This window comes from Pseudomonas frederiksbergensis, from assembly GCF_003732275.1.
Classification (GTDB): Bacteria; Pseudomonadota; Gammaproteobacteria; order Pseudomonadales; family Pseudomonadaceae; genus Aquipseudomonas; species Aquipseudomonas frederiksbergensis_H.
Window position 1 is genome coordinate 1 of sequence record NZ_MOBM01000023.1, and the last position, 56,448, is coordinate 56,448.

Below are 56,448 nucleotides of genomic sequence, written 5' to 3' on the forward strand. Positions count from 1 at the left end.
CGTAAGGCTGCTCCACTTAAGTGAACAGCATTACGAACCAGTCGGGGCGTTTTTTCGAGGATGCGGCCTCGGTTTACACCCTATTAGCGAACGCCTTCCTGACGCAAAGCTGCCGGCGTGAAGTCTGCGGTGCTGGCAGTGAAGCCGAAGTTATATGCCGACTTCTCTTCGTTCTTCATGCCCAGGGCCAGGTAGCGGCCCGATTGCAGGTCGTACAAGGTTTCTAGGGCGTACCACGGCACTTGCTTGTCGTAGTAGTTCTCGGAATGAGCCTCGGCGACACGCCACAGTTGCCCGCGACCGTCGTAGTGGTCGACCACAGCCGCCTGCCAGGTGTCTTCGTCGATGTAGAAGTCACGTTTGGCGTAGATGTGACGCTGACCTTCCTTCAGGGTCGCGACCACATGCCAGACCCGCCGCAGTTCATAACGAGCCAGGTCCTGATTGATGTGACCGGCCTTGATGATGTCGGCGTACTTCAGTTGTGGCGAATCGAGCTTGTAGCTGTCGGAGGCGATGTACATCTCTTTCTTGCCTTCGAGCTTCCAGTCATAGCGATCCGGCGCACCGTTGTACATGTCCAGGTTGTCGGAGGTACGCAGGCCATCGGCAGCGGTACCCGGCCCGTCATAGGATACTTGCGGCGCACGACGTACACGGCGTTGCCCGGCGTTGTAGACCCACGCCGAACGCGGTTCTTTAACCTGGTCGAGGGTTTCGTGTACCAGCAATACACCACCGGCCAGACGCGCCGGAGCGGTCACTTTCTGCTTGAAGTAGAACAGGATGTTGCCCGGATTTTTCGGGTCGTAATCCTTCATCTTGTCGCGGAACACGAACTGGTCCTCGAAGTACACCAGGCTGAACGAGCCGTTCGGCTGCGGCGTGGCCTGGGTTATCAGACGGGTCACACTGCCGCCGCGATAACGGGTGATATGGTTCCAGATGACTTCAACGCCACTTTTCGGAATCGGGAACGGGATCGCGGTTTCGAAGTTTTCCAGACCGTTGCCGCCGGACACCAGGTTAGTGTTGGTGGCGTTTTTCTTGATGGAGGCGAACACGTCATCCGGCACGGTGGCGCCGCGATGGGACGGGTAGACCGGCATCTTGAAGGTTTCCGGGTAGCGTTTGAACATCGCGTACTGGCCCGGCGCGAGCTTGTCCTTGTACTGGTCGACGTTCTGCGCGGTGATGGTGAACAGCGGTTTTTCACTCGCGAACGGATCAGACAGAAAACCCTTGCTGTCCACGCTACCGGCGTTTTTCGGCATGGGTTTCCAGGCCGGGATCGAGCCGTCGGCGTTACCCGCCATCTCGGCGCCCATCGGGGTCAGGCTCTTGCCCAACTTGTCCGCTTCGGCCGCAGGAACCGCCGCCATGACACCGGTTGCCAGCAGCGACAGCCCCAGAACGCCAACGTGGAACAGACTCTTTGTTATTTTCATAAATGTGTTCGTCCTGAAAATAGTGCTTAGAAGTTCACGCCGAAGCTGAGCGCAACGAAGTCGCGATCATCCACAGTGGTGTACTTGCCGTCGAAGAAGTTGGTGTACGCCAGGCTCGCGGTGTAGGTGTTCTGGTATTCGGCATCCAGACCCAGGCTCACCGCTTTACGACCTTCCTCGAAGTTGCCACCAGGGCCAGGCGAGTAACCGCTCACGTCGTGGGACCAAGCCACGTTCGGCTTGAGGTTCACACCGGCGAATACGTCGTTGTAATCCCAGATGGCACGAGCGCGATACCCCCACGAAGTGGCCGTAGTAAAGCCGTCATCTTCGCAATTGCGGCTGCGGTTATTGGTAGCAGCACCTGCGCCGGCACCGTTGATGGTGCTGGTATTGAGGATCGCCGAGCAGGTGTTGAGACCGCCGGTAGCCGGCAGTTCACCAGGCCCGTAGACCGGGTCACGGCCGTAACGGACATCGGAGCTGCTTTCCAGGCCGCCGACGTGGGTCACGCCCACTTCGCCCACCAGGGTCAGACGGCTGGCGCCCATGACCTGATCGAAGAAGTGCGTCAGGGTGGTCTGGAACTGGGTGACTTCCTTGCGGCGATAGCCGTGCAAGTCCTGGCCCGGCACGCCATCAAGCAGCGAAGCATTGGTCAGGGCGCCGCCCAACGGACGTACGCCAGCAAACAGGATATCGGTGGAATTGAGCTGCACCGGCGCGTTCGGACGGTAGCTGATTTCGCCGCTCCAAGCCGTACCGGTAGGCAGGGTGGTGGAGAAGCTCAAGCCGTAGAGGCGGATGTCTTCGGGATACTCGACGAAGTACTCGGAATTACCCGCGACCACCAGTGGCCCCAGTGCGCGGAACGCCGCCGGCAAAGCTGCCACGCCGTTGTAGATCGATTGCGGAGCTCCCGTGGCGCTGAAGATCGGCGCGCGGCTGTGGTAGTTCATGAAGTACGCGCCGAACTCGGTATCGAGCGGATCGAACATGTACTTCAAGGACGCGCCCCACTGGCCGCTGTCCCGCGCATCGCGGTCAGGACCACGACGCACCAGTACACCTTCTTCGTTGACGTCGACGCCCGCGTTGGCCAATGGGCCCAATGCGATGGCCGGAATGGTCGAGCGCTTGTTCAGCACGCGCAGGTTATTGTCGCAACCGTCGGCAATGATGTCCGGCTGGGAGAAAAAGGTGCCGCAGTTATCGACAACCGTCTGGTCCCATTCCAGCTGATAGAAGGCTTCGGCCGACAGATTGTCGGTCAGGCTCTGGGACACGTAGAACATGTTGACCGGGATCAGACCTTCCTTGACCTCGGCACCGGGACGACGGAATGCGGACACGTCGATCGGGTTGATCGAGTTGATGCCGCCGCCGATGAAGGTACTTTCACCCCAGCTCACAACCTGCTTGCCCAGGCGCACGGAACCCGGCTGATCGGCAATGGAGTAGTTGTGGTAGACGAAGGCGTCGAGGATCTGGCCGCCGGAGGACTTGGCGCCTTCCTTGCGGTTGCTGTCGCTGATGTCCTTGAACTCACGGCTTTCATCCTTGAGTTCGAAGTCGTACCAGTATTTGCCCCGGACGAAGACACCGGTGTCGCCATATTTCAATTCAAGGTCATGGATGCCCTTGAAGATCTTCGAAAAGGTTTCGCCGCTCTTGAAGTTGGCGTGACCGTCATCGGACGTCTGGGACAGGCCGTGGCCCCCGTTATTGACGCCGATGAGGTTCTTGTTCGGGCTCTGAGTAGACCAACTGGCGCCGATCGACAGGGATGAGTCGAATTGACCTTCGATCTCACCGACGTTGAAACTGACGCCGAATGCAGGCCCGGCGAGCGAAGAGGCAAGACTGACCGCCAGGGGCAGTTTCGCCCGGCGCCAGAACTGGTTTACTGATGTCATCGACGCTACTCCATGTGCATTATTGTTATGGCTGAGTACTTTTAAAAACGTTGTGGGTGACCGGAAGCCAAGTGGTCCGAAGTCACTCCAAAGTTGCATCGCCCCGTTTTGTGCGCGCTCCGTTCTTAAAAATCCTTGAGCGGACTATAGCCAGCAGGTAGTAGTGCTTGATCCCTCTAAAGTGTGATTTGCAGCTGCCGGCCACTCTGGAACAGTCCTTTCGCCAGTCCGACACATGTCGGCACGGCAAGGATGGCTGAAAATTTGGATTTAACAAGCCAAGCGCTTGCTTGGTGGGGCTGGCGTGCCCTTTCGGGCACGCCAGATGACGCTTAAAGCGTCGAGAGGAAGGTGCTGTTGTTGGCCTGCCATTCGGTGATGTCGACGCGGATGCGCTTCTTGTCGAGCTTACCGACGCTGGTCTTGGGAATTTCAGTAACAACGGCTATCTGGCTCGGAATGGCCCACTTGCTCAGGTGCCCCTGTTCAACGAACGGTTTGAGGTGTTCCTTGAGTTCCCTGGCCCCGATCTCATGCCCGTCGCGGACCACCAGCAGCGCGAACGGTCGCTCGCCCCACTGCGGATCGGCGATGCCCACCACTGCTACTTCACGTACCGCAGGGTGGCGACTGATCAGGTCTTCCAGGTCCAGAGAGGAGATCCACTCGCCACCGGTCTTGATCACGTCCTTGATCCGGTCGCGAATGTCGATCACGCCCATGCTGTCCAGCGTCGCCACGTCGCCGGTATGCAGCCAGCCCCCCGCCCAGAGCTCGGCGCCCTTCTGCGGCTCGTTGAAATAGCCCTCGGTGAGCCACGGCGCACGCAGCACCAGTTCGCCCTGGGTCTCGCCATCGGCAGGCAGGAAGTTGCCGTCGGTGTCGACGATCGCCGCCTCGACCAACGGCCCTGGCACACCCGCCTTGATCCGGTAGGTGGTGCGTTCGTCTTCGGTGCCGGCCATCAACTCATCGTTGAGGTGCGCGCACGAGACCAATGGCCCGGTTTCCGACATGCCGTAAGCGGCGGTCAACTGAATGCCCTTGGCCTTGGCCGCTTCGTACAGCGCACGGTTCAGCGCACTGCCGCCGATGACGATTTTCCAGCCACCGAAATCGATGTTTTGCGCCGCCTTGGCATTGAGGACCATTTGCAGGATGGTCGGCACGCAGTGGGAAAAACTCACCTTCTCCTTGCTCCACAACTCCACCAGATATTCGGGGTCGTAGCGGCCGGGATAGACCTGCTTGAGCCCGAGCATGGTCGCCACATACGGCAAGCCCCAGGCATGCACATGGAACATTGGGGTAATCGGCATGTACACGTCGTTGGTACCCAGCAAGCGCACGCTGTCGATGGAACCCATGATGGTCGACACACCCATGGTGTGCAGCACCAATTGCCGGTGGGTGAAATACACGCCCTTGGGGTTACCGGTGGTGCCGGTGGTATAGAACGTGGTGGCGACCGAGTTTTCGTCGAAGTCCTCGAAGTCGTACTGCGTACTCGCGGCCGCCAGCAATTGCTCGTACTCGCCGATGAGGTTCGGCAGGTCGGCGGTTTTTTCCGGCAAGTCGGTCAGCAGCAGGGTTTTCTCCACCGTGGTCAGGTGCCCGGCAATTGCCTTGTACAGCCCGACGAACTCGCTGTTGACCAGCACGAAGCGGTCCTCGGCGTGGTTCATGGTGTAGAGAATCTGTTCCGGCGACAGACGCACGTTGATGGTGTGGATTACCGCACCAATCATCGGGATGGCAAACATGCATTCCAGGTAACGATGGCTGTCCCAGTCCATCACCGCCACGGTATCCCCGGCCTTCACGCCGGCCGCCGTCAGCACGTTGGCCAGGCGCGCGACCCGCTCGATCAGGGTCGGATAGCTATAGCGCAATTGATCGCGGTAGATGATCTCGCGGGTTTTTTCGTAACGGGCGCCGGACATCAGCAGCCGTTTAATCAACAGCGGATACTGGTAAGCGCCCTCGGCTGGGGGGATAACGCGAGTCTGCAACATAAGAGTCCCTTTTCTGACTGCACGGTCTTGGCTTTTAAAGCTAAGCACTCTAGAGCCCTTGAACGCCAGCCAAATCAGCCAAAGGGATGATTTGCACAGCCGTACAAATGCTAGCTTTGCGCCAGCATTTGCAGGAATTCGTCAGCCATTACGCCGTTTTTCCTACGACAGTCTCGGATGGCGTTCGAGGGAAAACCACTGCAGCTACGAAGGTCAACGCTGCAAAACCCGCCAATATCAGGTAAAGGCCTACAAAACCTTGGCGCGGTTCGACGAACGAAATCAGCGGAATCGCGCTAGCACTGGCACCGAACGATAAACAGTAACGCAGCGCGAAGACTCGGGATTGCCATTGCGGTGCGACGAAGTTAGCGACCATCGCATCATTCACCGTGACCTGGCCAAACACCACGAACATGAACGCCGCGCCCAGCGCTATCACAGCCCAGCCGTCGACATAGGCCAACCCGAACAACAGCGGCGCCTGGCACAGCGTCAACACGATGAACGGCCATTTCAGACTGAAACGATGCAAGACCCGGCCGATGCTCAACTGTGCCACGGCGCCGAAGGCATACGCCAGGCTGACCACGACACCAAGGATTTGCGGCGAAGCAAACAAATCGTGCAGGCGTTCCTGAAACAGTTTCGGGTAGGTCATGGTCGTGGCGTTGAACACCACACCGCCGGTCGCGGTAGCCAAGGCCAGTACGCCGAAAACCATGACCATGGAAATCCGCTGGCCAGCCGCACCTTTGAGCGGTGTGTGAGGACGCTTCGGGATGGGTTCTTCACGCACCTGAAGCGCGAAACCAATGCCCAGCACAATCGCCACCACACCCGGCAAAATGAACGCCGAGCGCCAGCCGAGCTGCGTCACTAGCAACCCGGTGATCAGCGCCGAAAACGCCACACCGAGGTTGCCCCACATGCCGTTGATACCGATTTCCCGGCCCCGATTCTGCGCGTACGCCACCAGCATCGCTGTGCCCACCGGGTGATAGATCGCGGCGAAAACCCCGATCAGCGTCAGGCCGAGTACCAGCATCGGTGCGCTGCTGCTCAAGCCGGTAAAGATCGCCGAGGCGCCAATGCCGAAAAAAAACACCAGCATCATTTTCCGTCGGCTCCAGTGATCCCCCAGCCAACCGGCCGGCAGCGAGCAGCCGCCAAAGGCAATGAAACCGCCGAGGGACAGGCCGATCAGCGCGGCATAGTCCAGCGCAAAGGCTTGGGTCATGCCGAGAATGGCGGCTGGAAAAATGAGCATGAACATGTGATCGATCACATGGGCTGCGTTGATGTAGCGGAGGACATTTCTGGACTGGTTCATCGCGGCACGCTTTACGTTGTAGTGAGCGGCTTATGCTAAGTTGGCGAAAAAGCGTATTCCTGACAATAAAGTCATTGGATCTGACATGTTAATCAGCCATTTCCTGCACGGGCCGGTCAGCGCCTATCCGCGAGATTACGTGGACGGTGCTCACCAGGAATTGCATCAACACCGCGAAGCGCAGTTGCTGTACGCCGTTCGCGGCACCATGCGAGTGGTCACGGCGCAAGGTGCCTGGGTCATTCCGCCGACCCGAGCCGTGTGGATTCCGCCATGGGTGGCACATGAGATTTTCATGTCGGGCGAGGTACACATGCGTTCGCTGTTCATTGCCGCCGAACTGTCGCCGCCAACGCTGCAGCAGTGCTGCGTGCTGGCCGTCACGCCGTTGCTGCGCGAGCTGATCCTGCGCGCGGTGCAAGGTCCGCAACACGCGGAAAATTCATTGATTCAGAGGTTGATGCTGGAAGAGATCGCCAGCCTGGAAAACCTTCCGCTACACATTCCAATGCCCGAGGACCGACGCCTGCTGGGCATCTGCCTGGTGCTGCTGCGCGCACCGGACCATTCCAATACCCTGGAAGACTGGGCACAGCAAGTCGGCGCCAGCTCTCGAACCTTGGCGCGGTTGTTCCAGCAACAACTGAAGATGAATTTCAATGCCTGGCGCCAGCAACTGCGCCTGATGGAAGCCCTGCCGCGCCTGCTCGCCGGAGAAAGCGTGCAGAGCGTGGCGTGTGATCTGGGCTATGGCAGCGCTCGGGCGTTTAGCGCGATGTTTCGCCGCTTACTCGGGGAAAACCCTCGGGAATACCTGAACGCGTTGAACAAATTGAGCGAGCTCAATCCCCCGTAGGCGTTCAGCGCGATCAGTGCATCTCGGTGAACGCGAGTTTCACGCCGATGGCGATCAGCACCGCGCCCATGGTCCGGTCGAACCAGTGGCCCATGCGGGCGAAACCGGCGCGCACGCGTTGCTGGCTGAACAGCATCGCCACCAGGCAGAACCAGATCGCCGTCGCCGCTGCCAGATAAATCCCGTAGCCGGCCTGTACCGCCAGTGGCGTGTGCGGGTTGATCACCACGGTGAACAGCGACAGGAAGAACAGCGTGGCTTTCGGGTTCAGGCCATTGGTCACGAATCCTGAAGTGAAGGCGCCTCGTGCGGTGCGTTCGCCAGCCTCCTGATGCAGGTCATCAGCCACCGGTTTGGCCGGTTGCGCGCGCAAGGCCTTGAAGCCGATGTACAGCAGATACGCGGCGGCGGCCCATTTCAAGGCGTTGAACAGCACGATCGACTGAGACACGATCAGCCCGATACCCAACAGCGAATAGCCGACGTGCAGGAAAATCGCCGAGCCTACACCCAGCGCCGTCCAGGTCCCGGCGCGGCGACCGTGGGTCACGCTCTCACGCACCACCACGGCGAAATCCGGGCCGGGGCTGGCGACGGCCAGCAGGTGAATCAGGGCAACGGTCAAAAACTCTGTCCAGTACATGGGGGCTCCTTTTTGGGCAGGCTTATCAATAAAAAACTCTGAGGCCGACTTCACCTCTGTGCCGACTCTCAAATCTGTGGCATCCGCCAAACATGTGGCGAGGGGGCTTGTCGGAACGCCGCATCGCCCCGTTCGGCTGCGAAGCAGTCGCAAAACCGGATGATGCGTTCTGCCTGACGAAACAATGTCGCCTGGTTTGGGGCCGCTTCGCGACCCAACGGGGGCAAGCAAGCCCCCTCGCCACAGCAAGCTCCCTCGCCACAGGTTTGTGCCAGGCCAGACAATGAGTAACAGTTTATTTCATCTGGTAGGCTCGGCAGATTACGCCTTCAGTTCAATGCACAAAAGGTACAGTTGATGACGAACTCTCGCCGCGCCGTTTTCCTCGACCATCCATCTCTGGACCTCGGCGATCTCGATCTCAACCCGCTACGCGAGTGCTTCAGCGACTTGCAGCTGTTTGCACAAACCACGCCTGAACAGGTGATCGAACGCCTCAAGGGCGCCACTGTCGCCATCAGCAACAAAATCCTGATCGATGCGGCGGCCATGGCGGCCAGCCCCGAGTTGAAGCTGATCCTGATCACCGCCACCGGCACCAACAACGTCGACCTTGCTGCCGCACGCGCTCATGGAATTACCGTTTGCAACTGCCAGGGTTACGGCACGCCGTCGGTGGCTCAGCACACGATCATGTTGTTGCTGAACCTGGCGACGCGCCTGGCCGATTATCAGAAGGCGGTTGCCGAAGGTCGCTGGCAACAAGCGAAACAGTTCTGCCTGCTGGATTACCCGATTGTCGAGCTGGAAGGTAAAACCCTCGGCCTGCTCGGCCACGGTGAACTGGGCAGTGCCGTGGCGCGGTTGGCCGAGGCGTTCGGCATGCGCGTATTGCTGGGGCAGACTCCGGGGCGCCCCGCCCGGCCGGATCGCTTGCCGCTGAATGAACTGCTGCCGCAAATCGACGCCCTGACCCTGCACTGCCCGCTCAACGAACACACCCGCCACTTTATCGGCGCCCGCGAACTGGCCTCGATGAAACCCGGTGCTTTTGTGGTCAACACCGCGCGCGGCGGTTTGATTGACGAGCAAGCATTGGCCGACGCCCTGCGCAACGGTCACCTGGGCGGTGCGGCTACCGACGTGTTGAGCGTCGAACCTCCCTCCACGGGCAATCCGCTGCTGGCCCAGGATATTCCACGGTTGATCGTCACCCCGCACAACGCCTGGGGCAGTCGCGAGGCGCGGCAGCGAATCGTTGGCCAATTGACCGAAAACGCCCAAGGCTACTTCAGCGGTCAAGCGCTGCGGGTCGTCAGTTGATAAACTGCGGCACTTTTTTCCAGGAGCAGAGTATGGATCCGCGCAGTGAAGTACTGCTTCGTCAGGCCGAGTTATTCCAGGGTTCGGTGCTGCTGGCCGGTTTGCCCGCCGATGATTTGCTGGGCCGACTGCCAGATGCCCACGGCTGGTGCTGGCATGCTGGCGATCAAGCGGCGCTGGACGCCCGTTTCACCGAGCGCAGCCATTTCGGCGTGAATGCGCCCGAGCGCGAGTTCGACAGCGCCGTGGTGTTTCTGCCCAAGTCCAAAGACCTGACCGACTACATCCTCAACGCCCTCGCCTCTCGTTTGGCCGGCCGTGAGTTGTATTTGGTGGGCGAAAAGCGCAGCGGTATCGAAGGCGCAGCCAAGCAGTTGAACCCCTTCGGCAAACCCCGCAAGCTCGACAGCGCACGTCATTGCCAGCTCTGGCAGGTCACCGTGGCCAATGCACCAGAAGCCAAGTCGCTGGAAAGCCTGGCCCAGGAATATGAACTGCCGTTGGCTGAAGGCCCATTGAAAGTCATCAGTCTGCCGGGCGTGTTCAGCCACGGTCGCCTGGATCGCGGCAGCGCCCTGTTGCTGGAACATCTGGACAAATTGCCCAGCGGCCATTTGCTGGACTTTGGTTGCGGCGCGGGTGTGTTGGGGGCGGCGGTCAAGCGGCGTTATCCGCACAACCAAGTCACCCTGCTTGATGTGGACGCGTTTGCCGCGGCCAGCAGTCGCCTGACCCTGGCCGCCAACGGCCTGGACGCGGAGGTGATGACCGGTGACGGCATCGATGCCGCGCCCATGGGTTTGAGCGCGATTCTGAGCAATCCACCGTTCCATGTCGGCGTACACACCGACTACTTCGCCACCGAGAACTTGCTGCGAAAAGCGGCTAAACATCTGAAAAACGGCGGCGAACTTCGACTGGTAGCGAACAGCTTCCTGAAGTATCAACCGCTGATCGAAGAGCACTTGGGCGTGTGTGCAATCAAGGCTGAAGGACAGGGTTTCCGAATCTACCGGGCCAAACGCGGCTGAAAACACTTTCGAAAAAGAGGGCTTGCCCAATCGGATTTGCCTAGGCAGAATCCGCTCCGTCCTAGGGGAGTAGTCTCCCACGAGCGCCATGCTCGTCCGGCATACGTCAACATACTTGGTCCTCAGACCATGGCGTATGCGACCCAAGCGTCCGCATCAGACGGATCGCAGGGTTTGACAAGACCTATGACACGAACACCTTACCCGGGGCGGGAAGGCTGTACGTGTCATAGCCGTGTCGACCCGCCCCTTAGGAAAACCCTGATGATGCTGGACTCTCTACTCGTTCCCACCGCAATCGTTGCCTTGGCCGAAATTGGCGACAAGACGCAACTGCTCGCGCTCATTCTCGCTGCCCGCTTTCGCAAACCCTGGCCAATCATCGCCGGCATCGTCGCCGCGACCCTGGCCAACCACGCGGCAGCCGGTGCGGTAGGTGCCTGGTTCGGCAGTTTCTTCTCGAATGCGACGTTGCATTGGATCCTCGCCGCGAGCTTCACCGCCACGGCCCTGTGGACGCTGGTGCCGGACAAAATGGACGAAGACGAAGCCAGCACCGCCCGCAAATTCGGGCCGTTCCTGACTACGCTGATTGCGTTCTTCCTCGCGGAAATGGGCGACAAGACCCAAGTCGCCACCGTGATGCTTGCCGCGCAATACCCGGACCTATGGCTGGTGATCATCGGCACCACCGTCGGGATGTTGATTGCCAACGTGCCGGTGGTACTGGCAGGTAACTTTGCGGCGGACAAACTGCCCTTGACCCTGATCCGTCGCCTGGCGGCATCGGCGTTCCTGATCCTGGCGATTGTCGCGGTGTACAAGGCGATGCAGAGCAGTGGGTGGGTTTGATGCCGTAAGTCATTAGACCGTGTCATCGTTCATCGCGAGCAGGCTCGCTCCCACAGTTGATCGCATTCCAATGTGGGAGCGAGCCTGCTCGCGATGGCGTCAGCAGCCTAAACACATGGCTCAGGATTTCGGTGCTTTCTCGTACAACGGCATCACCTTCGGAATCGCTGCCTGCAAGGCAGCAATCCGACTGGCCGACGCCGGGTGAGTGCTCAAGAACTCTGGCGGCGCGCCATTCGAGGCTTTGCTCATTTTGTTCCACAGGGTGATCGCGGCGTTCGGGTTGTACCCGGCGCGGGCGGCCAATTCGAGACCAATCAAGTCGGCCTCGTTTTCATTGCCGCGACTGTTGGGCAAGGTCATGCCGTATTTCGCCACGGTGTCCGCCAGGGCCAGGCCGCCCTCGCCCAGGCCGAACAACGCACCAGCACCCTGCTTGGCCATTTCGATACCGTAGGCCTTGGACATCGCTTCGCGACCGTGCTCGCGCAAGGCGTGAGCGATTTCATGACCGATGATGGCGGCGATTTCGTCGTCGGTGAGTTGCAGAGTGTCGATCAGCCCGCTGTAGAAAATGATCTTGCCGCCAGGCCCGCAGGAGGCATTCAGCTCGTCGCTCTTGATCAGGTTCACTTCCCATTGCCACTGGGCCGAATCCGGACGGAACACCGGCGCTTGGGCAATCAGCCGCCTGGAGATCGCCTGAACACGCTTGGCATCGTTACTGGTTTTGTCCAGCACGCCTTTGCTGCTCGCCTCACCGACGGTCTTTTGATAAGACTGGGCGTACATCTGATTGACCTCGGAGGTCGACAACATGCTGAACATGTATTGCTTGCGCTCAATGCCCACGGCGCCACCGCTGGTGGTATTGACCGACTGACAACCGGCGAGCAGCAAACCTGCGCTCAGTGCACCCAAAACCAATGTCTTATTCATCAAGAAGCTCCCTGGAAACATGCCGCGTATCCTAGGTGGGGATTTGTATCGGCGCCAGATACAACGGACGTGTAGCACGTACATTTCAGACAAAGCCCTTATCACCGTAGGATAAAATTCACATAACAGCACCCGCCACGGCCGATCACGGTCGGCAATGATTCATTTACGACATCCAACACTCCAAAACAGCCAATTCGTCATGCGTCATTCATGACCCTCCGCCACCCTGCCGATACAGCACCGCAGACGTCCTCTTGCGTGCGGAGCACCCATGAAATTCAAGTCGATCCAGTTTTCCGTTGCCGCCCTGGCCGGCGCCATTGTGCTCAGCGTCGTTGCGGCTCTGGTGCTGTATGCGTTGTTTTCCGGCGCGCGGACCCAAGACATGGTTCAGGAACGGACTCAGGCGCAGTTCGAGCAAGTCATCGAACAGCGTCTGACCTCATTGGCACAAACCCAGGTCAGCCAGATCCAGCGCGAACTCGAAGCACCGCTGCTGATTGCCGGCGGGCTGGTGCGGGTGAACGCGTTGATCGGTACCCCGGGCGCCGATGGTCAGCCACAGTTGAGCCTGAGCCGTGAGCAACTGATCAGCCTGATCAAGGAGAACGTTGCCCGGAACCCGAAAATTCTCGGCACCTACATCGGTTGGGAAAAAAACGCTCTCGACCACAATGATGCGGCCTACGTCGACACCCCAGTGGTCGGCATCGACGCCAGCAACGGGCGCTTCCTGCCGTGGTGGTTCCGCAATGAAGACGGCAGCCTGGGCCTGGACAAACTGGTGGACGTCGACGACCAGAAAACCCTGTCCACCGGCGTGCGCGCCAGCGAGTACTACCTGTGCTCGAAAGAAACCAAAAAATCCTGCGTGATCGATCCGGCGCCCTACAAGGTCGGCGACAAGATCGTCATGCTCGCTTCTTTCATTGAACCGATCATGCTCAATGGCGCGTTCCAGGGCATCGTCGGCGCCGACCTGTCGGTGAACTTCATCCAGGAAATGCTTCTGGGGGCGAATCAGAAACTGTACAGCGGCGCCGGGGAAATGGCCCTGATCGGCGGTAACGGCCGGATCGTCGCCTACACCAAAGACCCGAGCAAATTCGGCGAAAAGGTCAGCGACATTCTCGACAGCAAACAGATTGCCAATATGGCCAATCTCAAGCGCGGCGAAGTGACTTACAGCGTCGACAAGGCCCAGGGCCGGATCGAGTTGTACTTGCCCTTCGGCATTGGCCAGACCGATGCCCGCTGGACCTTGATGCTGCAATTGCCGCTGAACGCGGTGATGGCCGATCTGCAAAAACTTCAGGGTGATCTGGACGCGCAGCGCAAATCCGACACCTTTGGCATGGCCATGGTCGGCCTGTTGATCGCTGGTATCGGTTTGTTGGTGATCTGGCTGGTGGGCCACGGCATTGCTCGGCCACTCAAGCAAATGGTCGCGATGCTCGACGACATCGCTCAGGGCGAAGGCGACCTGACCCGTCGACTGACCAGCGACCGCGCCGACGAATTGGGCTCGATCGCCAAAGGCTTCAACACCTTTCTCGCCAAGTTGCAGGCGATGATCACGCAGGTAGTGACGTCGGTGCAGAGCGTTAGCGACTCATCGGAACACACCGCCGACATCGCCATTCGCACCAACATCGGCGTGCATAAACAAATGGCCGAGATCGATCAGGTCGCGACCGCCGTGCATGAAATGACCGCCACCGCCCAGGATGTCGCGCGCAATGCCACCCAGGCCGCGCAAGCTGCCAGCCATGCGGATCAGGCAGCGGCGCAGGGTATGCAAATCGTCCGGGATACGTCGAATTCAATTGGTGTTTTGGCGGTGGAAATCGGCAAAGCCGTCGGCGTGGTGCAGACCCTGGCCAAGGACAGCGAAAACATCAATGCGATCCTGACGGCCATTCGCGGCATCGCCGAGCAGACCAATCTATTGGCCTTGAATGCGGCCATCGAAGCCGCCCGTGCCGGTGAGCAGGGTCGTGGGTTTGCAGTGGTGGCCGATGAAGTGCGCAACCTGGCGCAGAAAACCCAGAAGGCCACTGAAGAAATCCAGACCATGATCCAGCATCTGCAGCAAGGCACCCGCGATGTGGTGCGGGTCATGGAAGACAGCCAGAACCGCACCGATGAAAGCGTGCAACACGCGGCGAAAGCGGCCGAGGCGCTGGAAACCATTACGCAAGCGGTGTCGGTGATCAACGACATGAACACCCAGATCGCCAGCGCGGCCGAGGAACAGAGCGCGGTGGCCGACGACATCAATCGTAATGTGATCAACATCGGGCAAGTGGCCAATGAAGTGGCCGGCGGCGCAGATGAATCGAGCGCGGCCAGTGCAGATTTGACCAAGTTGGCGGAACAGCAACGGCGGTTGATCAATCAGTTCAAGGTTTAACAATTGCGGGCAGGTCCTGCGGACCTTATCGCGAGCAGGCTCGCTCCCACAGGTGATATTTGGGAACACATTATTTGTGAACACCTGAGATCAAATGTGGGAGCGAGCCTGCTCGCGATGAAGCCAGCTCAGGCGCCTCATCAACCCGGCGTCAAACACTCCGGCCCATTGAGCTTCGGATCATTCACCAGGTTCGCCAGCACCCGCTCACGCAACGCCGCGGGCTCACTGGCCAGCAACGCCTGCAAGGCATGCAACGGCGTTTCGGGGTTGAGCCAGGCTTCCTGCCCCGCCGCATCTAGAATCAGCGGTCGACGCTGACTCGAAGCCGGCTGGGTGATCACCGCCGTACTCAACCACACCTGCTCCTGCACCGGATACGCTTCCCAGATCGCCGCGAAGAACAGCGCCGAACCCTCCCCCGGGGTCAGCCAGTACGGACGTTTGCGGGTGGTGCCGCGCCATTCGTAGAAACCATTGGCCGGCAGCAGACAGCGGCGCAGACGCAAGGCTTCGCGAAACATCGGTTGTTCGGCAACGGTTTCGGCGCGGGCATGGGCCGGGGTGCGGGACAGGTCGGTCAGCCACGGCGGCGTCAGGCCCCAGCGGGCGCGGGCCAACTCACGTTGCCCGTCTGCGCCGGCACGCAGCATCAACACCGAATCGTTGGGGGAGATATTCCACTGGGCCTGCTGATCGGCGGGGAATCCGGGCAGGGCCGCGAAAGCGGGGTTCCAGCGAAACAGGGCATAACGTCCACACATGGGGCAATACGACTCTTGATCAAACGAACGTCAGCCTAACAGACCAGCGTGCCGGGAAAACTGTCCGGTTCATCGCCGGGCAGCGGCAGCGCGGCATTGTACGCGGTGATCAGCTCCCGGGCGTATTCGGCCTGATCGTTATCGACCGATAAGCCCAGCAGGCCGAATATCGGCAACTCCCCGGTGCCGCCGACCAAATCACGCCCAACCAGATGCGCCTCGATGCCCTCACTGGCGAGCATGCCTTGCAGCAATTCGCCCTCCATCAGATTTTCCGGTTCGTAGATGCGCTGCATAAACCCTCACTCGTTTTCGCTGTGAACTTCGAGCAACCATTCATGACCGTCAGTCTGCAACACAAAAGTAATGGGACGGCAACACACAGGACAATCTTCGATATAGGTCTGATCGCCGCCGGACAAGTCCAGAACAGCCTCACACTCTTCACCGCAATACGGGCATTCATAGCGCTCGGTTTCCAGCATCGCGGTCTCCCAGGTGACTTGTGCGTATAATCGCCGGTCTATTTGCAGGGCTATTTTCGTCTGACTACCTTTTCAGACCGTGCCCCGTTGGTTTTCGATCAAAACCTTTACTTACCCTAGCCGTTTCTAACAAGAGAGCATGATGGGCGAATTCGATGCCATCCGACCTTACGACGACAGCGAAGTCCCGGCAGTGCTGAACCGGCTGCTCGGCGACAAGGCGTTTCTAGATATCCTCATCCACTTCCGCTTCCCGCGCTATGCCGGTGCCTTCGGCTGGATGCTCAAACCTCTTATAGCGCATCGGCTGCGCCGTGAGTTCGCCGGCATCACGTCGGTGGCCACCTTGCAGGACAAAGTCGAGTTTTACGTCGACCACACCATCGAGCGTGCCACGGACGGGGTGACCTACACCGGCGTGGAACAATTCAAGTCCGGCAGCGCCTACCTGTTCATCGCCAACCACCGCGACATCGTGATGGACCCGGCTTTCGTCAACTACGCCGTGTACCACGCCGGCCTGCCGACCCCGCGCATCGCCATTGGCGACAACTTGCTGCAAAAGCCTTTTGTCAGCGATTTGATGCGCCTGAACAAGAGCTTCATCGTTCACCGTTCGATCACCGGTCGCCGGGAAAAAATGGCGGCCTATCAGCTGTTGTCAGCGTACATCAACCACTCGATCCGTAACGACTGCGCCTCGATCTGGATCGCCCAGGCTGAGGGCCGGGCCAAGGACGGCGACGACCGTACCGAGTCGGCGATCCTCAAGATGTTCCACATGAGCCGCAAGGACGAGCCGTTCGGCGAAGTCATTCGCTCGCTGAACCTCACCCCGGTGTCGATCAGTTACGAATACGACCCGTGCGACCAGGCCAAGGCCCGCGAGCTGTACATCCGCGCCACCACCGGCAGCTACACCAAGGCGCCGGGCGAGGACGACGTCAGCATCGCCAAAGGCATCACCGGTTACAAAGGCCGGGTCCACGTGAACTTCGCCGCGCCGATCACCGAACTGTTCGAAGACACCAAGCAATTGGCGATCGAAATGGACAAGCAGATCCTCAGCGGTTACCGGTTGTTCCCGGCGCACTACCTGGCGTATGCGCAGTGGAAAGACGCCGACCCGCAACTGCAGGTGCCGAAAGCGGCCGAGGTGTTTGCGGCTGACGAACTGGCCAAGGCCCAGGAAGAATGGCAACGCCGGCTGGATGCCTGCCCTGAGGAGCATCGTCCGTTTCTGGTGCTGCAATATGCGACGCCGGTGCGCAATCAGTATCGGGTCAAGGCCGGGTTGCCGCTGTAAGGCAATGGCTGGATACGACAACGGCGCCTTCGGGCGCCGTTTCTTTATGCAAGATCAAAAGATCGCAGCCTTCGGCAGCTCCTACATTGACCGAGTACACCCGATATCCCACATGTATGCGCAATCCCCCGTAGGAGCTGCCGCAGGCTGCGATCTTTTGATTTTCAGACGCGAGTGCTGATCCACGACACCAGCAACGCCATCCCGAGGCAGGCAAACCCGAAGCGGTAGAAAAACCGGTTCATGCGCAGGGTCGCCCAATCCAGCGTTGGCTCTTCACTGGGACGACTTTGGCGCTGCGCCTCGATACTGGCCATGGCGCGCTGTTCGCGACGGCGGGTGGCGTGCAGCAACCAGCCGCCCGGGAAGGCGAACAGCAAGGCCAGCAAGTTGATCAATTTGGCGGGATGAGAAGTAAGAAGCGAAATCAATTGCAGCGACATCACAAACCTCAGGCTAACCGGTGTAGCAGACGCCGGACCGACGACCACGGCGCGGATTCTACCGAAAGCGCTCCGACCTGCCCCGGCTTTCCGACAAATAACGAAACCATTTAGCCGATTACAGTCCTGTGTCACGACGCCGTCATCTGAATCCGCCAGTCTGTCGCCCCTCGAAACCGACACGGACCCCGTCATGCTCCACGCCGAAAACCAGGACCGCCTCTACCTCATTGCCCAAAGCGACGAACAACAAACCTTAGTCGGCAGCCTCGCCTTCAACGTACAGGACCGGCATTGGCTGGTGTATTGCGCGCTGGGCGGGCATCAACATGCGGACTTGCCGGAGACGGATTTGCTGACGGGGGTGAGTGTTCTGGATTTTTATTCGGAGGCGGCTTGAGCGTCCTACAAACACAGTGATTGAAAGGGAAGATTCCGACAGGTTTTGAAGGTTGTCGCTCGGAAATGGGGTGGATAGGCTTTGGGGGTCGCTGCACATCAGCGACCGGGCGTCGCAGTCCGTTCAGTTCAGCTCATTTGGTGCATAATCGCCGGCCCAAACCGGAGCGCTTCAGTGCTAGTCGTTTGGTTTGATGGTGGCTGTGCGCGGGATACCTTCGGGTATGCCGGGTTTCCGAATGGCTCGGTCTGCGACCCCGCGTACAGCTGCCTCCTTCAATCGCGTCGCAGCGATCATGGCAGCGAAACCTTTCATTCGGAGCATCACCATGTTCAAAGAAACACCGAATCCCCCTGAAACCGACGACGCCTCCCCCTACGAATCCCTCGATTCAAAAAAACTCCACGACGCCGCTAACCGCGCGCTCAATCACTACCTCAACCCCTCCGCCCTCAAATCCCCCGTGGCCCGCAAGCCGAGCACGATGTATATGATCGCGCCGGATATCAAAGACGAAGACCTGTTGGCCCACACCTGTGAATCGTTGGCCCAGGCCAGTGTGATGGCAAGTGATTTTGCGGGGTATCTGGAAGGGCCGCATCGGCACACGGCGATGGCGATTCAGCAGATCGTCATGCTGGCAGAACTGGCGGTGAACCGGATGCTGGATAACATGGGCGTACCAAAACCCGCGCCACACAGCTGATCCCCCTGTGGGAGCGGGCTTGCTCGCGAAGGCTTTCTTGCATTCAACATTTCAGTCACCTGACACACCGCCTTCGCGAGCAAGCCCGCTCCCACAATGGATCTACGAGCATAAAAAAACCCGGTGCCATCACTGACACCGGGTTCCTTAAACAAGCCGCAAACCGTTACTCGGCAAGCACCTGACCAATCGTCGGATCCTTGAACAAGCGGGTCAACGCGTCACTCAACACATCACTGACCAGCTTGGTATTGGTTTCCTGATTCGGCGCCATGCCAAAACGCTGATCCAGCGACGCACCGTAGCGACCGCTGTAACGGCGGTTGGCATTCTGCACATCCGAACGGAACGTCGCGCCAATCGTTGCCTCAGTCACATACAGGCCTTCCTTGGGCGACTGATACTTCAGCTCGGCCAGGGTCACGGTCAATTGCGGTGCATTCAGCGCATTGGCCGTCGGGGTAAAGCCCAGCAAGCGCACGGCCGCTTCAGCCTGAGCCTGCAGCTTCGGCAGAATCTGCGCGCCCTGCACGGTGATCGCACTGGTCTCCGGATACAGACCGCCACGGGTCCCCAATGTTGGCGATGGACGACCGTCCACCACACGCACCACCACTGGCTGGCCTCGGCCGACCGGCGCCAGCTGAGCTGTCAGCTTGGGCTCCGGGTTCAGTTGTTGCGGGCTGTGGGCGCAGCCGACGAGGGTCAAACTGGTCACAGTGATCAAACCGAACAACAGGCGTTGCAACATGCTCTTCTCTCCAGAATCAGGTACAAACAGGCCTGCAGTATAGCGGTGCGCCACTGCGGCGAACTAGCTTCGCACAACGATTACTGAAATCTCTGACAAACCCGGTGCAGCGCGGTTCCTGTCACACATCTGTCACCGACCTTACACATGTACGTCATCGCTCACTGGCAACCTGCACAGCAGTCACCCCACAGGTACGTTGCCATGCGTTTTCTCATCTCCCTGTTCGCGCCACGCCCACTGCATCGCAGCTTTGCCCTGCTCGACCGCAATGGTCTCTGCCAGGCATTCAAACAGTGCAGCCTGCAGCCCATGGGCGATGGCTGGGTCGAAATCGAAGAAATCCGCCTCAACTGGCTGCACCATCCCCTGCCCGCCAGCGCCCGTGTCAGCCAGCGCCAGCCACGTGCGCGAGCACAACAACTGTTGACCACCTGACCGGACGCCTAATAAAAGTCATTAAACACGACCATTTTCCTGCGTTTCTTAGATACAATCTCCCCCCGATTATAAGGACGTCTCCTGATCGGGCCTCGCAGCATCGTCAATGCCTCGGTATTGACACCCCCGCACCGCCCACAGAGAGCCGCCCACACAGATCGAGTGAAGCTGGCGCGCTTGCTGTTCCCTAAGCAAAAACACCACTTTTCGCGAATCTGCAGAGCTGTCATTACGCTCGGTTACTGAGCTGTTTGCCCGTTTTGCTTGTCATGTATCCCATGACGGCAATCCATCCGGGCACGGTGCCAGGCTGGGACAGCCCTTTTTTGAGGTTCACGTCTTCAAAAGAGCGTGAAAAAAACGGGTTTTCACAACTTCACAAGAGTGTGGCGAGCAAATGAATAGTTTTGCGTCTGAACATGCACCATTAGCGTCTACAACAGCCCAACGACACAGGACCGAGTATTCCTCGAACACCGGAGCCTGAAGCCTGTCCGCTACGGATTTGGTTGCACAAACGGATGTCTCGACCATAAGTCGAATTGCCAGCCGTGTGCCGAAATGAGTTCATGTGACTCTTGAGGCCAGGCCGCATGCATCCGTCGAAGTTGCAAAAAATTGCGAAGATTCGGACATGGCGATCCTGGCCATGGGTACCTGGGGCATCACTGATACGCCCCGTCACTCCTGGCAGCTATGCCGACAATTTGGTGCTGCAGATTTTGGAGACGCGTTAAATGGCGCATAACGAAGCAGTCGACGTAGTACTGGTTGGGGCCGGCATCATGAGTGCCACCCTTGCTGTGCTGCTCAAAGAGCTCGACCCCGCGATCAAGCTGGAAGTCGTCGAGCTGATGGATTCCGGTGCCGCGGAGAGTTCCAATCCGTGGAACAACGCCGGTACCGGTCACGCCGGGCTGTGTGAGCTGAACTACACGCCACAGGCCGCCGACGGCACCGTCGACATCAAGAAAGCCGTGCATATCAACACCCAGTTCGAGGTGTCGAAGCAGTTCTGGTCCTACCTGACCAAGAAAGGCACGTTCGGCTCGTGCAAGTCGTTCATCACCCCGGTGCCGCACCTGAGCTTCGTGCAGGGCGACGACGGCGTCTCCTTCCTCAAGGAACGTTTCAAGACGCTGAGCAAGCACCACGCCTTCTCGGACATGGAATACACCGAAGACAAGGCCACCATGGCCGAGTGGATGCCGTTGATGATGCCGGGTCGCCCGGCTGACGAAGTCGTCGCCGCCACCCGCGTGATGAACGGCACCGACGTCAACTTCGGCGCCCTGACCAACCAATTGCTCAAGCACCTGACCAGCGCACCTGATGCCCAGGTCAAGTACTGCAAGCGTGTGACGGGCCTGAAGCGTAACAACGGTGGCTGGACTGTCAGCATCAAGGACGTCAACAGCGGTAACACCCGTGACGTCGATGCGAAGTTCGTGTTCCTTGGCGCCGGCGGTGCTGCACTGCCACTGTTGCAAGCGTCGGGCATCGAAGAAAGCAAAGGCTTCGGCGGTTTCCCGATCAGCGGCCAATGGCTGCGTTGCGACAACCCGGAAGTGGTCAAGCACCACCAGGCCAAGGTCTACAGCCAGGCCGCGGTAGGTTCGCCACCGATGTCCGTGCCGCACCTGGACACCCGCGTGGTCGATGGCAAGAAGTCCCTGCTGTTCGGGCCTTACGCCGGTTTCACCACCAAGTTCCTCAAGCACGGTTCATTCATGGACCTGCCGATGTCGGTCCGCGCCGGCAACATCGGCCCGATGCTGGCCGTGGCCAAAAACAACATGGACCTGACCAAGTACCTGGTCAGCGAAGTGATGCAGTCGATGGAGCAGCGCCTGGAATCCCTGCGTCGCTTTTATCCACAGGCAAAAGCCGAGGACTGGCGCCTGGAAGTGGCCGGCCAACGGGTGCAGATCATCAAGAAAGATCCGAAGAAAGGCGGCGTCCTGCAGTTCGGTACCGAACTGGTCGCGGCCAAGGACGGTTCCCTTGCCGCCCTGCTCGGCGCGTCCCCAGGCGCTTCGGTGACTGTTTCGATCATGCTTGAGCTGATCGAAAAATGCTTCCCGAACAAAGCGTCCGGTGAATGGGCTGCCAAACTGGCGGAAATCTTCCCGGCTCGGGAAAAAGTTCTGGAAACCGACGCTGCGCTGTATCGCAAGATCAATGCGCACAACAACGTCGCGCTGGAACTGGTTGAAGCCAGTAACGAGACTGAAAGCTACGCTTGATTCGGCCTAAAAAAACGCCCCGTCCTCATTGAGGGCGGGGCTTTTTTATGTGCCGCTGAAAAGATCGCAGCCTCGCTACGCTCGACAGCTCCTACAGGTATGAGCGAACTATTTGTAGGAGCTGTCGAGCGTAGCGAGGCTGCGATCTTTTGATCTTAACCGCGGGCCTTGTTGATCAGCTCGATGTACTCGGCGGCGTTGCGCTGATCCTTGATCAGGGCAACGAAGTCATTGCCGTGCTCATCCTTGCCATCCAGGTCCAGGCCGGCTTCAACAAAGAACGTCAGAAAACGCTCGAAGTCATCAATGCGCAGGCCACGGTACGCCTTGATCAGTTTGTGCAGCGACGGTGAAGTGGCGTCGACCGGCTCGAAATCGAGGAACAGCTTGATCTGCGCATCGCCGATCTCGTCACCAATCACTTGCTTCTTATCTTTACGCATTGCCGACTCCAGCTCGCAGACATTTCACAGGGCGGGCAGTTTACCCCTGCGCAGGCGCCAGGCTCAACGCGCACGAACGCTACCTGTGTGCAGATCGGCCCAGATATGGCCGTTGGCGTAGCTGAGGAACTGGCAATACACCGTGTCATTGCGCAACAGGTCGATCACCACCCGGTATTGGGCCAGCGGGTAATAGAGGGTCAAGGTTTTGCTTTTTTCGTCGTAGATCGGCTTTTTCAGGCTTTTGCTTTCGCCATCGAAGTTGACCAGCACCTGGCCGATGGTTGCGCCCTTGTTCAAGGATTTGCCCTTGAGGCGGATCAGCAATGGCGATGTGACTGGGATCGGCTGTTGGTTGGACTGGCGCTGGCTACCGATCACCACCGAATACTCGGTGATCTGCAACAGTTGCTGCTGCTCGGGTTCGGCGTCACGCAGGGTCAGGTCGTCCGGGGGCAAAAACTGCGCGTGCATCGGCGACGGGGCGGCGGCCAGGGGCAGGCTGACGGTCAGCAACAGGGCGGCGCAGCTGCGGATCAAAAGGCTCATGGATGGCTCCGGGGGCGGGGCCGAGCACTCTAGCATGAGGATCTACCCGGCGAATAACCGATCCCGGTCAATACTCTGGAAGACAAGGCTGGGCATACTGAAAGAGCTTTCAGCCCCATTTCGACAGTGCATCCTCTATTGTGGAGTACCCATGTCATTCTCCATGCCTCCGTTATTCGCCGCCTGGCGTCAGACCTGGCGCGCAGGTTATAGCCTCAGACGCTTGCGCGGCGATATCAGTGCCGGGGTGACGGTCGGGATTATCGCCATCCCTCTGGCCATGGCCCTGGCGATTGCGGTGGGGGTAGCGCCCCAGCAAGGTCTGTATACGGTGCTGATCGCCGCCCCGCTGATCGCCCTGACGGGAGGCTCGCGCTTCAATGTCAGCGGGCCAACAGCCGCATTCGTGGTGATACTGCTGCCGATCACCCAACAATATGGTCTGGGTGGTCTGCTGCTCTGCACCATGCTTGCCGGGGCAATCCTGATTGCCTTGGGGCTGATTCGGGCCGGACGGCTGATTCAGTACATCCCTTATCCAGTCACTCTGGGCTTTACCGCCGGGATAGGCATTGTCATCGCCACCCTTCAATTAAAGGATTTGCTGGGCCTGAGTACCACCGGGCATGCCGAACATTACATCGAGCAATTGGCTGGGCTGCTCCAGGCGTTACCCAGCGCTCGCCTGGGAGACGGGATCATCGGTGTGATGTGCCTGGCGGTGCTGATCGTCTGGCCGCGCTTTGTGCCGAGGATTCCGGGGCACCTGGTGGCGCTGGCCGTCGGCGCATTGCTGGGGCTGGCACTGGAACGCGGCGGGTTACCGATTGCGACGCTGGGGGAACGCTTCAGCTATATCGTCGATGGTGTCAGCCATCCCGGCATTCCGCCGTTTCTGCCGAGCTTCGACTGGCCGTGGAATCTGCCGGGGCCCTACGGCCAGCCGCTGCACCTGTCTTACGACCTGATCCGCCAATTAATGGCGCCAGCCTTTGCCATCGCCATGCTCGGTGCCATCGAATCGTTGTTGTGCGCCGTGGTGGCCGACGGCATGACGGGCAGCAAACACGACCCTAACGCCGAACTTCTGGGTCAAGGCCTGGGCAATCTGGTCGCACCGCTGTTCGGCGGCATTACCGCCACCGCGGCAATCGCCCGCAGCGCCACCAACGTGCGCAGCGGAGCGTTTTCGCCATTGGCGGCGATTATCCACAGTGCGGTGGTGTTGCTGGCGATACTTGCCCTCGCGCCCCTGTTCAGCTACTTGCCGATGGCGGCGCTGGCGGCATTGCTGGTGATGGTGGCGTGGAACATGAGCGAAGCCCGGCACGTCGTGCATACCTTGCGCATCGCACCGCGCAGCGATGTGCTGGTCTTGTTGACCTGCCTGAGCCTGACGGTGCTGTTCGACATGGTGCTGGCCGTCGCCGTCGGCCTGCTGCTGGCCGCCGGGTTGTTCATCAAACGCATGAGCGACCTCACGGACACCGCCGAACTGCCTCGCGAGTTCCATCAAGCCTTACAGGATATGCCGGAGCATGTGCGTTGCTATGCGATACGCGGGCCGCTGTTTTTCGGCGCTGCGGAAAAAGCCCTGGGCGTACTGCGCAAATTCAGCCCGGAGGTCAAAGTGGTGATTGTCGAGATGAGTGCCGTGCCCATGCTGGACATGACGGCGTTGGCGGCCTTCGACAATATCCTCAGGGATTACCGCACCGACGGCATCGGCCTGATTCTGGTCGGAACCGCTCCACGGGTACGCCTGAAACTCAGGCGCGCGGGCATCCATCGGGAACAGCGACAGTTGGCCTACGTGAATAATCTGGAACAGGCTCGACGCAAAAGCGAACGCTGGCTCGCCGGACAGGGCTGAGCGCGCAGTTCAGACAAACTGCGCACGCATCCCGATGTGAGGCCTTGCATTCAAGCCTCAACGTGCCTGGCGGCCGATCGCCCCCCCAGACAGTCATCCTGTTTACATGCCTTTAACGGCAAAGATCCCGTTGGCGTTACGCCAGTAGCCTTTGTAGTCCATGCCGTAACCGAAGATGTAACGGTCGATGCACGGCAGGCCGACGAAATCGGCTTTCAGGTCGGGGCGAGCCTTACGTTCGTGGTCCTTGTCGATCAGCACGGCGGTATGCACGGCGCGGGCGCCGGCGTGTTTGCAGAAGTCGATGATCGCGCCCAGGGTGTGACCTTCATCGAGGATGTCGTCGATGATCAGTACGTCACGGTCGATGAACGAGACTTCCGGCTTGGCTTTCCAGAACAGGTCGCCGCCGCTGGTTTCGTTGCGATAACGGGTGGCGTGCAGATAGGACGCTTCCAGCGGGAAGTTCAGATGCGTCAGCAGCTTGCCGGAGAAAATCAGCCCGCCGTTCATCACGCAGAACACCACCGGGTTGCGTTCAGCCAGCTGATCGTTGATTTGTGCACCGACGCGGGCGATGGCCGCCTCGACTTCAGCTTCGGTGTACAGGCAGTCAGCCTCTCGCATGATTTGACGGATATGCTCGAGATCAGCGGACATGGCGCTCTCCTGGGGGGTGGTAACGGGGGGACTAAGTGAGGAAAAGCGGGCAAAGGTACGCATCCCGCACGGCCAGATCAAGCGTTTGTGGACTAACGTTCTGTATGTCTATAGGACAACACCCTCGGATAGATTAATCTAGGCCGGTTTTTTTGCCCGCCGCCGGAGCCTTTCCCATGCCCATCCTCGAGATCCGCCATCCGCTGATCCGTCATAAACTTGGCCTTATGCGCCGCGCCGACATTAGCACGAAGAATTTCCGTGAGCTCGCTCAGGAAGTCGGTGCCTTGCTGACCTATGAAGCCACCAAAGACCTGCCGCTGGAAAGCTACGACATCGAAGGCTGGTGCGGCACGGTGTCGGTGGAGAAAATCGCCGGCAAGAAAATTACCGTGGTGCCGATCCTGCGAGCCGGTATCGGCATGCTCGAAGGCGTGCTGAGCCTGATCCCCGGTGCCAAAGTCAGCGCCGTGGGCGTGGCCCGCAACGAACAAACCCTGCAGGCCCACACCTACCTGGAAAAACTGGTGCCGGAAATCGACGAACGTCTGGCGATGATCATCGACCCGATGCTCGCCACCGGCAGTTCCATGGTCGCCACCATCGACCTGCTGAAAAAGGCCGGTTGCAAGGACATCCGCGCGATGGTCCTGGTGGCTGCCCCTGAAGGCATCGCCGCGGTGGGGAAGGCTCACCCGGACGTGACCATCTACACCGCCTCCATTGACCAGAAACTGAACGAACACGGTTACATCATCCCAGGCTTGGGCGATGCCGGTGACAAGATCTTCGGCACCAAGCAGAAGGACGCTTGAGCATGCAGCAAGAGTTCAACGATCCGCTCTGGCGCACAGTGCTCTCGGGTGCGCAGATGCTGTTCGTGGCCTTTGGCGCACTGGTGTTGATGCCGTTGATTACCGGCCTCGACCCTAACGTGGCGCTGTTCACTGCAGGTTTGGGGACGATTCTGTTCCAGATCGTCACCGGGCGTCAGGTGCCGGTGTTCCTGGCGTCGAGCTTTGCCTTCATCACACCGATCATTCTCGCCAAGGGCCAGTTTGGCCTGGCGGCGACCATGGGCGGTGTGATGGCTGCCGGTTTCGTCTACACCTTCCTCGGCCTTGCCGTGAAGATCAAAGGCACCGGGTTCATCGACCGTCTATTGCCGCCGGTGGTGATTGGCCCAGTGATTATTTCTATCGGTCTGGCCATGGCGCCGATCGCGGCGAATATGGCGATGGGCAAGGCCGGCGACGGCACCGAGCTGATCCCTTACCAGACGGCGATGTTGATCTCGATGCCGGCGCTGCTGACCACCCTGATTGTTGCGGTGTTCGGCAAAGGCATTTTCCGCCTGGTGCCGATCATCTCCGGCGTGCTGGTGGGTTTTGCCATGGCGTTCTATTTCGGGGTGGTCGACACCGCGAAGATTGCTGCTGCACCGTGGTTCGCGATTCCACACTTCACGGCGCCGGAATTCAACTGGCAGGCGATTCTGTTCATCGTTCCGGTTGCCCTGGCCCCGGCCATCGAGCACATCGGCGGCGTGATCGCGGTCGGTAGCGTGACCGGTCGCGATTACCTGAAAAAGCCCGGCCTGCATCGCACCTTGCTCGGCGATGGCATTGCCACCACCGCAGCCGGTCTGTTTGGCGGCCCGCCCAACACCACCTACGCCGAAGTGACTGGCGCGGTGATGCTGACCAAAAACTACAACCCGAAAATCATGACCTGGGCGGCGATCTTCGCGATCAGCCTGGCGTTCATCGGCAAGTTCGGCGCCCTGCTGCAAAGCATCCCGGTGCCGGTGATGGGCGGGATTCTGTGCCTGTTGTTCGGTTCGATTGCTGCGGTGGGGATGAACACAATGATTCGCCACAAGATCGACCTGGGCGAAGCACGTAATCTGGTGATTGTTTCGGTGACGCTGGTGTTCGGGATTGGCGGCGTGCTGGTCGGCACCGGCACCGGCCCGGACGATTTCGGCCTCAAAGGCATCGCGCTGTGCGCGGTGGTGGCGATTGCGCTGAACCTGTTGCTGCCGGGTCATGACAGCTGGAAGCACAAGCAGGCGGATGAGCCGTTGTTGTAACAGGCGACTCAATCCCCTGTGGCGAGGGAGCTTGCTCCCGCTTGAGTGCGCAGCACTCACAAAATCTTCCATCGACTGCAGAGATTTTGGGGCCGCTTCGCGACCCAGCGGGAGCAAGCTCCCTCGCCACAACAAGCCCGCCTTCACTTCAAGGTGTGTTCTTACAACGCCAACGGCGCTCGTTCACACAATGCGTTCAACGCCTTGGCCCATTGCGGATCACCGTTGAGACACGGCACCAGCACCAACTCCTCCCCTCCCGCTTCGCGAAATTGCTCCTTCCCGCGATCACCGATCTCTTCCAGGGTTTCGATGCAATCGGCGACGAACGCCGGGCACATCACCAGGACCTTCTTCACGCCGCTTTTGGCCAACTCATCGAGGCGCGCTTCGGTGTAGGGCTCGATCCACTTGGCCCGGCCCAGACGCGACTGGAACGACACCGACCACTTGCCGTCCGGCAGACCCAAGAGCCGGGCAAACTCGGACGCAGTGCGCAGGCATTGAGCGCGGTAGCAGGTGGCTAATACTTCCGGTGAAGCGTTCTGACAGCAATTTTCGCTTTTAAAGCAATGGTGACCGGTGGGATCGATCTTGGTCAGGTGCCGCTCCGGCAAACCATGAAAGCTCAGCAGCAGGTGATCGTAATCCTGCTGCAAATATGGCGTAGCGCTGGCCACCAGGGCATCGAGGTACTCCGGCTGATCATAGAACGGCTGGAGAATCGAGAACTGCACGTCGAGTTTCTTCTCCCGTACCACCCGTTTGGCTTCCTCGACTACCGTGGTCACGGTGCTGTCGGCGAACTGCGGATAGAGCGGCGCCAGGGTGATTTTTTTGTGACCCTGAGCCGCCAGACGGACCAGCGTCGACTCAATGGATGGCTCGCCGTAGCGCATCGCCAGTTCCACCGGGCCGTGGGTCCACTGCGCGGTCATGGCCCGTTGCAGACGACGGCTGAGCACCACCAGTGGCGAGCCGTCCGCCCACCAGATCGATGCGTAAGCGTGAGCCGATTGTTCCGGGCGCTTGATCAGAATCAACGACACCAGCAAACGCCGCACCGGCCACGGCAGGTCGATCACATACGGATCCATCAGAAATTGATTGAGGTAGCTGCGCACATCCGCCACCGAGGTGGAAGCGGGTGAACCCAGATTGACCAGAAGCAACGCGTGATCGGTCATGCAACGTCCTATTTCTTAAGGCGGCTGGACAGATCGTCCAACGCCGCGCGCAAATCAGTGAACTGGAAAGTGAAGCCCGCTTCCAGCAAGCGAGCCGGCATGGCCTTCTGGCCACCCAGCAGCAACAATGACAACTCGCCCAGGCCCACCTTCAACACGAGGGTTGGCATCGGCATGAACGCCGGACGATGCAACACGCTACCCAACGTTTGGGCGAATTCGCGATTGCGCACCGGCTTGGGCGCGCAGGCATTATATGGACCGCTGGCCTCGTTGCGGTGCAGAAGAAAATCAATCAGGGCGATTTGATCCTTGATATGAATCCACGACATCCACTGCCGACCATTGCCGAGCGGCCCGCCCAGCCCCAGTTTGAACGGCAACAACAGCCGCGACAAAAAGCCGCCCTCGGCGGACAGCACCAACCCGGTACGAATGAGGATCACGCGTATGCCCAAGGCTTCGGCGCGCTGCGCGGTTTCCTCCCAGGCGACGCACAACTGGCTGGCGAAATCATCAATGACCGGTGGCGAATCTTCAGTCAACTCCCGCTCACCACCGTCGCCGTACCAACCGATCGCGGAGCCAGAAATCAATACCTGCGGTTTCTGCTCGCGGCTTTCGAGCCAGGCCAGCAGGGTTTCGGTCAGGGTGATCCGGCTACTCCACAACAAGGCTTTGCGTTTATGAGTCCAGAGCCGATCGGCAATCGGTGCGCCCGCGAGGTTGATAATGGCATCCACCGGTTCTTGACCCAGGTCCTCAAGCCGTGCGATTCCACGAACCTGAGTGCCACAGACCTGGGCAACTTTTGCAGGCGTGCGACTCCAGACTGTCAGGCGATGTCCCTGACCCAACCAGTGTTGGCAGAGTTGACGTCCTATCAAACCAGTACCGCCGGTCAGCAATATGTGCATGACATCTTCCTCGCGTGGCGTTTTACCCTGATCACTAGTCTATTTTTATAAGCAGGGATCTTTGGTATCGGGCAGGCTCTGTGCTTAACAATAGGCCAAGCTGTCAGAACGAGAACGCTAAAAGTTATACCAAAAAACAATATTGTACAGGTTTGAACCACGGCGTAGTCTGTACAGAAAGGTAAACGAGGCCCCTATGACTGTACCTATCGCAATCATCGGCACCGGCATCGCCGGACTCTCAGCCGCCCAGGCCCTTACGGAGGCCGGGCATGTCGTTCAACTTTTCGATAAAAGCCGCGGCAGTGGCGGACGCATGTCGAGCAAGCGCAGCGATGCGGGTGCTCTGGACATGGGCGCGCAATATTTCACTGCCCGCGACCGCCGCTTTGTCACCGAAGTCCAGCGCTGGCAAGCCAATGGCTGGGTCGCCGTGTGGACGCCGCAGCTCTATACCTTCCACGGCGGCCAGCTCAGGCCTTCGCCGGACGAACAGACACGCTGGGTCGGCACACCACGCATGAGCGCGATCACGCGCGGCCTGCTCGGTGATCTGGAAGTGCATTTCGCTTGCCGCATCACCGAGGTCTATCGCGGTGAAGAACACTGGCACCTGCAAGACGCCGAGGGTTTCACTCACGGCCCGTTCAGCCATGTCGTCATCGCCACGCCCGCCCCTCAGGCGACCGCACTGCTGGCGGCCGCGCCGAAGCTCGCCGGAGCCGCCGCAGGGGTAAAAATGGAGCCGACCTGGGCCGTCGCCCTGGCGTTCGACACGCCATTGGAAACCACCATCGAAGGTTGCTTCGTGCAGGACAGTCCTCTCGACTGGCTGGCGCGCAACCGCAGCAAGCCGGGACGCGACACCACCCTCGACACATGGGTGCTGCACGCTACCAGTGCCTGGAGCCGGCAGCATATCGACCTGCCCAAGGAAGCGGTGATCGAGCAATTGCACGGTGCCTTTGCCGAACTGCTGCACGATGCCATGCCTGCTCCGACCTTCAGCCTCGCTCACCGCTGGCTGTACGCCCGGCCGGCCAGCAACCATGAATGGGGTGCCCTGGCCGATGCCGATCTGGGCCTGTATGTGTGCGGTGACTGGTGCCTGTCTGGCCGTGTCGAAGGTGCCTGGCTCAGTGGTCAGGAAGCAGCCCGCCGGCTGCACGAACACCTGCAGTGAATTGAATCAAGTCCAGCCCATTGCTGCTGTCGACATGGGCAGCAGCCTCGCAAAAACCTATACAAAAAATTTGACTTGTACACCTTTGAATCTATGATGAAGTCATGTTGTACAGACCTAATAATCTGTACAGGTCTGGATTCGAGGCGCTCCGATGCCCCCTACAGCCATGAAACCCAAAATTGCCATCAGCGCCTGCCTGATGGGAGCCGAAGTGCGTTACAACGGCGGGCACAAAGCATCGCGGCTGTGCAGCATTACCCTCACCGATTATTTCGATTTCGTCCCGGTGTGCCCGGAAGTCGCCATTGGCCTGGGTATCCCTCGCGAACCGATCCGCCTGGTCGGCAACCCCGAACACCCGGAGGCTGTCGGCACTGTCCACCCTGAGATCAACGTCACCCAGCCGCTGGCCGACTATGGTCAAAAAATGGCAGTGGAGCTGGGCGAGATCTGCGGCTATATCTTCATGCAGAAATCCCCTTCGTGCGGGCTTGAACGGGTCAAGGTCTACCACGCCAACGGCGCGCCAGTGGACGGCGGTAGCCGTGGTATCTACGCCCAAGCCTTCTGTGCGCTGCACCCTGATCTACCGGTGGAAGAAGACGGCCGCCTCAACGACCCGGTGCTGCGGGAAAACTTCCTCACCCGCGTGTTCGCCTACAGCGCCTGGCAGCAGTTGCTGCACACAGGCCTGACCCGGCGCAGCCTCACTGACTTTCACTCGCGCTACAAATACCTGTTGATGGCCCACAACACGGTGCAATACAAAACCCTGGGCAACTTGCTGGGCAACATGGGCCAGTCCGATCTCGAAGAGCTCGGCCCGCGCTATTTCAGCGAGCTGATGGCGGCCCTGAAAAAATGCGCCACACGCCGCACCCACACCAACGTGCTGCAGCACCTCAGCGGCTATCTCAAACAAGTCATCAGCCCTGAAGACAAACAGGAAGTGCAGCACGTCATCGGCCAGTATCGCCAGGGAATCGTGCCGCTGGTGGTGCCATTGACGCTGCTCAAACACTACTTTCGCCAACACCCGGATCCATACATTGCGCAACAGGTTTACCTGCAACCGCATCCGGAAAACCTCAGCCTGCGAAACGCGATTTAATGAAGAATCCACCGGACACCAGCGCCAGCGAAGACCTTGGCAACGACTTCAAGAAGGCCTTGGACGCTGGTTGGCTGCCCATTCGTGAAGTGGCCCGGCAGACCGGGGTCAATGCCGTCACCTTGCGCGCCTGGGAACGGCGCTATGGGTTGATCGTGCCTCAGCGTACGCCCAAGGGACATCGGCTGTTCTGTGCCGAACACGTTCAACGGATCCTGACGATCCTCACCTGGCTCAATCGCGGCGTGGCTGTCAGCCAGGTCAAACAACTGCTCGACACGCCTCAGGGGCTTACCGACCCCGTCGGGAACGATTGGCTGGTGCTGCGCCAGACACTGCTGCAAGCGGTCACTCAGCTGGCCGAACGCACCCTCGATGACACGGTGAATCAGGCGATGGCGCTGTATCCACCACGCACCTTGTGTGAAAAATTGTTGATGCCGTTGCTGGCGGAACTGGAACAACGCTGGCAAGGCCAGTTCGGCGCGCAGATGGAGCGGGTGTTTGTTTATTCCTGGTTGCGCAGCAAATTCGGCGCGAGGATCTACCATAACAACCGTCAGTTACGCACCGCGCCGCTGCTACTGATCAATCACTCCGACCTGCCGCTGGAGCCTTATCTTTGGCTCATGGCCTGGCTGATCAGCAGCGTCGATTGCCCGGTGGAAGTCTTCGACTGGCCGCTTCCCGCTGGCGAACTTGCGCTGGCGGTCGATCACCTGCAAGCCCGCGGCGTAGTGCTGTATTCCAGCAAAGCCATGAATCTTTCGCAGCTGACGAAACTTTTGAATGGCGTCCGCTGCCCAAAAATGATTGCCGGATCAACGGTGCGTATTCACCACACCGAGTTATCCACAAGAACCGCCGCCATTGCTGACTTGTCCCTGGCCGAAGACCCGTTGTCGGCCCATCAGGGCCTGATTCAGCGTGGGCTCATTTAAATCGGATTTTTAATGGATCGCGCGGATACCACCATGCAATTGATCTGGCTGCGCAGCGACTTGCGTCTACATGACAACACCGCCCTCTCGGCCGCCGCAGCGCGGGGCCCGAGTGTGGCGGTGTATTTGCTGAGTCCGCAGCAATGGCTGGCGCATGACGACGCGCCGTGCAAAGTGGATTTCTGGCTGCGCAACCTGAGCGAATTACGTCATGCGCTGGGCGCCCTGAACATCCCGCTGCTGATTCGCAACGCGTCCCGCTGGGATGAGGCACCGAAGGTCCTGCTCGAGTTGTGCCAGCAATTGAAGATCGATGCAGTACACGCCAATGAGGAATACGGCATTCATGAAACCCGTCGTGATGCCGCGGTGGCCCAAGCCCTGAAAGCCCAAGGCATCGACTTTTACCGCTACCTCGATCAATTGCTGCTCAAGCCCGGCACCGTGCTGACCAGAACCGGCACTTATTTCCAGGTCTTCAGCCAGTTCCGCAAGGTCTGCTACGAACGTTTGCACGCATCATTACCGAGACTGGTTACCGCCCCCACCATTCAGGCGCCGCTGGGTATCGCCAGCGACGAACCGCCCTCTCGTGTCGAGGGTTTCGACACGCCCAGCGACAGTTTGCGTGCTCTCTGGCCAGCCGGCGAAGCTGAAGCCCGACGCCGCCTCGATACTTTTACCGACGCGCAGATCGACTACTACCACAGCGAGCGCGATTTCCCGGCAAAACCCGGCACCAGCCAGCTCTCGGCCTATCTCACTGCCGGGGTCATCTCCCCTCGTCAGTGTCTGCACGCCGCATTGCAAAGCAATCAGGGGGAATTCGAAAGCGGCAAAGTCGGTGCCGTCACCTGGATCAACGAGTTGCTGTGGCGCGAATTCTACAAACACATTCTGGTGGGCTACCCACGGGTCTCCCGGCACCGCGCCTTTCGCCCGGAAACCGAAGCCCTCGCCTGGCGTGACGCCCCGCAAGACCTCAAGGCCTGGCAACAAGGCCGTACCGGCCTGCCGATCATTGATGCCGCCATGCGCCAGTTGCTGGAGACCGGCTGGATGCACAACCGTTTGCGCATGGTCGTGGCAATGTTCCTGACCAAAAACCTGCTGATCGACTGGCGTGAAGGCGAGCGTTTCTTCATGCGGCATCTGATTGACGGCGATCTGGCGGCGAACAACGGTGGCTGGCAGTGGAGTTCGTCCACCGGCACCGATTCGGCGCCCTACTTCCGGATTTTCAACCCGCTGAGCCAGTCGGAAAAGTTCGACGCCGAAGGGGTTTTCATCAAGCATTGGTTGCCGCAGATCAATGAAATGAGCAAAAAAGACTTGCACACTCCCGCGAGACTCGACGGATTATTCGGCGTAAGCGATTATCCATTGCCGATCGTCAACCTGAGCTCTTCCCGGGAACGGGCCCTGGCTGCGTTCAAGAACCTGCCATCCCGACAGGGTTTATCACCCCCGGAATTACTTTGATGCCACAGCTTTACGTTATGAACACGGAACTGAATCAGGAAGTTATCTGGTAAAAAAGGGGATTGGGATGAGTCGTACACCTCCAAGGCGCTACTGGTTGACCGGCGCCAGCAACGGTATTGGTGCCGCGCTGGCCGAAGAAATACTGAAAGCCGGCGCCCATCTGGCGGTCAGCTCCCGCTCATTGGCGCCATTGAACGCCCTGTCTCAGCGTTATCCCGGGCAGGTGCTGGTGGTCGCGGGTGATTTGACCAACGGCCAACGGGTGCGCGAAATCGGCGAGCAGATTGCCAAGGAATGGGGTTCTCTGGACACCATGATCCTCAACGCAGGCACCTGCGAATACGTCGACGCCAATCAGTTCGACTCGTCAATCATCGAGCACATCGTACGTACCAACCTGCTTGCCAGCAGCTATTGCATTGAAGCTGCCCGGCCCCTGCTGCAGGCGGGCACTGCGCCGCATCTGGTGGGCATGGCCAGCTCGGTGACCTATCTGCCCCTGCCACGGGCCGAAGCCTATGGCGATTCAAAGCCCGGGTTGCGTCACCTTTTCGAGTCCTTGCGCATCGACGTGGCGCCGGAAAACATCGAAATGACCATAGTCAGCCCAGGACTTATCGATATCCCCCTGAGCAACGACGCTCCACAACACCTCAACTGGTCGGCGGACAACGCTGCGCGATACCTCTTCGACATGCTCAAGCATCGTCCACTGGAGCTCCCCTTACCGGAACTGCTCATGCCTGTCCTTTGGCCTCTGCCGCAGAAGCCGGGCAAGACGGGACTGAAAATCGGCAAGGGCATGGAGCAAAACAATCCGCCGATCGAGGATCTGCCGTAAAGCCTGAGCGTCCGTCAGGCCTTTCACACAGCATGGGCCCACTGCCTTACACTGCGCACCATGAAAACCATTCCCCACACGCAAATCGCCGAACCTGCGGTCACCTGCTCGACCTGCGCAGCTTGCTGCTGTCAGCTTGAAGTCATGTTGATCACCGACACCGGTGTGCCCGAGCGTTTTATCGATACCGATGATTGGGGTGGGGAAGTCATGCTGCGACTGGATGACGGCTGGTGCGCCGCGCTGGATCGCAACAGCATGATGTGCACCATCTACGAAAAGCGTCCGCTGATCTGCCGGGAGTTCGAAATGGGTGCATCGGAATGCATCACCGAACGCCAGGGGATTGCGACGGCGTATCGGTGACGGCCAGATCACCCGATACCAATGTGGGAGCGAGCCTGCTCGCGATGACGGAGTAACATTCAACATCAATGTTGACCATTAAACCGCAATCGCGAGCAGGCTCGCTCCCACATTGACTTGTGCGGACTGCTTACAACGGCATCGTGTAATGCAGTGAGTAACTCTCTACGCCATCGTTCGGGCTGCTGATCCCGCCATTGGAATAGTGCGTGGCGCGAATCCCGACTTCATGTCCGCCGTTAAAGCGCAGACCAAACCCGAAACGGTCTTCGAACTGAAAGGCACTACCCAGTTTGTTGTCTTCGACTTCGGTGTTGGCAAACACCGCGATGCCGATACCGGCTTCAACGTAGGGCTTGATGGTCTGACCGGCAAACTCGTACACCAGCACCGGCGAGAATGACAAACTGTGATTGCTTGATGTTTTGTCGCCCTCCCAGTAGGTGTAAGCGCCGCTCCAGTAGCCGGTCAAGCGACCGATGTCACTCTGAAGCCAGCTTTTGTCCCAATCGAATTGCATCCCCAATCGGTAAGTCATGGTCGAATCGCTGGTCTGGCCGACCCCGAACTCCACCCCTGCTGCCTGCGCGGTAAAACTGTGCCCCATCAATGCGGTCGCAATCGCGGCCAAGCAGAATAGTCGCTTCATTAGAAACATCCTTTTCCGAACAATTTCGTATGGTTTTTATGCTGCCCAACGACAAAGCTATAGAAGTTGAAGCTTGATCAGAAGTTCAGCTCAATTATTCGTGTCATCTCTTTTTTTATCTACAAGTCGAAGCTTTGCACAACACCCGTCGAATGCCACAAAACCGGCAAGATATTTCTGAAATGCTCCGGATCCGCACTCGACCAGAATCGGGCGGCGCGAGCAGGTCCCTCGGCCAGCAACTCACGCTCGGCCAACAATCGTTGAAGCTGCCGTGCCACAGCGGCACCGGTATCGATCAGGCTGATGCTCTGGGGAATCATCTGCTTAAGCAGCGGCTTTAGAAAGGGATAATGCGTGCAGCCAAGAATGATCGTGTCTGCACCCGCAGCCAGCAGCGGGTCGACATACCCTTGCAGCAGCTGACGCAATGCCTCGCTGTGCAAATCGCCATTTTCAATCAGCTCCACCAACCCGGGGCATGGCTGAGTGATGACTCGCACATCGGCGGCGAAACGGTCGAGCAAGGCGGCGAACTTGGCACTCTGTAATGTGCCGGTGGTGGCGAGTACGCCAACTACACCGCTGCGCGTCGCCGCAGCAGCCGGCTTGACCGCGGGCTCCATGCCGACGATGGGCCACTCGGGGAAATCGCGCCGCAAGTCCGCAACACCTGCGACGGTCGCGGTGTTGCAAGCGAGCACCAGCGCCTTGGCGCCCTGCTGCTGAAAGAACTGCGCCATGACACTGCAACGCTGACTGATGAATGCCGGTGATTTCTCACCGTAGGGGATATTCCCGCAATCGCCGAGGTACAACAGAGACTCGTTGGGCAGCAACTGCTGGATCTCGGCCAGCACAGAGAGCCCACCGACGCCGGAATCGAATACAGCAATCGGCGCTTCACGCATGGCTTGACCCGCAGACGCTGCAGCCCGGATCGCGCTTGACCCGCAATTCACGGAAGCGCGTGCCCAAGGCATCGATCAATAACAGGCGCCCCACCAGCGGTTCACCGAAACCCACCAGCAATTTCAGCGCTTCGAGGGCTTGCAGGCTACCGACCAGGCCCACCAGCGGACCCAGTACGCCGGCCTCGCTGCAGGTCAGCTCGGCTTCGCTGCCGTGCCCGTATAAGCAGTGGTAGCACGGGCTTTCCGGACGACGGGAGTCGAAGACCGACAATTGCCCTTCCAGCCGAATCGCCGCACCGCTGACCAGCGGTTTGCGCGCAGCCACACATGCGGCGTTGACCGCTTCGCGGGTGGAAAAATTATCGGAACAGTCCAGCACCAGATCCACCGCCGCAACTGCCGCCGCCAGGGAATCTTCATCCAGGGCGGTGCGATGGGCAATCAGCTGAATCTCGGGATTGATCGCGGTCAGGCGACGGATCGCCGAATCGACCTTGCTCAGGCCGACGCTGTCGGTGTCGTGAACGATCTGGCGTTGCAGATTGGTCAGGTCAACCGTGTCGAAGTCCGCCAGATGCAACTCACCGATACCGGCCGCCGCCAGGTACAGCGCAACCGGTGATCCGAGACCGCCGAGGCCGACAATCAGCACGCGGCTTTGTTTGAGCCGTAACTGGCCGTCGATGTCGACGTGTTGCAGCAGAATCTGCCGGCTATAGCGCAGTAATTCCTGATCATTCAGCACGGCAAGCGCCCCAGACTGATGCGTTCGTGACCGCCCAGATCGGCGCGGCTGTGGACCTCTTCAAAACCGCGGGTCAGCAGCAAATCGCGCACGGCCTCGGCTTGATCGTAACCATGTTCGAGCATCAACCAGCCACCTGCCTCAAGATGATCCGGTGCCTGATCGACGATCAGACGCAAATCGTCGAGCCCATCGACGCCAGCGACCAAAGCACTGGCCGGTTCGAAGCGCACATCGCCCTCCGCCAGATGCGGATCGGTAGAAGCGATGTAGGGCGGATTGCTGATGATCAATTGAAAGCGCTGGCCTTCCAAAGCGCTGAACCAATGGCTGCTCAGCACTGTGGCGTTGTTCAGGTGCAGGCGCTGGCGATTGCGCTCGGCCAGGGCCACGGCTTCCAGCACGCGATCTACGGCGGTGACTTTCCAGGCCGGACGTTCGCTGGCCAGGGCCAGGGCGATGGCGCCACTGCCGGTGCCCAAATCGAGCACCAAGGCGTGTGTGGCCGGCAACAGTTCCAGCGCGGTCTCTACCAGCAATTCGGTGTCGGGGCGCGGAATCAGCGTGTGAGGTGCGACTTCCAGATCGAGTTTCCAGAAGCCTTGCTGCCCCAGAATGTAGGCCACCGGCTCACCGCTACGACGGCGCTGCAGGTACTCGGCAAACTTCAGTGCCGCTTCGCTCGGAACGATGCGCTCAGGCCAGGTGTGCAGAAAACTGCGGGACTTGCCCAAGGCAGCCGCCAGCAGTAATTCGGCATCCAGACGCGCGGTGGGCGAGTCGGGCAAATCAGCGGCGCGCAACAAACTGGCAATGATCGTCATTTACTCACCTATCGCTGCCAATTGGTCGGCCTGGAACTCGGCCAGCAGCGGTTCGATCACCGCATCCACGCCACCGGCGAGAATTTCGTCGAGCGAATACAGCGTCAGGTTGACCCGGTGGTCGGTGACCCGGCCCTGGGCAAAGTTATAGGTGCGGATCCGCTCGGAACGGTCACCGGAACCTACCAGCAATTTACGCTCGCTGGCGATGGCATTGGCCGCTGCACTGGTCTGTTGGTCGTTAAGCTTGGCCGACAACCAGGACATCGCGCGGGCGCGGTTCTTGTGCTGGGAACGTTCTTCCTGGCACTCGACGACAATACCGGACGGCAAGTGCGTGATACGAATCGCCGAGTCGGTCTTGTTGACGTGCTGACCACCGGCACCGGAGGATCGATAGGTATCGACCCGCAGATCCGCCGGGTTGATCTCGATCGCTTCCTGCTCGTCCGGCTCGGGCAGCACGGCCACGGTGCAAGCCGAGGTGTGGATGCGGCCCTGGGATTCAGTGGCCGGTACCCGTTGTACGCGGTGCGCGCCGGATTCGAACTTCAGCTTGCCGTAAACGTTCTCGCCTTCGACCCGGGCAATGACTTCTTTATAGCCGCCGTGTTCGCCTTCGTTCTCCGAGAGAATCTCTACCCGCCAGCCACGCCGTTCGGCGTAACGCGAATACATGCGGAACAGATCGCCGGAGAAAATCGCTGCTTCGTCACCGCCGGTACCGGCACGGATTTCGAGGAATACGTTACGTCCGTCGTTGGGATCTTTGGGCAGCAGCATACGTTGCAGTTGGGCTTCGATTTCGATCAGTTGCTCTTTGGCTTCGCGGACTTCTTCCACGGCCATTTCACGCATGTCCGGGTCGCTGTCCTTGAGCAGCGCCTGAGCCCCTTCGAGATCGCCCTGCACTTTAAGCAGCTGTTTATAGGTGCCAACGATCGGCTCGACTTCCGCATATTCCTTGGAATAGGTGCGGAATTTGTTCTGATCGGAAATGACCTCGCCGTCGCCAAGCAGGGCGGTCAATTCCTCGAAACGGTCCTGGAGGATGTCCAGCTTATTGAGCAGTGACGCTTTCATTGCGGTTTTTTATCCGAAAAGCTATCCGATGAGCCCTCACCGAGGGCAAAGAGTTCCTGGGCCATGGCCAGCGCATCGAGGCGACCTTCGGCAGAGAGCTTTTTCAATTGCACACTCGGAGCATGCAAGAGTTTGTTGGTCAGGCCACGGGCCAGTTGCACCAGCACGTCTTCGGCGCTGCTGCCATTGGCGAGCATGCGCTGGGCTTTCTGCAATTCTTCGTCGCGCATGCGCTCGCTTTGTTGACGATAGGCCTTGAGCACATCCACCGCCGCCAGTTCGCGCAGGCGAACCATGAAATCTTCGGCACCGATCGACACCATCTCTTCGGCGGCCTGGGCTGCGCCCTGACGGCTCTTGAGGTTTTCGGCGACCACTTCGTGGAGATCGTCGACGCTATACAGGTAAACGTCGTCCAACTCGCCGACTTCCGGCTCGATATCCCGAGGGACGGCGATATCCACCATGAAAATCGGCTTGTGCTTGCGCAATTTCAAGGCACTTTCCACCGCACCTTTACCGAGAATCGGCAACTGGCTGGCGGTGGAACTGATGACGATGTCGCTGCGCACCAGTTCTGCCGGGATGTCCGAGAGCAGCACTGCGTGGGCACCGAACTGCTCGGCCAGAATGCTCGCGCGCTCCAGGGTGCGGTTGGCGACCACGATTCGCTTCACACCCAGCTCATGCAGATGGCGGGCGACCAGGGTGATGGTTTCGCCCGCGCCGATCAGCAAAGCCTGGCTGCGTTGCAAATCACTGAAAATCTGTTTCGCCAGGCTGACCGCGGCAAACGCCACCGATACCGGGTTTTCGCCGATGGCGGTGTCGGTTCGCACCTGTTTGGCCGCATTGAACGTGGCCTGGAACAGTCGCCCGAGCAGCGGACCGATGGTGCCGGCCTCGCGAGCGACTGCGTAGGCTGATTTCATCTGACCGAGAATCTGCGGTTCACCCAACACCAGCGAATCGAGCCCGGAGGCAACCCGCATCATGTGACGAACTGCCGCATCATCTTCATGCACGTAAGCGCTCGCGCGCAGCTCATCGAGGCTCAAATGATGATAATCGGCCAGCCAGCGCAATATGATGTCAGCCGAAAGGTGATCCTGTTCTATATACAGTTCACTGCGATTGCAGGTGGAGAGGATCGCAGCTTCGCGGCTGTCGGTGAGTCGGCAGAGCTGCTGCAAGGCCTCAACCAGCTGCTCAGGGGTAAAGGCCACGCGCTCGCGGACGTCTACTGAAGCAGTCTTGTGGTTAATACCGAGTGCAAGGAAGGCCATTCAAGGTCGCTGATGGTGACGTGAAGCCGACAATTGTCCTACTTCGACAGAGCCAGAACAACCACTCGATATCTATCGCTCCTGTAAGAGCGGCCAAAGGCTGCGATCCGTTCTCGTTTACAAGGACGCCGGGCCCGCGGGGATTGCCCGCGCGGGTAAATTGGCCGGCCGGTTATGTTTGGCCGAAGGCTTGTGTCATGATGATCCGACCGCAGGTTAGTCGTCCTTTTTCCTATATGAATAGATCTTCCGCGTTGCTCCTCGCTTTTGTCTTCCTCAGCGGCTGCCAGGCCTTGGCACCCGTTTCGTCGGACGGTACGCCGCCGGTCGAAGACAGCACTCCGGCCCCTGAAAAGCCCAAGGTTTACAGCTCGTTCAGTGAAGAAACCGTCTTCAGCCTGTTGAGCGCCGAACTGGCTGGCCAGCGCAATCGTTACGACATTGCCCTGGACAACTACGTGACCCAGGCCATCAATACCCAGGATCCGGGCATCTCCGAGCGGGCATTTCGCATTGCCGAGTATCTGGGTGCCGATCAGGCTGCCCTCGATACCGCACTGGTCTGGGCCAAAAACGCCCCGGACGATCTCGAGGCGCAACGGGCGGCTGCCGTGCAACTTGCCCGCGCCGGGCGTTACGACGACTCCATGGTCTATATGGAGAAAGTCCTGCAAGGCAAAGGCGACACGCACTTCGACTTCCTCGCCCTGTCCGCGGCCGATACCGACCAGGACACGCGCAACGGTCTGATGAAAGGTTTTGACCGCTTGTTGCAGCGCCATCCGCACAACAACCAGCTGATTTTCGGCAAGGCCTTGCTGATGCAACAGGACGGCGATGCCAAGGGAGCCCTGACCCTGCTCGAAGACAACCCGCCGGAGGAGGGCGAAATAGCGCCGATCCTGCTGCGCGCGCGCCTCCTGCAAGGCCTCAGCCGTGGCGATGAAGCCCTGCCGCTGCTGCAAAAAAGCATCAAGAAATACCCGGACGACAAACGCCTGCGCCTGACCTATGCGCGCATGCTGGTTGAGCAGGACCGCATGGACGACGCCAAGGTCGAATTCTCGAGCCTGGTGCAGCAATACCCCGAAGACGACGAACTGCGTTACTCCCTGGCGCTGGTTTGCCTGGAAGCCAAGGCGTGGGACGAGGCCAAAGGTTACCTGGAAGATTTGATCGCTCGGGAAAGCCATGTCGACTCGGCACACCTGAACCTGGGGCGCATTGCTGAAGAGCGTAACGACCCGCAGGGCGCATTGATCGAATACGCCCAGGTCGGGGCGGGCAACGATTACCTGCCGGCGCAATTGCGTCAGGCCGATATTCTGATGGGCAATGGCAAGACCGCCGAAGCCCAAAGCCGTCTGGCAGCCCAGCGCGGCGAGCAACCCGATTACGCAATCCAGTTGTACCTGATCGAAGCCGAAACCTTGTCCGCCAACAAACAGGGTGACAAGGCCTGGAAAATCTTGCAGCAAGCCCTGCAGCAATACCCCGACGATCTGAATCTGCTGTATACCCGGGCCATGCTGGCAGAAAAACGCAATGACCTGGCGCAGATGGAAAAAGATCTGCGACTGATCATCAAGCGTGACCCGAACAATGCAATGGCGTTGAACGCTCTCGGCTACACCCTGTCCGACCGCACCACACGCTACGCCGAAGCCAAGGCCTTGATCGAGCAGGCGCACCAGCTCAACCCGGAAGACCCGGCCGTCCTCGACAGCCTCGGATGGGTCAATTTCCGCCTGGGTAACCTCGATGAAGCCGAGCGGTATTTGCGCCAGGCGCTGGAGCGCTTCCCCGATCAGGAAGTCGCCGCTCACCTGGGCGAAGTCTTGTGGGCCAACGGCAAACAACGCGAAGCCAAGCAAATCTGGAGCAAGTTCCTCAAGGAACAGCCCGACAGCCCTACCCTGCGCGGCACCATCAAGCGCCTGACCGGATCAGAGACTCTTTAAGATTATGTTTTTGCGCCACATCATTGTTTTCAGCTTCATCGCCCTGCTCGCCGGTTGCGCGGGCTTCGGCGCCCGCGAATCGGTCCAGGGTCAAGGCAACCCGGCCCAATGGCGCGAGCACAAACAGCAACTGACCAGCCTCGACGGCTGGCAGATCAACGGCAAAATCGGCATCCGCGCGCCAAAAGATTCGGGTAGCGGCACGTTGTTCTGGCTGCAACGCCAGGATTACTACGACATCCGCCTTTCCGGCCCGCTGGGTCGTGGCGCGGCCCGCTTGACCGGTCGCCCGGGCAAAGTCTCTCTGGAAGTGGCTAATCAGGGCCGCTATGACGCGCAGACTCCGGAAGTCCTGGTTGAAGAACAACTGGGCTGGAAATTGCCCGTATCCCATCTGGCATGGTGGGTTCGCGGGCTCCCGGCCCCGGACAGCAAAAGTCGCCTGACCCTCGATGTCGATAGCCGCCTGGCCAATCTCGAACAGGATGGCTGGCAGGTCGAGTACCTCAGTTATGCCGAGCAAAACGGCTACTGGCTGCCCGAGCGGATCAAACTGCACGGCACCGACCTTGATGTCACGCTGGTGATCAAGGAATGGCAACCACGCAAACTGGGGCAATGAACATGACAGCGCCACGCCTGACATTGCCCTCGCCTGCCAAGCTCAACCTGATGCTGCACATCCTCGGTCGCCGTGAAGACGGTTACCACGAATTGCAGACGATTTTTCAGTTCCTCGATTACGGCGATGAAATCACCTTCGCCGTTCGCGACGATGGCGTGATTCGGTTGCACACCGAATTCGCCGATGTCCCTCACGACAGCAACCTGATCGTCAAAGCCGCAAAAAAACTTCAGGAACAATCCGGTTGTTCGCTGGGTATCGACATCTGGATCGAAAAAATCCTGCCCATGGGCGGTGGAATCGGTGGCGGCAGTTCGAATGCGGCGACCACATTGCTGGGCCTCAATCATCTTTGGCAACTGGGTTGGGATGAGGATCGGCTGGCTGCACTGGGCCTTACGCTTGGCGCCGACGTCCCGGTTTTCGTGCGTGGCCACGCGGCTTTTGCCGAGGGCGTGGGGGAGAAACTCACCCCTGTAGAGCCCGAAGAACCGTGGTATCTCGTGCTGGTGCCGCAAGTATCTGTAAGTACAGCAGAAATTTTTTCAGATCCACTGTTGACACGTAACACTCCTCCCATTAAAGTGCGCCCCGTTCCCAAGGGAAACAGTCGAAATGACTGCTTGCCGGTGGTAGCAAGGCGTTATCCAGATGTACGTAACGCATTGAATTTGTTAGGTAAATTTACCGAAGCAAAACTCACCGGAACTGGAAGTTGTGTGTTTGGGGGCTTCCCAAGCAAAGCTGAAGCTGATAAAGTCTCGGCCCTTCTGACAGAGACCCTTACAGGGTTTGTAGCAAAAGGAAGCAACATTTCGATGTTGCATCGCAAGCTGCAAAGTCTGCTCTAAAAGGAATCGAGTACTGGGTACTCGTTGCAACAGATACAGGGGCGTCGCCAAGCGGTAAGGCAGCAGGTTTTGATCCTGCCATGCGTTGGTTCGAATCCAGCCGCCCCTGCCATTTTCCTATACTCATCCAGGTTACCCTCAGCCTTCAGGTACTGCGCGTGTCCAAGATGATGGTCTTTACGGGGAACGCTAACCCCGATCTGGCTCGGCGTGTTGTACGTCAGCTGCATATCCCTCTCGGTGACATCTCTGTCGGTAAGTTCTCCGACGGCGAAATTACTGCCGAGATCAATGAAAACGTTCGCGGTAAAGACGTTTTCATTATTCAGCCGACTTGCGCTCCGACCAACGATAACCTGATGGAACTGGTTGTGATGGCTGATGCCTTCCGCCGCTCCTCGGCTACTCGTATCACTGCTGTTATTCCTTACTTTGGTTATGCCCGTCAGGATCGCCGTCCGCGTTCCGCACGTGTGGCTATCAGCGCGAAAGTCGTTGCTGACATGCTTACCGTAGTCGGCATCGACCGTGTCCTCACGGTTGATCTGCATGCTGACCAGATTCAGGGCTTCTTCGATATTCCGGTAGATAACATCTACGGCTCCCCGGTACTGGTGGATGACATTGAAGATCAGCGCTTCGAAAACCTGATGATCGTGTCTCCGGACATTGGCGGCGTCGTGCGTGCACGGGCTGTTGCCAAATCCCTGGGCGTGGATCTCGGGATCATCGACAAACGCCGTGAGAAAGCCAATCACTCTGAAGTGATGCATATCATCGGTGATGTCGAAGGGCGTACCTGTATTCTGGTCGATGACATGGTCGATACCGCCGGCACTCTGTGCCACGCGGCCAAGGCCCTGAAAGAGCATGGCGCTGCCAAGGTTTTCGCCTACTGCACGCACCCTGTGCTGTCGGGTCGGGCGATCGAAAACATTGAAAATTCCGTGCTGGACGAGCTGGTGGTGACCAACACCATCCCGCTGTCCGCTGCAGCACAAGCCTGTGCGCGTATCCGTCAACTGGATATCGCACCGGTAGTTGCCGAGGCGGTCCGCCGCATCAGCAATGAAGAATCGATCAGCGCGATGTTCCGTTAAGGGCCCTGCCCTTCTCATTACATCTCGTTGACGAAAAGCGCCCCGCCCCGGCATTCCTGTCGGGGCGGGGCTTTTTTGCCCATATCGCCTTTAAGCGCTGGTCGCAAACGCTGGGGCGAATGTGGTTATTTTGGAGATACAACATGAACGATTTTACTCTGAATGCTGAAGTGCGTTCCGACCTGGGGAAAGGTGCGAGCCGCCGCCTGCGTCGTCTCGCAAGCCTGGTTCCAGCTGTAGTTTACGGTGGCGACAAAGCCCCTGAATCCATCAGCATGCTGGCTAAAGAAGTTGCCAAACTGCTCGAAAACGAAGCGGCTTACAGCCACATCATCGAGCTGAACGTTGGCGGCACCAAGCAAAACGTAATCATCAAAGCTCTGCAGCGTCACCCGGCCAAAGGCCACGTGATGCACGCTGACTTCGTACGCGTAGTAGCTGGCCAGAAACTGACCGCTATCGTACCTGTACACTTCGTTGGCGAAGCTGCTCCGATCAAGAAAGGCGGCGAAATTTCGCACGTTGTTTCTGAAATCGAAGTTTCGTGCCTGCCGAAAGACCTGCCTGAATTCATCGAAGTTGACCTGGCTGATGCCGAAGTCGGCGCGATCATTCACCTGTCTGACCTCAAAGCCCCTAAAGGCGTTGAGTTTGTTGCTCTGGCTCACGGTAACGACCTGGCTGTTGCCAACGTTCACGCTCCACGTGTTGCTCCAGAAGCTACTGAAGAAGGCGCTGCAGAGTAATTTCACTCTGTACGTCGGAGTGACCGGAAACATCGCGGACTAGAGCGTAGCGAGAAAGCGGGCGAGAACGCGGAGTTTACATAATGGTAAATGAGCACTTGTCGTCCACTTTCGCCGCACTCCCTGATGGCGGTGATGTTATCCACCACTTCAAGGAAGGGCCCCTATCGTGACTGCCATCAAACTGATCGTTGGCCTGGGAAATCCAGGCGCTGAATACGAACAGACCCGGCATAACGCAGGGGCCCTTTTTGTTGAGCGCATCGCGCACGCGCAGGGTGTCAACCTTGTGGCCGATCGCAAATATTTCGGCCTGACCGGGCGCTATTCGCATCAGGGTCAGGATGTTCGTCTGCTGATTCCCACCACCTACATGAACCGCAGCGGCCAGGCCGTCGCGGCACTTGCCGGCTTCTTCCGCATCAAGCCTGAAGAAATCCTGGTGGCGCATGACGAACTCGACCTGCCTCCGGGCGTTGCCAAGCTCAAACAGGGCGGCGGTCATGGCGGTCACAACGGGTTGCGCGACATCATCGCGCAACTGGGCAATCAGAATACCTTTCACCGCTTGCGGCTTGGCATTGGCCACCCGGGCGTTGCCAGTATGGTTTCAAATTTCGTCCTGGGTCGTGCGCCACGCGCCGAACAGGAAAAACTCGATGCCAGCATCGACTTTGCCCTCGGCGTGCTGCCGGATATCCTCGCCGGTGAATGGAACCGCGCGATGAAAAACCTGCACAGCCAGAAGGCCTGACTCTAACTCCTCGGGGAAATACCATGGGATTCAATTGCGGCATCGTCGGCCTGCCTAACGTCGGCAAGTCCACCCTGTTCAACGCCCTGACCAAATCCGGGATCGCGGCCGAGAACTTCCCCTTCTGCACCATCGAGCCGAATACCGGTATCGTGCCGATGCCGGATCCGCGTCTGGAAGCCCTGGCGGCCATCGTCAATCCAAAGCGCATCCTGCCGACCACCATGGAATTCGTCGACATCGCCGGCCTGGTTGCCGGTGCCTCGAAAGGTGAAGGCCTGGGCAACAAATTCCTCGCCAACATCCGCGAGACCGATGCCATCGCCCACGTGGTCCGCTGCTTTGAAGACGAGAACGTGATTCACGTCTCCAACAGCGTCGACCCGAAACGCGACATCGAGATCATCGACCTGGAACTGATCTTCGCCGACCTCGACAGCTGCGAGAAGCAACTGCAGAAAGTTGCCCGCAACGCCAAGGGTGGTGACAAGGATGCCGTGGTCCAGAAAGGCCTGCTGGAACAACTGATCGCTCACTTCACCCTCGGCAAGCCAGCGCGCACGCTGATGAAGAACATGGGCGCCGACGACAAAGCGGTGATTCGTGGCTTCCATCTGCTGACCACCAAGCCGGTCATGTACATCGCCAACGTCGCTGAAGACGGTTTCGAGAACAACCCGCTGCTGGACATCGTCAAAGCCATCGCCGAAGAAGAAGGCGCCATGGTGGTTCCGGTCTGCAACAAGATCGAAGCCGAAATCGCCGAACTGGAAGACGGTGAAGAGAAAGACATGTTCCTCGAAGCCTTAGGGCTAGAAGAACCTGGCCTGAACCGCGTGATCCGCGCTGGCTACGAAATGCTGCACCTGCAGACCTACTTCACCGCCGGTGTCGAAGAAGTCCGCGCCTGGACCGTCCGCGTCGGTGCCACCGCGCCACAAGCCGCCGGCGTGATCCACACCGACTTCGAAAAAGGCTTCATCCGCGCCGAAGTCATCGCTTACGACGATTTCATTCAGTACAAAGGCGAAGCCGGCACCAAAGAAGCCGGTAAATGGCGCCTGGAAGGCAAGGACTACATCGTTAAAGACGGCGACGTGATGCACTTCCGTTTCAACGTCTAACGGTGACCGTGGATTTACACGGACCTCGGTAAACTCAAAATCCCCGTAATCACTTGCTGATACGGGGATTTTTTGCGTCTTGGGATCTCCCCTCATCGTTACTACCGACCCTGGACAGTGCCCGATTATTGGTTAAACGCAAGAAAACTCGAGGTACAGATCTGCGCTAAAAAGCAACGCAGATGCATTGTCTGGTTGTCCTGGCCGGTAATTGGATGGACCATTGCCGACTTATATACCTGACGGCATTGTTTGAACGACATGGCCTGTTTTAGGGTTTGGTTTCGAATGCTGTTTCAGTCGCGAATGTTCATGAATACCTGCTTAGAGTCCCTTTATGACTGCCCATATTTATCCACAACCCGGTCGCTTTTCCCGGTCTGACTACAAGACCCTGGGTCTGGCGGCGCTGGGTGGCGCACTGGAAATCTACGACTTCATCATCTTTGTTTTCTTCGCCCTGACTCTCAGCCAGTTGTTCTTTCCGCCAGAGATGCCTGAGTGGCTGCGTTTGCTGCAAAGCTTCGGGATTTTCGTCACCGGCTATCTGGCACGCCCGCTGGGCGGAATCCTGATGGCGCACTTCGCTGATCGAGTGGGGCGCAAGCGGGTGTTCAGTCTGAGCATTCTGATGATGGCCTTGCCCTGCCTGCTGATCGGGATCATGCCGACCTATGAACAGATCGGTTACTGGGCCCCCTTGATCCTGCTGCTGTTGCGGGTGCTGCAAGGTGCCGCGGTGGGTGGCGAAGTGCCGAGCGCCTGGGTGTTCGTGGCCGAGCATGCCCCGGTCGGGCATCGTGGCTATGCCCTGGGTGTATTGCAGGCAGGATTGACGTTCGGCTATTTGCTGGGGGCACTGACCGCGACTCTCCTGGCGCGGATCTATAGCCCCGCCGAGATCCTCGACTTCGCCTGGCGTTTCCCCTTCCTGCTCGGCGGTGTCTTCGGAGTGATTGGGGTCTGGCTACGGCGCTGGCTGAGCGAAACGCCGGTGTTCATGGCCTTGCAGGCGCGACGTGAAATGGATGCGGAGCTGCCATTGCGAACGGTATTGCGCGATCACCGCAAGTCCATCATGCCTGCGATGCTTTTGACCTGTGTGCTGACGTCGGCGGTTGTGGTGCTGGTGGTGATTACCCCGACCGTCATGCAGAAAAGCTTCGGCATGAGTGCCAGCCATACGTTCGCGCTGAGCAGCCTGGGCATTGTGTTCCTGAATATTGGCTGTGTGCTGGCGGGATTACTGGTTGACCGGATCGGCGCCTGGCGCGCGGTGCTGGTTTATAGCCTGCTGCTGCCAGTAGGGACGGCGGCGCTTTACGCCAGCCTGATCAGTGGCGGCTACTGGATCAGCGTGACCTACGCTGTGGCCGGCCTGACCTGCGGCGTGGTGGGCGCGGTGCCCTCGGTAATGGTGGGGTTGTTTCCGGCTCGGATCCGGGTGTCCGGCATCTCCTTTACCTACAATATTGCCTACGCACTCTGGGCCAGTACCACGCCGCTGCTGCTGATCGGGCTGATGCCGTGGAGCCCTTGGGTCTGCGTAGGCTATTGCGTAATCATGGGTACCGTTGGGGCCCTCATGGCATGGTTCTACGGTTTTCGCTCATCGTCCTCGGCTGACGTTTCGGTGACTACGGGCGCCTGAGCCTGGCCCTTTCGCGCCGCTGGTCGCGGCGCTTGCCCCTGAATATCAAAGGACGGCTATCGGCATGAGCTGCGTCAATGATTTGCACGATCTATCAGCGGTGCAACTGTTGGTGTTGTTCGCCAGCAAGGAGCTGTCGCCGCTGGAGTACTACGACCATTTACTGGCCCATATCGAGCGCTGGGAACCCCACATTAACGCGTTGTACGCCTTTGACCCGCAACGGGTCCGGGACCAGGCGGCCGCTGCCAGCGGGCGCTGGAGCCGGGGCCAGCGCCGAGGCCTGCTCGACGGCCTGCCCGTGACGCTCAAGGAGTTGATAGCGACGCAAGGCGACTGCATTCCCCTGGGCTGCGCCGCTACCGAGTTGACCCCGGCCACCGTCGACGCGCCACCGGCGGCGCGGATGCGTGAGGCGGGGGCGATTGTCCTGGGCAAGACAACGGTGCCGGACTACGGCATGTTGTCATCAGGGCTGTCGAGTTTCCACGGCGTAACACGCAATCCCTGGAATCTGGCGAACAATCCTGGAGGCTCCAGTGCCGGTGCTGCTGCGGCGGCAGCGGCCGGCTATGGTCCATTGCATGTCGGCACCGACATTGGCGGTTCGGTCCGTTTGCCCGCTGCCTGGTGCGCCCTGGTGGGGTTCAAGCCGACACTCGGGCGCATCCCCATCGACCCGTATTACACCGGCCGCTGTGCCGGGCCCATGACCCGCACCATGGACGACTGCGCACTGATGATGCGCTACCTGTCCCATCCCGATACGCGGGACGCCACCAGCCTGCTACCGGAAAAAGGTGATTGGGGACTGGGACGGTTGTCGGTCCAAGGGCTGAAAATCGGTCTGATGCTCGACCCCGGCTGTGGCATTCAACCGGACGAACAGACGTGCTCGGCGGTTCGGGAAGCGGCACGCCTATTCGAAAGCCAAGGCGCCCAGATACGTCATATCAAGCCACTGATGGATCGCGCCGTACTCCAGGGCCTGGATCATTTCTGGCAGGCGCGGCAGTGGAGTCAGTTGCAGGCCCTGAGCCCCGAGCGGTTCGATCAAGTCTTGCCCTACATACGCGACTGGGCGGCGGCGGCCGAGAGCCTGACCGCCGTGCAGGCGGTCGAGGGGTTCAACCAGACGTTCGAAATCCGACGCCGGGCAGCCGAAGTCTTTCATGATGTCGACCTGGTGTTGTCGCCGACGAACCAGGTCAGTGCCTTTGCGGCTGAATGGGCTTCGCCCACCAATGACCCGCGCCTGCCGTTCGAGCACATCGTCTTTACCGTACCCTGGAACATGGGCGAGCAGCCGGCGCTGTCGATCAACTGCGGCTTTACCGACCAAGGCATGCCGATCGGTCTGCAGATGATCGCCCCACGCTTCGCTGACCAGTGGTTGCTTCAGCTCGGCAAAGCCTATGAAAACTGGCGCGGCACGATTCGGCACTGGCCCAAACCGCCGTATCACTGAAACCTTTTTTATCGCCCTCGCCGTAAACGGTGCCTGGACTGGCAGTTTGCGTCTGGCTTTTTCCCCTAGAGATTTATCGAAATGGATTTTCGTGTACTTCTGATGGCCGGCGTAGCCGTCGGCAGCCCTTTGCTTGCCACCGCGGGCGAAGCGGTGACCACGCAAGACGAGGCTCCGGGATTTATCGACGGCAGCCATTTGGGGCTGAACTTGCGCCATTACTATGCCAACCAGCACACCCGACGTTCTACCTATCTGAGGATCAAGAAAGCCGATGGCCTGGAGCGGACCCGCATCCGTGAAACCTGGGTGCAGACCGCGATGCTCAACTACAGCTCCGGATATACCCAGGGGCCGATCGGCTTCGGGCTGGACGCCTCATTGTTCAGTGCTGTCAATCTGGAGCGAGGACATGGGCGTGTCGCCAATGGCGGCGATCGAGTGCTGGTTGATAGCGACGGCGATGCGGTGCCGACCTGGAGCCGATTGGGGGTCGGTGATCTGCGGTTGCGTTTTTCCAGTACTGAAATAAAGGCCGGGCGCTTGCTCACCGACAACCCTATTCTGCGCTACAAGGATAATCGCGCCCTGCCCTCGAGCTTTCAGGGCGTAGGCCTGTTCAGCAACGAACTCGATTGGCTGTCATTGCAGGCAGGCAGCTTCGAACGGGCGATTCCTCGTACCGGTACCGGCAGCGAAAAACTCACCACCACCTTCGGTAACCGGGCGTATTCGGGGTCGCGTATTTCCTACCTCGGAGGAGTGGCCAAAACCCCTTACGGTCTGGACGTCAGCCTCTACACCTCACGCTTCGAGGACATGTGGCAGCAGACCTATCTGGGATTGACCCAGTTGATCGGGGATCGACGCGAGATTGCGCTCAAGACTGCACTGAATTACTACCACACCGAGGACCAGGGCGAGCAGCGCCTGGGCTACATCGACAATGACGCCTTCAGCCTGGCGTTCACCGCATCGCATCAGGCCCACAGCCTGACTCTGGCCTGGCAGCAGGTGTTTGGCGACGAGTATTTCGATTACGTCTGGGAGTCCACGGGCAATTACATGGCCAACTCGTTGTACTCGGACTACAACGGCCCGAACGAGAAGTCCTGGCAACTGCGCTACGACCTGGATCTGGCGTCCTTCGGGGTACCGGGCCTGACTACCAGTCTGTGGCACGCAAAGGGCTGGGACATCGACGGCACCCATTACAGCGGCGACCGTAACGGGCGCAATACCGGTTACAACGTGCGGGGTCTGGACAATGCCAAACACGATGAGAACGGTTTAATGGTGGCGTACGTGGTGCAATCCGGCGCACTGAAAAACGCGGTGTTTCGCACTATCGTCTACAACCATCGGGCCACGGGCGGGCAGATCGACGGTAGCTACGACGAGGTTCGCCTGGTGGCGAATCTGCCGATGTGGATTTTTTGAGGCGGGCTTTTTGGGCCGAACAGAATCATCGGCCCCACTTGCGAAACACTGTGGAAGTTTAGCGAGCTCGCCGGTTCCCACAGTCGCGGGGTGTTGGTTCAAACTTTTTTGGTTCTTGGCAGAAAGATCGCCAACACCCCAAACAGCGGCAAGAACGAACACAGGAAATACACATACTCGATGCCGTGGACATCCGCCAGATGCCCGAGCAACGCCGCGCCAATCCCGCCGAAGCCGAACATCAGGCCGAAGAACACCCCGGCAATCATCCCGACATTCCCCGGCACCAGTTCTTGCGCATACACCACAATGGCCGAGAACGCCGAAGCCAGGATGAAACCAATCACCACGCTCAGGACGCTGGTCCAGAACAGATCGACGTGGGGCAGCATCAGGGTGAACGGTGCGACGCCAAGGATCGAGAACCAGATCACCGCCTTGCGCCCGATCTTGTCGCCGATCGGCCCGCCGAAGAAGGTCCCCGCCGCTACTGCGCCGAGAAACAGGAACAGGTGCAGCTGCGAACTGGCCACCGACAAGTCGAATTTTTCAATCAGATAGAACGTGAAGTAACTGGTGAGGCTGGCCATGTAGAAATACTTGGAGAACACCAGCAACCCGAGTACCACCAGTGCGCTGATCACCCGGCCTTTCGACAAGCCGTGAGTCGCAGCCTGACCTTGTTTGAGCTTGAACAGGTTCAGATGGTTGGCGTACCAACGGCTGATCCGATACAGCACGAACAGCGCAAACAGCGCGAACAATCCGAACCAGGCCACATGCCCCTGACCGTAGGGAATGATGATCGCCGCCGCCAGCAACGGCCCGAAAGCCGAGCCCGCATTACCGCCGACCTGAAACGTCGACTGCGCCAGGCCGAAGCGCCCACCCGAGGCTAGTCGCGCCACACGAGAAGCTTCCGGGTGAAAGGTCGATGAGCCGACACCGATCAACCCCGCCGCCAGCAGAATCATCGGGAAGCTACCGACCACAGACATCATCAGAATGCCGATCAATGTGCAGACAGTACCGGCCGGCAACAGCCAGGGTTTTGGATGACGATCAGTGTGGTAACCGACCCATGGCTGCAACAGCGAGGCCGTCAGTTGAAAAGTCAGAGTGATCAGGCCGATCTGGGTGAAGGTCAGGCCATAGCTGGCCTTGAGCATCGGATAGATCGACGGCAATACCGCCTGAATCAAGTCGTTGATCAAATGCGCCAGCGCCACCGCGCCGATGATGCGCATGACCAGCGGACTGCTTTGTGAAGTGGCCGGCGCCGACGTAACGGCGGACTGAGTGTTGCTGATAGCCATGAGAGTTTCCGTACTGCGGATGGGTGCGCACTGGCAGGCCGCTCAATGTGCCATTTTTCGGTGCAGTTGCGCCATCCCCTTAGCCTGCTAACGACTTCAAAAAAAGAAGGTGATAGCGCAACGCCATGGTCTGAATCTTGCCTTGTTTATTCGCTTCAACGCGGCCCCTTACAAAGGGAACCGAGAATGGGAAGTTTCGCTACAGAGTCGGCCTACAGAGCGGACCTAGGTGAACTTTCGAGGCCTTTTAGAAGGGCACAAGTCGCGGTCGCAATGACCTCGACGCACGCCAATGGCGCGTGGTGTCCAGAGGAGTCATGGGGCATGCAGGCTTTTTTATCACCGGGGATCGGGCTGCTGGGGCGTTTTGGCTTCGCGCGCAAATTTCAGCTGCTGTTTCTGCTGTTTATCCTGCCACTCGCAGGCAGTCTGTGGATGATCGGTCAGGATTATCGTGACAAGTTGAATCTGATCTCGGGCGAGCGCGCCGGGGTTCGTCAATTGCTTGCCCTGGATGCGCTCGACAATCTGCTCGCCGCCCAGCGTGACCGCGCCGCTCGTTGGCGCGCCACCGAAACCAATCGCCAGCCGACCCCCGCAACCATCGCGGCGATGGCAGCGTTCGACACGGTTCAGCCGGCCGTCGCCCAAGCCACCACGGACCTGGGCAATGCCCTGAAAACCGAAGGCGCCGAGGGCCAAATCCTCACCCGCTATCAGGCCCTGCAAACCGCGCTCACCGGCCTGGACTCGAAAAGCCTGAGCAGTGTCGGTTGGTGGCCGGACGGTTACGATCGCTTCACCAATGCCTTGAGTGCTCTGCAAGCCTTGCGCGAACAAATCGCCATGGACAATCGCCTGACCCTCGCGCCATGGCTGGAAACCTGGTTGCTGACGCAGATTTCCACTCAACACGCGCCGGACCTGATCGAACGGGTCGGACGCCTCGCCGCGGTCGGCCAGGCGTCGGTGGTGTCCGGGCAGTTCACCCTGCAAAGCCGCCTGCAACTGCGGGACTTGCGCAGCCGCATCGGCGATGCCCGGGAGCAGCTTGTTAAAACGGCTGGCCTGCTGGAAGCGCGTCTGCCCAGCGCCTTGCAAATCTGGGCCGGGCAATACCACGACAGCCTCAAGCACCTGGACGCCAGTTTGAAAGTGCTGGACGAAGGCGTCTTCGGCGGTAGCATCAACCTCAAGCCGGAAGACTTTGAACGCAGTCTCGACGCCCTCCTCGGCGACCTCGCCTCACTGCGCCAGCAATCGTTGGTTTCGCTGGATCAGCGGCTGGATTACTACCATGGCTCAGCCATCCGCCAATTCATCCTGGTGGCGACAGTTTTTGGCTGCCTGCTATTGGCCGCGCTGTACCTGTTCATCTGTTTGCAGGCCTCGATCCGTCGCAGCGCCAGCGGCATCACGCTGTTGGCCGAAGCATTGCGTGACGGCAACCTGAGCCTGCAAGTGCCGGTGCAAGGCCGCGACGAACTGGCGGCGATCAGCACGGCCCTGAATGTCGCGGTAGTGCAATTGCGCAACAGCCTGCTGGGGGTCGATCACGAAACCTTGCAACTGAGCAACGCGGTGCGCACCCTCAACGACCACTCCAGCGGCGCCCTCGGCGAAGTCGAGGCTCAGCAGTTGCAAATCAGCCAGATCGCCGCTGCAGCCACGCAACTGGCGGCCACCTCTCAAGGTGTCGCTCAGAGCTGCGAACAGGCCTCAGGCAGCGCTCAACATACCCAGCGCATCGCCGCCGACAGTAGCCGCGACAGTCAACGCACGACAGCGAGCATTCAGCAGCTCAATCAGCGTTTGAATGACACCGCCGCGGCACTGGGTCGGGTCAGCGAGCAGGGGCAGCAGATTCAATTGGTGGTCGATACCATTCGCGGCGTGGCCGAACAGACCAACCTGCTGGCCCTCAACGCCGCCATCGAGGCCGCACG

The 56,448-nt window shown here is 59.3% G+C and carries 53 protein-coding genes, 1 tRNA gene, 1 pseudogene and 1 riboswitch (1 of these 56 only partly in view); of the genes and pseudogenes, 32 read left to right on the plus strand and 23 right to left on the minus strand.

Annotated features, from left to right (window positions below; translation table 11 throughout):
* Nucleotides 1-83: 83 nt before the first annotated feature.
* The 4 genes from BK662_RS18235 to BK662_RS18250 form a co-directional block, all read right to left on the minus strand.
* Nucleotides 84-1,448 carry a DUF1329 domain-containing protein gene (locus BK662_RS18235; RefSeq protein WP_123359194.1) on the minus strand — a complete coding sequence of 455 codons (1,365 nt, stop codon included), beginning with the start codon at nt 1,446-1,448 and terminating at the stop codon, nt 84-86.
* A 26-nt stretch (nt 1,449-1,474) separates the two neighbouring features.
* Nucleotides 1,475-3,364: a DUF1302 domain-containing protein gene (locus tag BK662_RS18240; RefSeq protein ID WP_123359195.1), complete on the minus strand. Its 1,890-nt coding sequence runs from the start codon at nt 3,362-3,364 to the stop codon at nt 1,475-1,477.
* Between the two features lie 332 nt (nt 3,365-3,696).
* Nucleotides 3,697-5,379: a fatty acid--CoA ligase gene (locus tag BK662_RS18245; protein WP_123359196.1), complete on the minus strand. Its 1,683-nt coding sequence runs from the start codon at nt 5,377-5,379 to the stop codon at nt 3,697-3,699.
* Between the two features lie 148 nt (nt 5,380-5,527).
* Nucleotides 5,528-6,712 (minus strand): MFS transporter, encoded by a 1,185-nt coding sequence (locus tag BK662_RS18250; protein ID WP_123359197.1) that lies wholly within the window; start codon nt 6,710-6,712, stop codon nt 5,528-5,530.
* Nucleotides 6,713-6,797: 85 nt separating this feature from the next.
* Here BK662_RS18250 and BK662_RS18255 point away from each other — a divergent pair, with 85 nt between their 5' ends.
* Nucleotides 6,798-7,568, plus strand: a complete 771-nt coding sequence (locus BK662_RS18255) for an AraC family transcriptional regulator (protein ID WP_123359198.1) — start codon at nt 6,798-6,800, stop codon at nt 7,566-7,568.
* Nucleotides 7,569-7,581: 13 nt separating this feature from the next.
* On the opposite strand, the gene BK662_RS18260 is transcribed toward BK662_RS18255, so the two are convergent.
* Complete coding sequence (locus BK662_RS18260) at nt 7,582-8,211, minus strand: LysE family translocator (RefSeq protein WP_123359199.1); 630 nt, start codon at nt 8,209-8,211, stop codon at nt 7,582-7,584.
* Nucleotides 8,212-8,568: 357 nt separating this feature from the next.
* Here BK662_RS18260 and BK662_RS18265 point away from each other — a divergent pair, with 357 nt between their 5' ends.
* The 3 genes from BK662_RS18265 to BK662_RS18275 all read left to right on the plus strand — a co-directional run bounded on the left by BK662_RS18265 (nt 8,569) and on the right by BK662_RS18275 (nt 11,417).
* Nucleotides 8,569-9,534, plus strand: a complete 966-nt coding sequence (locus BK662_RS18265; RefSeq protein ID WP_123359200.1) for a 2-hydroxyacid dehydrogenase — start codon at nt 8,569-8,571, stop codon at nt 9,532-9,534.
* Between the two features lie 32 nt (nt 9,535-9,566).
* Nucleotides 9,567-10,565 carry a methyltransferase gene (locus BK662_RS18270; RefSeq protein WP_123359201.1) on the plus strand — a complete coding sequence of 333 codons (999 nt, stop codon included), beginning with the start codon at nt 9,567-9,569 and terminating at the stop codon, nt 10,563-10,565.
* A gap of 51 nt (nt 10,566-10,616) precedes the next feature.
* A riboswitch (yybP-ykoY riboswitch) is annotated at nt 10,617-10,741 on the plus strand.
* A 91-nt stretch (nt 10,742-10,832) separates the two neighbouring features.
* Nucleotides 10,833-11,417: a TMEM165/GDT1 family protein gene (locus BK662_RS18275; RefSeq protein ID WP_123359248.1), complete on the plus strand. Its 585-nt coding sequence runs from the start codon at nt 10,833-10,835 to the stop codon at nt 11,415-11,417.
* A 120-nt stretch (nt 11,418-11,537) separates the two neighbouring features.
* On the opposite strand, the gene BK662_RS18280 is transcribed toward BK662_RS18275, so the two are convergent.
* The gene (locus tag BK662_RS18280) at nt 11,538-12,356 is read right to left on the minus strand and encodes a M48 family metallopeptidase (RefSeq protein WP_123359202.1); all 819 of its coding nucleotides are present in this window, start codon (nt 12,354-12,356) and stop codon (nt 11,538-11,540) included.
* 1,363 nt (nt 12,357-13,719) lie between these two features.
* Between BK662_RS18280 and BK662_RS35895 the strand changes: the two are divergent.
* Nucleotides 13,720-13,917 (plus strand): annotated as a pseudogene (locus BK662_RS35895) (HAMP domain-containing protein); the annotation flags it as partial.
* A 111-nt stretch (nt 13,918-14,028) separates the two neighbouring features.
* Nucleotides 14,029-14,772 (plus strand): methyl-accepting chemotaxis protein, encoded by a 744-nt coding sequence (locus BK662_RS35900; RefSeq protein WP_375539007.1) that lies wholly within the window; start codon nt 14,029-14,031, stop codon nt 14,770-14,772.
* A 140-nt stretch (nt 14,773-14,912) separates the two neighbouring features.
* On the opposite strand, the gene BK662_RS18290 is transcribed toward BK662_RS35900, so the two are convergent.
* The 3 genes from BK662_RS18290 to BK662_RS18300 are packed head-to-tail and all read right to left on the minus strand — an operon-like array spanning nt 14,913 to nt 16,021.
* Complete coding sequence (locus tag BK662_RS18290) at nt 14,913-15,536, minus strand: SOS response-associated peptidase (protein ID WP_038981601.1); 624 nt, start codon at nt 15,534-15,536, stop codon at nt 14,913-14,915.
* A gap of 35 nt (nt 15,537-15,571) precedes the next feature.
* Nucleotides 15,572-15,832 carry a putative signal transducing protein gene (locus BK662_RS18295; RefSeq protein WP_123359204.1) on the minus strand — a complete coding sequence of 87 codons (261 nt, stop codon included), beginning with the start codon at nt 15,830-15,832 and terminating at the stop codon, nt 15,572-15,574.
* A gap of 6 nt (nt 15,833-15,838) precedes the next feature.
* Nucleotides 15,839-16,021 (minus strand): CPXCG motif-containing cysteine-rich protein, encoded by a 183-nt coding sequence (locus BK662_RS18300; RefSeq protein ID WP_123359205.1) that lies wholly within the window; start codon nt 16,019-16,021, stop codon nt 15,839-15,841.
* A gap of 142 nt (nt 16,022-16,163) precedes the next feature.
* On the opposite strand from BK662_RS18300, the gene BK662_RS18305 reads away from it, so the two are divergent.
* Nucleotides 16,164-17,327, plus strand: a complete 1,164-nt coding sequence (locus BK662_RS18305; protein ID WP_185047153.1) for a 1-acyl-sn-glycerol-3-phosphate acyltransferase — start codon at nt 16,164-16,166, stop codon at nt 17,325-17,327.
* A 164-nt stretch (nt 17,328-17,491) separates the two neighbouring features.
* Here the strand turns inward: BK662_RS18305 and BK662_RS18310 are convergent, their stop codons facing one another.
* Nucleotides 17,492-17,770 carry a hypothetical protein gene (locus BK662_RS18310; protein WP_038981598.1) on the minus strand — a complete coding sequence of 93 codons (279 nt, stop codon included), beginning with the start codon at nt 17,768-17,770 and terminating at the stop codon, nt 17,492-17,494.
* 193 nt (nt 17,771-17,963) lie between these two features.
* On the opposite strand from BK662_RS18310, the gene BK662_RS18315 reads away from it, so the two are divergent.
* Nucleotides 17,964-18,170: a hypothetical protein gene (locus tag BK662_RS18315; protein WP_007939788.1), complete on the plus strand. Its 207-nt coding sequence runs from the start codon at nt 17,964-17,966 to the stop codon at nt 18,168-18,170.
* Nucleotides 18,171-18,498: 328 nt separating this feature from the next.
* Nucleotides 18,499-18,876 (plus strand): DUF6124 family protein, encoded by a 378-nt coding sequence (locus BK662_RS18320; protein WP_123359249.1) that lies wholly within the window; start codon nt 18,499-18,501, stop codon nt 18,874-18,876.
* A gap of 166 nt (nt 18,877-19,042) precedes the next feature.
* On the opposite strand, the gene BK662_RS18325 is transcribed toward BK662_RS18320, so the two are convergent.
* Nucleotides 19,043-19,627, minus strand: a complete 585-nt coding sequence (locus tag BK662_RS18325) for a YajG family lipoprotein (protein ID WP_007905851.1) — start codon at nt 19,625-19,627, stop codon at nt 19,043-19,045.
* Nucleotides 19,628-19,831: 204 nt separating this feature from the next.
* Between BK662_RS18325 and BK662_RS18330 the strand changes: the two genes are divergently transcribed.
* Complete coding sequence (locus tag BK662_RS18330) at nt 19,832-20,065, plus strand: hypothetical protein (RefSeq protein ID WP_123359207.1); 234 nt, start codon at nt 19,832-19,834, stop codon at nt 20,063-20,065.
* Nucleotides 20,066-20,805: 740 nt separating this feature from the next.
* Nucleotides 20,806-22,314, plus strand: coding sequence for a malate dehydrogenase (quinone) (mqo, locus tag BK662_RS18335; RefSeq protein ID WP_123359208.1), 1,509 nt, complete (start codon nt 20,806-20,808; stop codon nt 22,312-22,314).
* Between the two features lie 155 nt (nt 22,315-22,469).
* Here the strand turns inward: mqo and BK662_RS18340 are convergent, their stop codons facing one another.
* A complete protein-coding gene (locus BK662_RS18340) occupies nt 22,470-22,757 on the minus strand; it encodes a PA4642 family protein (protein ID WP_123359209.1) in 288 nt (95 codons plus the stop codon).
* Between the two features lie 63 nt (nt 22,758-22,820).
* Nucleotides 22,821-23,306, minus strand: coding sequence for a hypothetical protein (locus BK662_RS18345; RefSeq protein WP_123359210.1), 486 nt, complete (start codon nt 23,304-23,306; stop codon nt 22,821-22,823).
* Nucleotides 23,307-23,457: 151 nt separating this feature from the next.
* On the opposite strand from BK662_RS18345, the gene dauA reads away from it, so the two are divergent.
* Entirely contained in the window at nt 23,458-25,179 is a 1,722-nt protein-coding gene (gene dauA / locus BK662_RS18350; protein WP_123359211.1) for a C4-dicarboxylic acid transporter DauA, read from the plus strand.
* Between the two features lie 102 nt (nt 25,180-25,281).
* Here dauA and BK662_RS18355 read toward each other — a convergent pair whose 3' ends face one another.
* Entirely contained in the window at nt 25,282-25,839 is a 558-nt protein-coding gene (locus BK662_RS18355; RefSeq protein ID WP_123359212.1) for a hypoxanthine-guanine phosphoribosyltransferase, read from the minus strand.
* Nucleotides 25,840-26,015: 176 nt separating this feature from the next.
* Here BK662_RS18355 and upp point away from each other — a divergent pair, with 176 nt between their 5' ends.
* Nucleotides 26,016-26,654, plus strand: a complete 639-nt coding sequence (gene upp, locus BK662_RS18360; RefSeq protein WP_123359213.1) for a uracil phosphoribosyltransferase — start codon at nt 26,016-26,018, stop codon at nt 26,652-26,654.
* Nucleotides 26,655-26,656: 2 nt separating this feature from the next.
* Nucleotides 26,657-27,931 (plus strand): uracil-xanthine permease family protein, encoded by a 1,275-nt coding sequence (locus BK662_RS18365; RefSeq protein WP_123359214.1) that lies wholly within the window; start codon nt 26,657-26,659, stop codon nt 27,929-27,931.
* Nucleotides 27,932-28,092: 161 nt separating this feature from the next.
* On the opposite strand, the gene hemH is transcribed toward BK662_RS18365, so the two are convergent.
* Both hemH and BK662_RS18375 read right to left on the minus strand, forming a co-directional pair.
* Entirely contained in the window at nt 28,093-29,118 is a 1,026-nt protein-coding gene (gene hemH, locus BK662_RS18370) for a ferrochelatase (protein WP_123359215.1), read from the minus strand.
* 8 nt (nt 29,119-29,126) lie between these two features.
* A complete protein-coding gene (locus BK662_RS18375) occupies nt 29,127-30,035 on the minus strand; it encodes a TIGR01777 family oxidoreductase (protein ID WP_123359216.1) in 909 nt (302 codons plus the stop codon).
* A 196-nt stretch (nt 30,036-30,231) separates the two neighbouring features.
* Here BK662_RS18375 and BK662_RS18380 point away from each other — a divergent pair, with 196 nt between their 5' ends.
* The 6 genes from BK662_RS18380 to BK662_RS18405 all read left to right on the plus strand — a co-directional run bounded on the left by BK662_RS18380 (nt 30,232) and on the right by BK662_RS18405 (nt 35,965).
* Nucleotides 30,232-31,218: an NAD(P)/FAD-dependent oxidoreductase gene (locus BK662_RS18380; RefSeq protein ID WP_123359217.1), complete on the plus strand. Its 987-nt coding sequence runs from the start codon at nt 30,232-30,234 to the stop codon at nt 31,216-31,218.
* 154 nt (nt 31,219-31,372) lie between these two features.
* Entirely contained in the window at nt 31,373-32,332 is a 960-nt protein-coding gene (locus BK662_RS18385) for a YbgA family protein (RefSeq protein WP_123359218.1), read from the plus strand.
* Complete coding sequence (locus BK662_RS18390) at nt 32,332-33,273, plus strand: MerR family transcriptional regulator (RefSeq protein WP_123359219.1); 942 nt, start codon at nt 32,332-32,334, stop codon at nt 33,271-33,273. The genes BK662_RS18385 and BK662_RS18390 overlap by 1 nt, the downstream gene beginning before the upstream one ends.
* 33 nt (nt 33,274-33,306) lie before the next feature.
* Nucleotides 33,307-34,755: a deoxyribodipyrimidine photo-lyase gene (gene phrB / locus BK662_RS18395; protein ID WP_123359250.1), complete on the plus strand. Its 1,449-nt coding sequence runs from the start codon at nt 33,307-33,309 to the stop codon at nt 34,753-34,755.
* Between the two features lie 67 nt (nt 34,756-34,822).
* Complete coding sequence (locus BK662_RS18400) at nt 34,823-35,599, plus strand: SDR family NAD(P)-dependent oxidoreductase (RefSeq protein WP_123359220.1); 777 nt, start codon at nt 34,823-34,825, stop codon at nt 35,597-35,599.
* 60 nt (nt 35,600-35,659) lie between these two features.
* A complete protein-coding gene (locus tag BK662_RS18405; protein WP_123359221.1) occupies nt 35,660-35,965 on the plus strand; it encodes a YkgJ family cysteine cluster protein in 306 nt (101 codons plus the stop codon).
* Between the two features lie 130 nt (nt 35,966-36,095).
* On the opposite strand, the gene BK662_RS18410 is transcribed toward BK662_RS18405, so the two are convergent.
* From BK662_RS18410 to hemA, 6 genes are all read right to left on the minus strand, one after another.
* Nucleotides 36,096-36,614: an acyloxyacyl hydrolase gene (locus tag BK662_RS18410; protein WP_123359222.1), complete on the minus strand. Its 519-nt coding sequence runs from the start codon at nt 36,612-36,614 to the stop codon at nt 36,096-36,098.
* A 119-nt stretch (nt 36,615-36,733) separates the two neighbouring features.
* Complete coding sequence (gene murI, locus BK662_RS18415; RefSeq protein ID WP_123359223.1) at nt 36,734-37,525, minus strand: glutamate racemase; 792 nt, start codon at nt 37,523-37,525, stop codon at nt 36,734-36,736.
* Entirely contained in the window at nt 37,518-38,273 is a 756-nt protein-coding gene (locus tag BK662_RS18420; protein WP_123359224.1) for a molybdopterin-synthase adenylyltransferase MoeB, read from the minus strand. The genes murI and BK662_RS18420 overlap by 8 nt, the downstream gene beginning before the upstream one ends.
* The gene (gene prmC / locus BK662_RS18425) at nt 38,267-39,097 is read right to left on the minus strand and encodes a peptide chain release factor N(5)-glutamine methyltransferase (protein WP_123359225.1); all 831 of its coding nucleotides are present in this window, start codon (nt 39,095-39,097) and stop codon (nt 38,267-38,269) included. The genes BK662_RS18420 and prmC overlap by 7 nt, the downstream gene beginning before the upstream one ends.
* Nucleotides 39,098-40,180, minus strand: coding sequence for a peptide chain release factor 1 (prfA, locus tag BK662_RS18430; RefSeq protein WP_123359226.1), 1,083 nt, complete (start codon nt 40,178-40,180; stop codon nt 39,098-39,100). It lies immediately after the preceding gene.
* Nucleotides 40,177-41,466 carry a glutamyl-tRNA reductase gene (gene hemA / locus BK662_RS18435; protein ID WP_123359227.1) on the minus strand — a complete coding sequence of 430 codons (1,290 nt, stop codon included), beginning with the start codon at nt 41,464-41,466 and terminating at the stop codon, nt 40,177-40,179. Before hemA ends, prfA begins: the two co-directional genes overlap by 4 nt.
* Before the next feature lie 236 nt (nt 41,467-41,702).
* Between hemA and BK662_RS18440 the strand changes: the two genes are divergently transcribed.
* From BK662_RS18440 to BK662_RS18490, 11 genes are all read left to right on the plus strand, one after another.
* The gene (locus BK662_RS18440) at nt 41,703-43,427 is read left to right on the plus strand and encodes a tetratricopeptide repeat protein (protein ID WP_123359228.1); all 1,725 of its coding nucleotides are present in this window, start codon (nt 41,703-41,705) and stop codon (nt 43,425-43,427) included.
* A 4-nt stretch (nt 43,428-43,431) separates the two neighbouring features.
* On the plus strand, nt 43,432-44,049 hold the full coding sequence (gene lolB, locus BK662_RS18445; RefSeq protein ID WP_123359229.1) for a lipoprotein insertase outer membrane protein LolB: 618 nt from the start codon (nt 43,432-43,434) through the stop codon (nt 44,047-44,049).
* A gap of 2 nt (nt 44,050-44,051) precedes the next feature.
* Nucleotides 44,052-44,903 carry a 4-(cytidine 5'-diphospho)-2-C-methyl-D-erythritol kinase gene (gene ispE / locus BK662_RS18450; protein ID WP_123359251.1) on the plus strand — a complete coding sequence of 284 codons (852 nt, stop codon included), beginning with the start codon at nt 44,052-44,054 and terminating at the stop codon, nt 44,901-44,903.
* 37 nt (nt 44,904-44,940) lie between these two features.
* A tRNA-Gln gene (locus BK662_RS18455) sits at nt 44,941-45,015 on the plus strand.
* A 46-nt stretch (nt 45,016-45,061) separates the two neighbouring features.
* Entirely contained in the window at nt 45,062-46,003 is a 942-nt protein-coding gene (locus BK662_RS18460) for a ribose-phosphate pyrophosphokinase (protein ID WP_003171603.1), read from the plus strand.
* Nucleotides 46,004-46,146: 143 nt separating this feature from the next.
* Nucleotides 46,147-46,749, plus strand: a complete 603-nt coding sequence (locus BK662_RS18465; RefSeq protein WP_123359230.1) for a 50S ribosomal protein L25/general stress protein Ctc — start codon at nt 46,147-46,149, stop codon at nt 46,747-46,749.
* A 169-nt stretch (nt 46,750-46,918) separates the two neighbouring features.
* Nucleotides 46,919-47,503 carry an aminoacyl-tRNA hydrolase gene (pth, locus tag BK662_RS18470; RefSeq protein WP_007905795.1) on the plus strand — a complete coding sequence of 195 codons (585 nt, stop codon included), beginning with the start codon at nt 46,919-46,921 and terminating at the stop codon, nt 47,501-47,503.
* Nucleotides 47,504-47,526: 23 nt separating this feature from the next.
* Nucleotides 47,527-48,627 (plus strand): redox-regulated ATPase YchF, encoded by a 1,101-nt coding sequence (gene ychF / locus BK662_RS18475; RefSeq protein WP_008011955.1) that lies wholly within the window; start codon nt 47,527-47,529, stop codon nt 48,625-48,627.
* Nucleotides 48,628-48,964: 337 nt separating this feature from the next.
* Nucleotides 48,965-50,278 (plus strand): MFS transporter, encoded by a 1,314-nt coding sequence (locus tag BK662_RS18480; protein ID WP_123359231.1) that lies wholly within the window; start codon nt 48,965-48,967, stop codon nt 50,276-50,278.
* A gap of 64 nt (nt 50,279-50,342) precedes the next feature.
* Nucleotides 50,343-51,746, plus strand: coding sequence for an amidase (locus tag BK662_RS18485; RefSeq protein ID WP_123359232.1), 1,404 nt, complete (start codon nt 50,343-50,345; stop codon nt 51,744-51,746).
* 81 nt (nt 51,747-51,827) lie between these two features.
* Entirely contained in the window at nt 51,828-53,186 is a 1,359-nt protein-coding gene (locus tag BK662_RS18490) for an OprD family outer membrane porin (RefSeq protein ID WP_123359233.1), read from the plus strand.
* Nucleotides 53,187-53,284: 98 nt separating this feature from the next.
* Here BK662_RS18490 and BK662_RS18495 read toward each other — a convergent pair whose 3' ends face one another.
* Complete coding sequence (locus tag BK662_RS18495; RefSeq protein ID WP_123359234.1) at nt 53,285-54,502, minus strand: MFS transporter; 1,218 nt, start codon at nt 54,500-54,502, stop codon at nt 53,285-53,287.
* Between the two features lie 324 nt (nt 54,503-54,826).
* Here BK662_RS18495 and BK662_RS18500 point away from each other — a divergent pair, with 324 nt between their 5' ends.
* Nucleotides 54,827-56,448, plus strand: partial view of a methyl-accepting chemotaxis protein gene (locus BK662_RS18500; protein WP_123359235.1) — the 5' portion only. 436 nt of this gene lie beyond the right edge of the window; the window shows 1,622 of its 2,058 coding nt (coding positions 1-1,622); its start codon is at nt 54,827-54,829; its stop codon lies off the right edge, out of view.

Coding starts and splice junctions, on each gene's coding strand:
- BK662_RS18235 (WP_123359194.1), bottom strand. CDS start 1,448: ATGAAAATAACAAAGAGTCTGTTCCACGTTGGCGTTCTGGGGCTGTCG.
- BK662_RS18240 (WP_123359195.1), bottom strand. CDS start 3,364: ATGACATCAGTAAACCAGTTCTGGCGCCGGGCGAAACTGCCCCTGGCG.
- BK662_RS18245 (WP_123359196.1), bottom strand. CDS start 5,379: ATGTTGCAGACTCGCGTTATCCCCCCAGCCGAGGGCGCTTACCAGTAT.
- BK662_RS18250 (WP_123359197.1), bottom strand. CDS start 6,712: ATGAACCAGTCCAGAAATGTCCTCCGCTACATCAACGCAGCCCATGTG.
- BK662_RS18255 (WP_123359198.1), top strand. CDS start 6,798: ATGTTAATCAGCCATTTCCTGCACGGGCCGGTCAGCGCCTATCCGCGA.
- BK662_RS18260 (WP_123359199.1), bottom strand. CDS start 8,211: ATGTACTGGACAGAGTTTTTGACCGTTGCCCTGATTCACCTGCTGGCC.
- BK662_RS18265 (WP_123359200.1), top strand. CDS start 8,569: ATGACGAACTCTCGCCGCGCCGTTTTCCTCGACCATCCATCTCTGGAC.
- BK662_RS18270 (WP_123359201.1), top strand. CDS start 9,567: ATGGATCCGCGCAGTGAAGTACTGCTTCGTCAGGCCGAGTTATTCCAG.
- BK662_RS18275 (WP_123359248.1), top strand. CDS start 10,833: ATGCTGGACTCTCTACTCGTTCCCACCGCAATCGTTGCCTTGGCCGAA.
- BK662_RS18280 (WP_123359202.1), bottom strand. CDS start 12,356: ATGAATAAGACATTGGTTTTGGGTGCACTGAGCGCAGGTTTGCTGCTC.
- BK662_RS35900 (WP_375539007.1), top strand. CDS start 14,029: ATGGCCGAGATCGATCAGGTCGCGACCGCCGTGCATGAAATGACCGCC.
- BK662_RS18290 (WP_038981601.1), bottom strand. CDS start 15,536: ATGTGTGGACGTTATGCCCTGTTTCGCTGGAACCCCGCTTTCGCGGCC.
- BK662_RS18295 (WP_123359204.1), bottom strand. CDS start 15,832: ATGCAGCGCATCTACGAACCGGAAAATCTGATGGAGGGCGAATTGCTG.
- BK662_RS18300 (WP_123359205.1), bottom strand. CDS start 16,021: ATGCTGGAAACCGAGCGCTATGAATGCCCGTATTGCGGTGAAGAGTGT.
- BK662_RS18305 (WP_185047153.1), top strand. CDS start 16,164: ATGGGCGAATTCGATGCCATCCGACCTTACGACGACAGCGAAGTCCCG.
- BK662_RS18310 (WP_038981598.1), bottom strand. CDS start 17,770: ATGTCGCTGCAATTGATTTCGCTTCTTACTTCTCATCCCGCCAAATTG.
- BK662_RS18315 (WP_007939788.1), top strand. CDS start 17,964: ATGCTCCACGCCGAAAACCAGGACCGCCTCTACCTCATTGCCCAAAGC.
- BK662_RS18320 (WP_123359249.1), top strand. CDS start 18,499: ATGTTCAAAGAAACACCGAATCCCCCTGAAACCGACGACGCCTCCCCC.
- BK662_RS18325 (WP_007905851.1), bottom strand. CDS start 19,627: ATGTTGCAACGCCTGTTGTTCGGTTTGATCACTGTGACCAGTTTGACC.
- BK662_RS18330 (WP_123359207.1), top strand. CDS start 19,832: ATGCGTTTTCTCATCTCCCTGTTCGCGCCACGCCCACTGCATCGCAGC.
- mqo (WP_123359208.1), top strand. CDS start 20,806: ATGGCGCATAACGAAGCAGTCGACGTAGTACTGGTTGGGGCCGGCATC.
- BK662_RS18340 (WP_123359209.1), bottom strand. CDS start 22,757: ATGCGTAAAGATAAGAAGCAAGTGATTGGTGACGAGATCGGCGATGCG.
- BK662_RS18345 (WP_123359210.1), bottom strand. CDS start 23,306: ATGAGCCTTTTGATCCGCAGCTGCGCCGCCCTGTTGCTGACCGTCAGC.
- dauA (WP_123359211.1), top strand. CDS start 23,458: ATGTCATTCTCCATGCCTCCGTTATTCGCCGCCTGGCGTCAGACCTGG.
- BK662_RS18355 (WP_123359212.1), bottom strand. CDS start 25,839: ATGTCCGCTGATCTCGAGCATATCCGTCAAATCATGCGAGAGGCTGAC.
- upp (WP_123359213.1), top strand. CDS start 26,016: ATGCCCATCCTCGAGATCCGCCATCCGCTGATCCGTCATAAACTTGGC.
- BK662_RS18365 (WP_123359214.1), top strand. CDS start 26,657: ATGCAGCAAGAGTTCAACGATCCGCTCTGGCGCACAGTGCTCTCGGGT.
- hemH (WP_123359215.1), bottom strand. CDS start 29,118: ATGACCGATCACGCGTTGCTTCTGGTCAATCTGGGTTCACCCGCTTCC.
- BK662_RS18375 (WP_123359216.1), bottom strand. CDS start 30,035: ATGCACATATTGCTGACCGGCGGTACTGGTTTGATAGGACGTCAACTC.
- BK662_RS18380 (WP_123359217.1), top strand. CDS start 30,232: ATGACTGTACCTATCGCAATCATCGGCACCGGCATCGCCGGACTCTCA.
- BK662_RS18385 (WP_123359218.1), top strand. CDS start 31,373: ATGCCCCCTACAGCCATGAAACCCAAAATTGCCATCAGCGCCTGCCTG.
- BK662_RS18390 (WP_123359219.1), top strand. CDS start 32,332: ATGAAGAATCCACCGGACACCAGCGCCAGCGAAGACCTTGGCAACGAC.
- phrB (WP_123359250.1), top strand. CDS start 33,307: ATGCAATTGATCTGGCTGCGCAGCGACTTGCGTCTACATGACAACACC.
- BK662_RS18400 (WP_123359220.1), top strand. CDS start 34,823: ATGAGTCGTACACCTCCAAGGCGCTACTGGTTGACCGGCGCCAGCAAC.
- BK662_RS18405 (WP_123359221.1), top strand. CDS start 35,660: ATGAAAACCATTCCCCACACGCAAATCGCCGAACCTGCGGTCACCTGC.
- BK662_RS18410 (WP_123359222.1), bottom strand. CDS start 36,614: ATGAAGCGACTATTCTGCTTGGCCGCGATTGCGACCGCATTGATGGGG.
- murI (WP_123359223.1), bottom strand. CDS start 37,525: ATGCGTGAAGCGCCGATTGCTGTATTCGATTCCGGCGTCGGTGGGCTC.
- prmC (WP_123359225.1), bottom strand. CDS start 39,097: ATGACGATCATTGCCAGTTTGTTGCGCGCCGCTGATTTGCCCGACTCG.
- prfA (WP_123359226.1), bottom strand. CDS start 40,180: ATGAAAGCGTCACTGCTCAATAAGCTGGACATCCTCCAGGACCGTTTC.
- hemA (WP_123359227.1), bottom strand. CDS start 41,466: ATGGCCTTCCTTGCACTCGGTATTAACCACAAGACTGCTTCAGTAGAC.
- BK662_RS18440 (WP_123359228.1), top strand. CDS start 41,703: ATGAATAGATCTTCCGCGTTGCTCCTCGCTTTTGTCTTCCTCAGCGGC.
- lolB (WP_123359229.1), top strand. CDS start 43,432: ATGTTTTTGCGCCACATCATTGTTTTCAGCTTCATCGCCCTGCTCGCC.
- ispE (WP_123359251.1), top strand. CDS start 44,052: ATGACAGCGCCACGCCTGACATTGCCCTCGCCTGCCAAGCTCAACCTG.
- BK662_RS18465 (WP_123359230.1), top strand. CDS start 46,147: ATGAACGATTTTACTCTGAATGCTGAAGTGCGTTCCGACCTGGGGAAA.
- ychF (WP_008011955.1), top strand. CDS start 47,527: ATGGGATTCAATTGCGGCATCGTCGGCCTGCCTAACGTCGGCAAGTCC.
- BK662_RS18480 (WP_123359231.1), top strand. CDS start 48,965: ATGACTGCCCATATTTATCCACAACCCGGTCGCTTTTCCCGGTCTGAC.
- BK662_RS18485 (WP_123359232.1), top strand. CDS start 50,343: ATGAGCTGCGTCAATGATTTGCACGATCTATCAGCGGTGCAACTGTTG.
- BK662_RS18490 (WP_123359233.1), top strand. CDS start 51,828: ATGGATTTTCGTGTACTTCTGATGGCCGGCGTAGCCGTCGGCAGCCCT.
- BK662_RS18495 (WP_123359234.1), bottom strand. CDS start 54,502: ATGGCTATCAGCAACACTCAGTCCGCCGTTACGTCGGCGCCGGCCACT.